Below are 57671 nucleotides of genomic sequence, written 5' to 3'. Positions count from 1 at the left end.
TGAATTCGGCATTAAAATTCTGTTTTGTAGGATCTTTTAAAGCTCTGTTTAAATCACTTAATACTTTTTTTCTGTCTTCTGGATGTATGTTACTTGACCATAAACGATTATCCGTTTTGCTTAGGTCATAGCCTAGTAAGGAGTGAAAACCATCACCCCAAAAAACAGTTTTACTGTCAATATCCCAATCAATAATGGCTTCAATGGTAGCTTTCGTCAACAATTTAAAACGTTCGTTGCTTTCCCATATTTCTTGTTCGTGTAGTTTTCTTTTGGTAATATCTACAGCAATACCTTCTAGTTTAATAGGGACATTATTATGATTCTTTATTAAATGTATTCGCTCCAATATCCATTTTATTTTGCCTGAATCGGTAATAATTCTCTGCTCACTTTCTATAATGTTTTTTTCGTCAAAATTGGAAAATGTTTGGGTGTTGAATTTCAATCGTTCATCCGGATGAAAGCGATTTACTATCGCCTCTAAAGTCAATTCAAACGTTTTGGGATCAGTTTCAAAAATCCTGTGCATTTCGTCAGACCATTGGATTTCTGACTTCACTAAATCATTTGTCCAATAACCTAAACTGGCAATTTCACTTGCAATTTGTAATCTCGAATTTGACTCTGTCAGTTTCTTTTGGGTATTCATTTCTGCTGTGATATCTACAGCAGAAGCTAGTCTTAATTTTTTTCCATTAAAAGCAACAAAACAAGTTTTTACTTTAACTTGAATAATTTCCCCATTTTTTTTTCGATGTCTTACAATGGTCGAAAGTGAACTGTTAGTTTTCAAAGAAAGAGCAAGCATTTCTTCTAATAAAAGTATATCTTCTTTAGGACGAATATCTTTTAATGTCATTGACATGTATTCCTCTTGCGAAAAACCATAATGACTGCAAGCAGCTTCATTCACAAGTATAAAATGAAGAGTTTCTGTGTCAAAAAGCCACATTGGTAAAGGGCTGTGATTAAATAAAGAAATATATTCTTCCTTCGATTGTATCGATTGTTCATCGGACAGTTGTTTTATATCGATGATTTCTTGATAATAGCTTGATATTTTATCAATATTTCTTTTGACCAATATATAAAGTAGTATTGCAGTAATGAGAATAAAAGCCAGTCCTTTTATAGTTTGAAGTTTGGAGAGTAAATTAATATTAGGAATCAGTAGTTCTAAGAAGTAATCAGAGGCGAAGATATATACAGCACTAACAATTGTATAAAAAAGGACAATTTTGAAAGAAGAGAATTTTTGTAAGATCATTATTCTTTTTTCCATACCCATGCCTAATAAATTTTATATTTTAACAATCTCAACTATCGTAAAAGTAATCTTTTTTTGATTAAAAAAAGATGATAATTATCATTTAACAACTGTTGAGGAGCATAGAAATGACAGAATGTAGGATAAAATCTAAAAAAAGAAGAAGCTGCGGACAATTTGTATTGAAATAAAAAAAGACTCAGATGCTACAAAAAAACTCCCTATCAATAGGGAGCTTATACTTTTGATATTTTCACTATTAGTGTTTCTTTTTGCGCATTTTCATATTGATGAATTCTACAGCCAATGAGAATGCAATGGCAAAATACAAATAGCCTTTTGGAACTACACCAACATGCTGTCCTACTAAAGAAGCATTAGATAAATGCATACTTTCGGTGATTAACATAAAACCAATTAAGATTAAGAAGGCTAAACCAAGAACCTGTATGGATGGATTGGCGTTCACAAAATTGCCAACCGGGACAGCGAATAAAAGCATAACGCCCACAGAAATCACAACAGCAGTAACCATAATGTATATTGCGCCTTCAACACCATTGGTCATTCCAACTGCGGTTAAAATACTGTCTACCGAAAAGATTAAATCGATTAATAGAATTTGGACAATTACACTGCTAAATGATTTCGCAGCTGAAGTTTTTAAGTCTTTTTCTTCTTCACCTTTGTGGTCAACCTTTTCGTGAATTTCTTTAGTACTTTTGTAAATTAAGAATATACCACCAAGCAAAAGAATAATGGCTTGACCGGTGAAACTAGCGCTAAACCAACCCCAATCAATACTAAACCAAGGAGCTTTCATAGCGATTAATAATGTAATTCCGAATAGCAATCCGATACGCATAAACATGGCTAAAAACAAACCAATTCTTGTGGCTCTTTTGCGTTTTTCCTGAGGAAGTTTTCCGGTTACGATTGAGATGAAGATAATGTTGTCAATTCCGAGAACAATTTCTAAAAAAGTTAAAGTCAAAAGTGCTACCCAAGCATCGGGATTTAAAAATACTTCCATGTTTGTAAATTAAGTTTGTATCGGTTAAACGCGTTTATTTCAATTTTGTTACAGTGCCGCGTTGTTTTTGCGCATCGCCTACAAAAGAATAGTCAAAGGTATAGGTATTGTCTTTAGTAAACAAAATTTTCATGCTGATTGCTTTCTTTTCATTCATGGTTTTCGGATGTAATTTTTGCAACACAAATTCACAGTCATTTACCCAACGCACAGAAGCGGTATCGGTTTTTCCGTTAAAGGTTTCTATTTGAAGTGTTTCGGTACGTGTGAAAGTTGAGGTGACCTTTTTTCCATTGATTTCTTGAGAGAATTCAAAAGTGCCGGTTTTAAAATCTTGGCAGTTACGCTCTTTTTCTGAGCAAGCAATCACGGTTAAAGCGAGTAGGAGTAGTGATGTTTTTTTCATGGGTTAAGGTGCTAAGTGTATTAGGTGCTAAGGTACTAAGTTGCTATGTTGTTAGTTTTGAGTTTAGTTTTTCTCAGAACCTCAGAGACTTAGTGCCTTATAACCTTAACGTTTTAATTTATTCAATTCATCATCCGTAAAGTTCTTTATGCTTTTGTCTTTAGAAAACTTCTCTGCATTGTAACTATTGGATTTATTTTTTGGAATGGAAAGCGAATTCCATTCTTCTTTTTTGAGCATTTTGGCATAAAAAACAATTTGACCAATGTGATAAGGATAATGCGCCAACTGACGGTTAATCGCTTCCACAACCGTATGACCTTCGTTGCGAATATAGATAATGGTTTCTAATTGTTCAGCGGTTAACGAATTTATCGCATTGAACAAACAATCCCAGCCTCTGTTCCACAATTTCATCAGTTCCGCTTTGTCATTTTCAAGAAAATAGGAATCAAATTCTGCGTCACGATTACGCCATTCTTTTTCTCCATCGGTAGTTAAAAAATCTGTCCAACGTGACAACATATTTCCGGAAAGGTGTTTTACAATTATTGCTATCGAATTGGTGTCGTCATTCACCGAAATGAATAATTGCTCAGGTTCAAGTTGTTCCATCGCTTTTTCACCTAACATTTTATAATAGAGAAATTGCTTTTGAACACTTTCTAAATAGGAGTTATTTTTCATGATCAAACAAAGCGTCAGTAAGCGTTTTTATTCCTTTAAACATAAAATAGACTGCGGTTAAGCAAAGGACAATTCCAATGGCTAAAACCAACCAATGCCAAGTGTTTTGTTTGTTGATGAAGGCATTGTAAATGACACTCGGACCAATAAACATCAAAGGTAAAGCATAAAGCATGTATTTAATTCCTTTATCGAGTAGTGTTTTGTTGACTGACATATTTTAGAATTTTAATTGTAATCCAAAACCGTTTTGATTCGAAACCGCATTGAGTTCTATGGAGTTATTGGTTGCGCCTAATTTTAATTCTTTGTGTTCCGAATTGTAAATTTCAATCGCTTCTTTATATCGTTTTTTTCTTCCTGAAAGTATCGGCACAGAAACGGCAATCGAACCCAATCCGGCATAAGTTAGTGCTGAAGGATAATCTTTATCAGAAAACAAACCAATGGCCAAATCACCAACGGTTAGCCCAATCCCTAATCCTAATAAAAATCCACCCAAAGCTTCTTTTGATTTGGCTTGTTTGTAAAGTGCTGCCGCTTTAACATTGGTAGCAAATAAATTTCGAGCTTCGCGACTGTCAATTCGGTTTCCGCCGAGATAAAATTTGCCTTTCTCTAAACTCATTTGTTGAGAATAGGAAAGTATGGAGAAGAATAATATGGCTATGGTTATGATTTTTTTCATGGTTATATATTTTTTACAATTTTGTCCAATTAGTAAGTAATTTTTTATCCGAAGATAGTTTGCCAGCCACTCGGTATTTTGATTTTATTAATAAAGTCGATTCGATGAATTTTTCTTTGACCACTTTAAACGGATGTGCGCCACTAGAATGAATAAAGTAATTCCCATCATCCGATAAATATAAAAAACCGGTGTGATTGTCTAAACCAACCACATAAATGCCATTGCCTTTTTCTTTTAAAGTTTTTTCAAATTCCTGAATGCTTTTATTCGAAAACCGATAAATATTATCTTCTGAAACCAACTTCTTAATCATTTCCTCTGAAGCGCATTGTGCCAATTTTACTCGGTTGATGGCAACTCCTAAGTCTCTCAGAGTCGTTGTCACAAAATAACCGCAAGCAATATTACCTTCATTTGGCTTTTGACTGGTACCATTAAAATCCCAATTGGTTCCGTACCAATAAGGAAATATTTTATTGGTCAGTTGGTTGGTGAATGATTTTCCAATTTCAGAAGTACTTTTTCCATTCAATTGGCTTCTGATTTGTTTGATGCTATCGAGCGTTTTGGGATAATCATCAGGATCAAGTTCCGATTTATATTCGACTACCGAAGTTCTAACCGAGTTGCGATAAGCATAAATGCCAATTGCCGAGGCAAAAATTAAAAAGAAAACTATTTTAATTGCTTTCTTCATCCTAACTTTGATAAGCTTCCACAGCTTTTCTAACGCTCCCGTGTTTTTCCAATAAAGCCGAAGCTTCTTCATAACTCACCAGAATTTCACCCATAATCATTCGAACGCCACGGTCAACGAGTTTTACGTTGCTCAATTGCATATCGACCATTTTGTTCCCTTTTACGCGGCCTAATTGAATCATCGTTGTCGTAGAAATCATATTTAAGACTAACTTCTGTGCGGTTCCGGCTTTCATGCGAGAACTTCCGGTAACGAACTCCGGACCAACAACCACAACAATAGGAAATTGCGCTGTTAACGCTAACGGACTTCCTTCGTTACAAGTAATACATCCTGTTATAATGTTATTTTCATGGCATTTTTCTAAACCACCAATTACGTATGGCGTAGTTCCCGAAGCAGCGATGCCGATTACGACGTCATTTTCGGTTATGTTTTCGGCAAGCAAATCTTTCCAAGCTTGGGATGCGTCATCTTCAGCAAATTCGACCGCTTTGCGAATGGCTTTGTCACCGCCAGCAATAATTCCGTTGACTAAATCAAAAGGAACGCCGAATGTTGGCGGACATTCCGAAGCATCAACAATGCCTAAACGTCCTGAAGTTCCGGCACCAATGTAGAACAATCTGCCGCCGAGTTTCATTTTGGCTACAATTTGAGAAACCAAAGTTTCAATTTGAGGCAAAGCTTTTTCCACAGCCAGAGGCACGGTTTTGTCTTCGTTATTGATATTGGCTAACAAGTCGCGAACCGACATTTGTTCGAGACTTTCGTATTGTGAAGATTGTTCGGTGGTTTTGGTGAAGGACATTTTTGTGTTGATAAGGTTCTGAGTCGCTAAGTTACTAAGTTTCGTTCAGATTTTTAAACAAAACATGCTAACAAAATTCCCAAAATAATCATCGAAATCTTAGCAATGTTAAACTTGTGTCCTTCGCTACTTTCAAAGATAATCGTTGACGAAATATGGAATAGAATTCCTATTACAATAGCTGTGATTTCGGTGTAATATTGTGTGATTGTTGGCGCTGAATCGGAAACAAAAGTTCCTAAAGGAGTCATTACGGCAAACGAAAGCATAAAGACAAACAACACTTTTTTGTTCAATTCGGCATTTAAGAAAAAGGTTGTCAAGATTATCGCGATAGGCAAGTGGTGAATTGCAATTCCGAAGGCTAAATCATGGTGATGTCCAACCGGAAAGCCTTCTAAAAAAGCATGAATACACAAACTGATAAACAACAACCAAGGCATTTGCTTGATTTTGTCGTGACCATGAACGTGACCGTGTTCGGCGCCTTTGGAAAAGAACTCTAAAATGATTTGGAACAAAATCCCAACCATGATAAAAATCCCAACGCTATGATTGTGACTTTCGTATACTTCCGGTAACAAATCCATTACGGTTAGCGATAGTAAAAACGAACCGCTAAACGCCAATAACAGTTTAAGATTGTTCTTCTTTTTGGGTTTAATAATCAATGCAATTGCATAGCCGAAAAGAACTGATAGTAAAGGAAGTATGTAATTCATTTTGTTGTAAGTTATAGGTTCTAAGTTCATCCTATTGCTTAAAGCTTATTGCCTATAGCGTTTACTTAAATATCATTATTAATCTTTCGCTAGTATTCTTGTGGAATTTTTTCAATTTATAATCTCCAAAAGTATCCAATAAGTAAATTCCGGCTTGGTCCATCATGCGCTGGAAATCTTCCAAAGTATAAGCTTTTACCTTTTCTTCAAAGTGAAATTGTTCACCATCGGCTTCAAAATCAATTTCCTTGATGATAAAATGGTTAACATGACTGCGTTTGATGTGAAAAGTAATGCCATCGACTTCCTTAGTTTCTTCCGGAATTAAGTTTTCTAAAACCGTGTAAACATTCATGAAATCAATTACGGCAAAACCATATTCGGACAAACTTTCTTTGATAGCCACTAAAGTTTTTAAATTGTCTTCCTCGCTTTCAAAATAACCAAAGCTGGTAAACAAGTTAAAAATAGCATCATACTTCTCTTCAAAAGGCACGCGTTTGTCATGCACGACAAAGTGCAAAGTTTCATTGGCATTTTTATTGGCTTCAGTAATGCTGTTTTCGGATAAATCGGCACCAATTACGTCGTAACCCAATTGGTTTAAATAAATGGAATGACGGCCTTTACCGCAAGCTAAATCAAGAACTTTTGCTTTTTCGGGTAAATTTAAATAATGGGTAAGATTGTCCATAAAGATTTGCGCTTCACGGTAGTTTCGATCTTTGTATAAAATGTGGTAATAAGGTGTATCAAACCAGGAAGCGTACCAATTTTCGGATTTACAATTTGTAGTATCTGACATTTATTCTTTTCAAATGAATTCTTCACCCGCAAAATTAGTGTATTTTTGCCGAACTTATGACTGTATTGAGCATTGATATTGTCATTGAAATAGATATTGACCCTTCGACTCCCGAAGCTTCGGGACAGGGTGACACAAGAATAAATTATGGAGAATTTTAAAATGGTAGCCAAAACCTTTTTTGGTTTTGAAGAAATATTGGTCAAAGAATTACAACAATTAGGCGCTCAAGAGGTTGAAATCGGGACGCGTGCTGTGAGTTTTAAAGGCGACAAAGGGTTTATGTACAAAGCCAATTTGTCGTTGCGCACTGCGTTAAAAATTCTCAAACCAATTTACTATTTCCGTGCTACGAATGATCAGAATTTGTACAAAGGCATTCAAGGGATTGATTGGAGTAAATACATGAACGCCAACCAAACTTTTGTGATTGATACTACGATTCACTCGGATAATTTTAAGCACTCTCAGTTTGTTTCGCAAAAGGCCAAAGATGCTATTGTAGATCAATTTCGGGATAAAACAGGTCAACGTCCAAGTGTGGACAAAGATTTCCCGGATTTAAGAATCAATATCCATATCGACCGTGACCAATGTTCTGTAGCGCTGGATACTTCGGGCGCTTCTTTGCATCACAGAGGTTACAGAACGGCTACGAATATCGCTCCGATAAACGAGGTTTTAGCAGCCGGAATGTTGTTATTATCAGGTTGGGACGGAAGTTCTGATTTTTTGGATCCAATGTGTGGTTCAGGAACGATTTTGGCGGAAGCCGCAATGATAGCGTGTAATATCCCGGCGAACATCAACCGAAAAGAATTTGCTTTCGAGAAATGGAACGATTGGGACAACGATTTGTTTGATCAAATTATAGATGCGTTGATGAAACGCACCAAAGAATTCCACCACAATATCATTGGTTACGACAAAGCGCCAAGTGCTGTTCAAAAGGCGAAAGACAATATTCTTAATGCCAATTTGGATGAATACATCACCATCAGTCAGGCGAATTTCTTTGATACCAAAAAAGAAACGGTCGGACCATTGCATATGGTTTTCAATCCGCCATATGGAGAACGTTTGGATATTGAATTGGAACGTTTTTACCGTGAATTAGGCGATACTTTGAAGAACAATTATCCGAATACCAATGCCTGGTTTATTACCGGTAATTTAGAAGCTTTGAAGTTTGTCGGACTACGTCCTTCACGCAAAATCAAACTTTTCAATGGAAGTTTAGAAGCGCGTTTGGTAAAATACGAAATGTACGAAGGCAGCAAGCGAACTAAATTTCAGCAGCATACTGAAGAAGAATAATTAACCGTTTCTTTTGGCAATTTCTTCTTTTATTTTTTTCAGATTGGTAAAGTTTAAAATTACCAAGGGAAGAAAAGCAATGGGAATAATAACAAAAACATTAAAACCTTGCTTGATAGTCAGATAGGCACCAGCGGCAAATTGAACTATTAAAACACCCAATAAAAAATTTGTAGCCATTTTGGTTGTTTTGGCTCTTTTTTCAAGCTCCTCGGTAGTTAAAGTGGAAAGTTCCGGTTCTTTTTTCATGCTTTCAGGTTTTTGTTTCAGTTATGCTTGGTTTGCCCTATAGTCTCGGGTCGGTTTCAATTGCTTTAATAATGGTTTTTACATTCGCGGCATCGATTCTTTTGGCTTTAATCACTTTGTTTTTATCCAAAACATAAATCACCGGAGTAGAGTAGACGTCATATTTTTCGATGGCATTGTTATAATGGGCGCCGTCGTACAAATTTATAAACGGCAGCTTGTTATCGGCTATGTATTTTAAGTATTTTTCACCTTCATGTAGCGTATAAACACTATACACTTTGACATCTTTCTTCTCTTGAAGCAATTCTTCGTAAGCTTTAACCAACACCGGAATTTCTTTTTGGCAATGTCCACAATCTACATCCCAAAAAACGAGTATCGTGTATTCGGCTTTGACCTCGCTTAGCTTGACAAACATTTTATTGACTTCGTTGACGTTTTTATAGAAGACTTTGGTCATTTCGTCACTGTTTTTGGCATCTTCAAACCCCATTGCTTTAAACTTCGGAAAATCTTCGGCTCGAATCATTGACAAATCAGGAGCTTTGGCGCCAACGAGTAATGGTTTCAGTTTATCAGCGCGTTTGATGATTCTTTGCACAACATCGGCATCATCGTAAATGCCGTTGGCATTACCTGTTTTGAAATACTTGTCTGAAATATGGACAAACACTTTGTCAAATCCCATTATTTTTGAAGTTTCATAGGTATAAGTGAAGTGCGCCAAAAGTAATTTGTACATCAAACTTTCGGGTTTTGTTTTTAAAAGCATGCGATCAATTTCAACGCTAACCGAATCCGGATGCGTTATTATTACCTTGTCAAAATAGGTTTTCAATTTGCTGAATAAAAACGGGTTGCGCATCATGGCATCGTCTTTGAAATCTACGTTTCGCCAAAAGTTCTCTTTGTAGTATTTGTAAACAGCGATGCTATCCGGTCTGCTGTTTGAGGCATTGGGTACATTTTTCAACTCTTTTTCCGTCTTCAAGTTAATTACATCGGCGATGTAACTTCCTTTGTGTTGGGCAATGAAATTTTCTTCGTAGTCAACAATACTTTGTTCCAATGCTTTTTGTTTTTTGGTTAAAGCCAAAGAATCATTTTTAGTCGCTAAAACAGTTTTTTGTTTGTACTCGAAAAAGGTTCTGTTTTGGTCGCCTAAGAATTTCAGGTATTTAAAAAAATCATTTTCTCTAGCTGAATTAACGGCTGTTAAGTCTTTATTTAAATTGGCACCCATTTCACTTTTGAGTTCCAGTTTTTGTGTCTCATCATCAATAAAGAAGTCGAAGAGTATGGTTTTTTGTTGGCTTACCAATGAATAAATTCCTTTGTCTAATTTGTCTTTGCCTTTAAAAACGATTCGTCCGTTTTTAATAGTGGTACAAGTATCTTTGATTAAAGTTTTATCGAATCTATAGAAAGTAAGATAAGCCAGCGTGTCATTACAATTTTTTAAATCGATTGTAATTTCATATCCCTTTTGGGCATTAGCATAAAAAGAAGCATAACAAAAAATAAATACAGCTAATAATTTCTTCATATACAAACTCTTTTGTTTTTTTGAATTCCAAAAATAATCTATTTTTTAAATAAAAAACATACAGATTTTTAAAGTTTCCTTAAAAAACAAAAACACCCAAAGCTTGAGTGTTTTTTATTAGTTGTATCGTTGGTTATGTAGCATTAAAATTCATCAAAAATGACGATGCCTTTTTTTTCCAAGTTGGTTTTTATCAGTAATTCCGATAAGTTATATTGCGATGATAAATCACGAATAGAAATTCCGGAGAAAAATAATTCTACTAAAGTATCTAATATGATGGGATTGATGCTTTCGTCTTCTTTGTGATATCCGTTAAGACCTACAAAAGCTTTTTTTGTTTGATGAAGCGCGTCAATGATTGCGTCAATATCATCACTAGGAAATTCTAGGGTGTTAATTTCTTTGCTGTTTTGAGAAAGTTGCTTCAGGACTACAGTTTTTTCAATCTTTTTCTCATTCTTTAGGTCGATACTGTAATTATAGACATTGTTCATGATAGGGGAAGTTTAAGTTTGTGTAAATTTGGGTACCACAAAAATAACAAATCCGTTTGAAAAGAAATGTTAATTAACAAAAACATACCGACTAATACCTGATTATTAGGTTTTTATTGTAGGAAAAGTAAAATTAAACCGACGAACGACAACGTGCTTTTATTTCAATCTTACTAAAGGATGATTTAAACCGTTGACTTCATTTTTGACTACTTGGTATTTTTCGATACTTTCAAAAAGTTTGGTGAGGTTTCTAAAACCATAAGTTCTGGAGTCAAAGCTTGGGTCAATTTTTCTTAAATTGGTTCCAACATGCGAAATGTAAGCTTCATCTTCTTCATTAGTTGAAATTTCAAATGCTTTGTCAATGATAGATAAATTGACTTTGCTTTGAGGAATTGTTTCTTTTGGAGAAGCTTCTTTGGTGTTTGTTTTGGCTTTGGCTTTCGGTTGCTTTTCAATTGGTGGTGCCAAATTCTCGCTGAACGTAAAGATTTCACAAGACTGGACGAAAGCACTTGGCGTTTTCTTTTGCCCAATACCCATGACGAAAAGGCCTTCTTCGCGAATTCTTTTGGCCAAACCGGTATAATCACTATCGCTTGAAACAATACAGAATCCATCAATATTTTTTCCGTGTAAAATATCCATCGCATCAATAATCATCGAACTGTCGGTTGAGTTTTTTCCCGTGGTGTAGGCAAATTTCTGTACCGGACTTATAGAATACTGGTTGATGATTTCTTTCCAACCATTCATTTGTGATTGTGTCCAATCGCCATAAATTCTGCGAATGGTGGCTTTACCATATTTAGAAACTTCTTCGAGTATTTCTTTGATTAATTTGGGTTGCGCGTTGTCGCCGTCAATTAATACGGCTATATTGAATTTGGTATTTTCCATTTTGATATGGTCTATTGTTGGTTTTTGTTGATTAAAAGTAGTCTTTTAAAATCAATATGGTTTTTAATGCTGTTATCTTTTAGTATTGTGCGTTTCTATATGGTGTTGTAATTGAGACTTTAAAGTTTCGAGATACTGTTCGAGTTCAGTAGTATGAACCCTTTCTGAAGTTGTTTCACACAACGACAAAGGTGTTTCGCTAAGGTATTTATACAATTCAGGATATTTGGTTTCTATTTCAGTTGTTAAGCGAATGATGTCTTGCATGAGCTGGTTTAATGTTTTCATAGTTCCCAATAATTAAGTAATAAATCCGTTTGTAAATTAAGTTTCTATAAAAATACTAATTTTAATGGATTTGGCCATTTGAATAATTCAGTATCTTTGGCACACAAAACAAACAACATGACCAGCAAAACAAAAGCACTATTGTGGAATCTTATCGGTTTCGCAGCAATTTTTATAATAGTTCGTATTTTACTCGGACTTTATTCAGGTTTAACGGGTTTTTGGCTACCAATTACTTCCTTTGTAGTAGGTACTATTTTGGCACCCAAATTCCAAGCCGTTAAGACCAGAGACGGCGAAAAGATTTTTATGAAATGGTTATTTATAAAAGGAATAAAGCAGTTCTAATTATTTCTTTTTATCAGTAGCTTTCGCTTTTTCTTCTGCTTTGGCTTTTGCCTTGACTGTTGATTTGTACAACGGTATAAAATAAGAAACCGTATAGTTAAATCCTACGCCAAAATCTCCGTTATACGTTCGGTTAAAACCCGGAATGTATAGATTTTCAAAGTTACTCGGTTGTTTTTGAGTCACCATTCGGTTCAATCTAAAACTGAAACCCACGAATATATTATTGACTACTTCAACTTTCAGTCCGGCGACAACTTCAATCCATTGTGCAGATAATCCTTTGAATTCTTCATTTGGAAAAACCGTTGGTGGTTCTCCAAAATATTGGTTATTGGGATCGTAAATTTCATAACTGTTTAAGGTTTGGCTAAAACTGCTCACGCCATAACGCAATCCAACGGAAATAATATTTTCCATATCGAGCCAATTTTGATAACTGTTGTAATCAAAACCTACTTTGATATAAGTTCCTTTGGTGGTAAAATTTACTTGGGTGTCATCAACCGTTTTGTCTTCGTTTCCAATTTCTGCAGCCAGATAATGCTTGCGCGTCAAACGATAATCACCAACGATTTCTAAACCACGATAGTCTTTTTCGTAAAACGAACGGGTAAGTTTGAATAAATCTACGCCTAGTCGCAAACCATAACGCTCCATTTTTGGTGGAATACTGTCTTTTTTGGCGGTGACCTTCTCTTGTGCATTGCTCGTCAATGAAAGCAATACCAAGGCGATACTAAAAGTAAATTTTGATATGGACGTCATTTTCGGTTTCAATGTTAGAGGTTTGTATGCTATGGTTTAGGATCCAAGGTGAATCCAGTGCTTCAGAATCTGTTGGGATAAATCCATTACTGTTGTTTAATTTAAAAATGGTTTTGTAACCACAAGCTCTGGAAACAAATACATTTTCACGGGTGTAATTAAATTCAAGATAGTCATCATTGGGTAAACCCGGAATTGTACTGGTGCTGTTTAAAACCAAACTGTATTTGGTCATGTCGGCTGTATTCTTTAAAGGCAATTCGATAACACTAACACCGCTAAAGATTTTTAAGGAATCCGTTCGACCTACTTCAGTGACTTCAAGATTCGTAACATTCTTCAAATTAGCCGGATTGGCATCATCATAGAATTCGATAATTAATCTGGGCGTGGTTTCATCCACACAAATATCATCTTTCTCACAACCCGAGAATGAAATGGCAAGTAATAAGAGGGCAAGTATTTTTTTCATAGCAGCAAATCGTAATTCGTAATTACTAATTCGTAATTCTTTTATCTTCTTTCCAAAAGTACAACATTTTCCACGTGATGTGTCTGCGGAAACATATCTACCGGACGAACACGTGTTACTTTGTATTTTTCGTCCATTAAAGCCAAGTCGCGCGCTTGTGTAGCCGAATTACAACTAACATAAACCACTTTATCCGGAGCGATTTTCAGAATTTGTTCTACGACGTCTTTGTGCATGCCGTCTCTTGGCGGATCGGTAATAATCACATCCGGTTGGCCGTGTTGGGCGATGAAGTCATCGTTGAATACGTTTTTCATGTCGCCAACATAGAACTCACAATTGTTAATGCTATTGCGCTTGGCGTTTTCTTTGGCATCAAAAATAGCTTCGGGAACGGCTTCAACGCCAATTACTTTCTTCGCTTGTTTGGAAACAAATTGCGCAATAGTTCCGGTTCCGGTGTATAAATCGTAAACCACTTCATTACCGGTTAAACCTGCAAATTCTCTGGTGATTTTATATAATTCGTAGGCTTGGTCGGAATTGGTTTGGTAAAACGATTTCGCATTGATACTAAAGTGCAAACCTTCCATTTCTTCCAAAATATAATCTCTGCCTTTAAACAGTTTAATGTCTTGGTCATACAAAGTATCGTTGGCTTTGCCGTTAATCACATATTGTAGCGACGTAATTTGTGGAAACGTGGCATGAATGTGATTCATCAACAATTCGCGCTGCGTTTTGTCTTCTTTGTAAAATTGAATCAGTACCATAATTTCTCCGGTTGAAGCAGTGCGAATCATCAACGTACGCAACAAACCTTCATGACTACGCGCGTTGAAAAACTCTAAATTATTTTCGGTAGCAAAACGCTTGATTTCATTGCGAATCGCATTCGATGGATCTTCTTGTAAATGACATTTCTCAATGTCTAAAATTTTGTCCCACATGCGTGGAATATGAAAACCTAAAGCATTTTTGTTGTCAAATTCCACTCCGGATTGAATCTCGGCATCGGTCATCCAACGCGTGTCAGAAAACCCGAATTCCATTTTGTTGCGATAGAAGAATTGCTTTTCCGAGCCTAATATCGGCTCAAAATCAGGTAATTCAATTTTACCAATGCGTTTCAGGTTATTGAAAACTTCTTGGTTTTTGTAAAACAATTGTTTGTCATAATTCATATTCTGCCATTTGCAACCGCCGCAAGAACCAAAGTGCTGGCAAACCGGTTCAACTCTGTCAGTAGAATACTCGTGAAATTTAATGGCTTTGCCTTCAAAATAGGCTTTGCGTTTTTTAAGCGTTTGCACATCTACCACATCGCCGGGAACGACATTGGGTATAAAAATGATTTGACCTTCAGGCGCTTTAGCAATGGATACGCCTTTGGCACCGGCATCTAAAACGGTTATATTTTCAAAAATGACTTTGTTTGTTTGTTTTCTTCCCATGGGGCAAAAATAAACTATTGGGGAAAACTTGGATGGGATTTAAGAAAAAATTATTTATTCGATATTTATGTGTAGAGACGCGATTAATCGCGTCTCTACAATTGCACCATATCAAAATACATATTTGTAATATTTTTATTATTTTTGATACAATGAAAAGATTCAATAATAAATATAGAATTCCATCAGCTAGGTTACCAAACTATGATTATTCAAGTAATGGTGATTATTTTATTACAATCTGTACAGCTGGTAAAATGCAATATTTTGGTAAGATAGAGGCAGAGAATGTGACATTATCTGAAATGGGATTGATTGTAGAAAGATTAATACCGAATATAGCAGTTCAATTTCAAGATATTAGGATAGTTGAGTATATTATAATGCCGGACCATATTCATTTCATTATAAAAATCCAAAAAGCAATAATTTCAGATGATGACGTAGAGACGCGATTAATTTTTACCGATTACGATGACGTAGAGACGCGATTAATTTTTACCGGTTACGATGACGTAGAGACGCGATTAATCGCGTCTCTACAACCCGAATCAATTGACAAAGGCGGAATTACCGGAAATAATAATCCAATGTTTAAAAATGGTATTCCAAAAATTATTCGTTGGTTTAAAGGCAGAGCAACATTCGAATTGCGTAAAATAAATCCTGAATTTGCATGGCAATCAAGGTATTATGACAGAATTATTAGAAATAAAAATGAATATTTTGCAGTGATACAATATATTAAATCAAATCCTGAAAAATGGAATCGTGATTTATAAATTCGTCCGTAGAGACGCGATTTATCGCGTCTCTGTCAATCGCGTCTCTGACAATCGCGTCTCTGACAATCGCGTCTCTGACAATCGCGTCTCTGACAATCGCGTCTCTGTCAATCGCATCTCTGTCAATCGCGTCAACGGCACATTCATTTGCTTTGATTGTAGATTGTTAATTGTAAACGTATTGTATTGAGACGCGGTAAATGACGTCTCTACGGAATGCCCATTTAATTTATGTAAATTATTGAGGGATTGTATTGAGACGCGATAAAACGCGTTTACGTTATAGCCATTTAATTTATGTTAATTATTGAGGGATTGTATTGAGATGGGATAAATCGCGTTTCTATAAAACGCGTTTACGTTATAGCCATTTAATTTATGCTAATTATTGACGGATTGTATTGAGACGCGATAAATCGCGTTTCTATAAAACGCGTTTACGTTATAGCCATTTAATTTATGTAAATTATTGAGGGATTGTATTGAGATGCAATAAATCGCGTTTCTATAAAACGCGTTTACGTTATAGCCATTTAATTTATGCTAATTATTGACGGATTGTATTGAGACGCGATAAATCGCGTTTCTATAAAACGCGTTTATGTTATAGCCATTTAATTTATGCTAATTATTGACGGATTGTATTGAGACGCGATAAATCGCGTTTCTATAAAACGCGTTTATGTTATAGCCATTTAATTTATGTTAATTATTGACGGATTGTATTGAGACGCGATAAATCGCGTCTCTACGAAAAAAATATTTAATTTATTAATTATCAAGCTGTTAAATTCTTGTTAAACATTCATAGTCCAAATACTACAAGTAAAATTCCTGCGTTTTACATATCAAGTGCACTCTAATTACCAATGTTTAACTCTTAAATTTATTTAAAATGGCAAGACAAAATTTAATCTCAGCCGAAGTAGCAGACAACGTAGTGAGTACTGCTATAGCCAATATTAATGACACAATAGTATCTTTACCTTTTTTAATTAACCTTTCTGCTGAAGACAGAAAGAAATTCCGAAAAATGGGTCCTAAAAGTGTTGACTATGTGAATGACAACCTCACGGGAGCCAATCAATTTTCTAACAGTTTACCCGGAGACTTTCCGATAGATGAATTTGCGAAAGATGTTACCTTAATTAATAAACTCTATCCCATTTTAGTAGCTTCACAAGCTCTGACAGAAGGGTTGAGTGATACCATTTTAGCTTTAGGTTCTGATGCTATGAAAGAAGGAGATGAAGTATATAGCTTTCTTAAAATAGCGGCTAAAACCGATGCCAATGCTAAGGAACTAGTACAGCAAATTGGTAGGCGATTCAAAGGACAAGGACGACGATCCGCTTAGTAAATGTATAATCTTAATAAACCAGCTCCATCGAGCTGGTTTTTTTTGCTCTAAATGTTATAACCGGTTTCCATCCGAAGGGAATTAATTCACTGAAAAAGAGAACAATATTCCTTCCCAAGAAAACGCATTCCCTTAAATTGGATTGTAGAGACGCGATTAATCGAGTCTTTACAGCATTCATGGAAACCAATTCCCTAAATAGGAAAACCAAATCCCTGGTGAAGACAATTAATGTCCTTATTTAGAGCAATAGTTCTGCAAAATAGGGATGTAGAGACGCGATTAATCGCGTCTCTACAAATCGTACAAATCGCGTCTCCACAGATTGTGTCTCCACAGATCATTTATTATAGATATTTAATTGGCTTTTGGTCATGCATTTGTGTGTAGAGACGCGATTAATCGCGTCTCTACGGTGAATCAACACACGATAGATATTTTAACAGTTGTTGTAGGAAATTATTATATTTGGGGAAATATGATTTTTATGAAGCCAGAAAGTGTTTTAAAGCTACAGAATAAGTTAGGCATTGAATTATTTGATATTAAACAAAGAAAATCTTTTAATGTTTGGAATAAGTATTACACTTTTGAAACTAACGCTGAAAATGAAATTACAGGTTTAGATTTAAGCGAATTAATAATTGAAGATTTTAATTTTTTAGAAGAATTTAGAAAGATTGCTTATTTAAATTTAAGCAGTTGTAAGATTCGAAATTTATCATTCCTTAAAAAAACAAAAAGTATAATTGTTTTAAATATTAGTAACAATCTCATTGAGGATTTAGCACCAATTATAGATTTAGAATATTTAATTGAATTAGACGTAACTCAAAACCATATTGCGAATTTTGATATTCTCAAAGAACTAAAACATTTAGAGATCCTAAAATTCGGCAAAAATCCTTGTCTTGATATTTCCTTTTTAAAAGATATAAAAAATTTAAAAAGTCTAGATATTAGTTATGTTAGTAGTTATAATTATAAGCCCAATTTCAATTTTTTACTTCACTTTTCACATCTTGAAGAATTAACCTTAATGTTTAATGACCTTGAAGATATTTCATTTTTAAAGAACTTAGAAAATTTAAAGAGATTGAATCTAACACATAATAAAGTTTTAGATATTTCTGTTTTAAGTGAGTTAAAATCTCTCGAGAAATTATGGCTACAGGATAATAAGATTAATGATGTTTCACCATTGAGAAGTTTGATTAAATTAAATTATTTAGATATCTCTATAAATCAGATTGTTGACATTTCACATCTAAAAGACTTGTCATTATTGACTAGATTGAAAATTAATAATAATAATGTTTCCGATATAACTGATATCTTAAAATTAGATAATTTAAAGAAAGTTGATTTACAGGGAAATAAAAAAATTGAAATTGATTTTGCTCCAACTATAGTAGAAGCTGGTTGGGAAGCCATAAAACAATATGCTGAAGACTCTAAAGAAAAAGTTCCGTTTAAGAATATTAAAGTTCTCTTATTAGGAAATTCAAACATGGGTAAAACAAGTCTTTTACGTTACTTTGCTAGAAGTGTTTTGTTAACGGATAGTCAGACTACACACGGTATCGAATATAAGCAACTAAAATTAAATAACATTGACTTTCATTTTTGGGACTTTGGTGGACAGGAATATTTTCATGCAACGCATAAACTCTTTTTTAGTCCAAATGCCTTAAATATTGTTTTATGGGGAAAAGATATAGCAAGAAATAATGATAAAGTTGAAAACCAATTTTATGATTTAAATTATTGGTTAAGAACTGTTGAACAGTTGAATCTTAAATCAGTAAAGGAAGAAGTGATAATTCTTGAAAACAAAATAGACCTTAATAATCCTCCAAATACAGTATCTAGTCTAAATCAATTTGAACTTGCGAGTAAATTTCAAACTTTGAACTTAAACTATTCGAGTATTAGCTTATTAACTTCACAAAGAATAGAAAGTTTTAAAGAACTATTTTTTGAATTAGCGGAGACAATAATTTCAAAATTTAATTATCCTTCTTTTTATGATGTATTCTGGAAGAGAATTCAAGAAATGAATAAAGATTTTGTAATTATTGATGAGATAAATAACAGACCTCACAAAGATAATGTTACTGCGGCTATGAAAGTATTTCATAATATGGGAATGTTACTTTATTTTTCTGAACTTATACCCGATAAAATCTTTTGTAAACCGCAAGTATTACTAGATTTACTATATGAGAAAGTACTAAGTAAGGAAAAAAAAGATAGATTGACAAAAGCAGAAATTGAAAAATCTATTAATGCCAATTCTTTGCAATTAAGTATAGAAGATGTTATTTTATTATTAAAAAAATTCAACTTAGTTTTTGAAATAGCTGAAGAAAAAAACACATATTTTATTCCCCAATATTTAAAAGATAAGAGTCCATACATCATTGATTTTCAAGAGCAGATATTTAATCGTTGTAATATTAAAATTATAGCTGACAATTATTTGATGAGTATTGCGATGCTAAAAATATTTTCAAAGTACGGGAATTACGTTAGTAGAGAACAAAAAGAATATAGGTTTTGGAGAAATGGCATTATTATTAAAAAAGATGATTCAATTTTAATGATACAATTTATAAGAGAGACACAAACAATAGAACTGTTTCCAGACAAAGAGAATAAAAATATTGAGTTACAAAAAGAAATAGTAGATTTTATTTTAGATTTACCAGAAGATATTTCTTCTCCTAAAAGAAATTTTGATAATCATAGAAGTAAAAGATGGATTGATGTAATGGATGAAAATGATGTCGATTATTCACCTCATTTTTCAGAACGAATTCAAGAATATGAAGGATATCTGCAAGAGTTTGAGGCTAGAAATTGGGATAATAGATATAGATGGGAGTCAAATTTCTTTAATGTTCAAGTGAGTATTGATGGGGAATTTTTTATTGAATGGAAAGAGTTAAAGAAGAATGAAGATTTATCAGAAATAAATTTTATAAATGAGAATGGGCAAAATAAAAAAAACAAAGACATAGAATATTGTCATTTAATTGATAAGAAAATACTAATGGATAAAGAGAAAAAAGCGGATAATTCAGTGATTTATAATTTTAATGCTCCAGTTAATGCTGGGATTATTGGTAGTGAAAATAAGATAGAAACTCAAAATGTTAATCCAATTAAAGAAGAAAAAGAACATTTGAAAATAGGATTGAGTGAAGTTGAAAAAAAAGCAGTAAAAAGCTGGAAAAATAGGTCAAACTTCATATTTGCAATTTCTCTGCTTTTAACAGCGTCCATTATTAGTATATATGTCAATGAAAATACCTTTATAATGAATAATGATGATTGGGATAAATTTAAAGACGGAGAATGGTTTAAATGGATAGGTTTGGTTTTAGCATTTATATGGAATGCTCTAATTGGAAAAATGTGGTATGAGAGAAATTTTGATCCTTCAAAAGAGAATTCCTTTATTGACTTACATAGAAAAAAGAAAATTAATTAATATGAAAACCCACTTAGCCCTTCTCCGCGGCATCAACGTCTCCGGTCACAAAATGATTAATATGGTCGCTTTGAAAAAAGCACTCGAAGGCATTGGGTTTACCAATGTCGTGACCTATATCCAATCGGGGAATGTGTTTGTCGATACCGAAGAAGAAAGTCCGGGGAAAGTTGGTTTCCTCATCAAGCAGGAAATTTTCAAAGAGTTCGGACACGATGTTCCGGTGATTGTCATTGGCAAAGAAGATTTACAAGCGTGTTTGGATAGAAATTTATTCCTTAATGAAGATGGAGTCGATTTAAAAAAATTGTATGTGTCGTTTATCTCTTCCGAATTGCCGGAGAATATGATTACCCAACTCAATTTAAACTTCATCAAACCCGATGAAATCCAGCTCGACGGCAAAAGAATTTACCTGAAATATGACGTTTCTCCCGCCAAAACCCGTTTGGATAACAAATGGATAGAGAAAAGCATGAATGTGGTTTCTACGACGCGAAATTGGAATACCGTTAATAAATTGTTGGAAATGTTTAATGGAGTTTAACATTGTTTAAATTTGTTGGAAGGAATAAAAACTATTGAAACCTTTAAACTAATTTTAAACCAAATAAATGAGTTCAAAACCCACTTTTAAAAGCGTAATTTCCGGTGCTGAGTTTCCCAATAGTGAAAGAGTTTGGGTAAAATCTATTCGGACTTCAATCTTCGATTTAATCAAAAATGACCATCCTGATTTTACTAGCGAAGGTTGCATTGCCAGCAGTGAACTCAATGTGTACAGAGAAAAATACATTGCTAAATTTTTGCAATCGGAAGTAGGTGAATTATCAGATTTGCAGAAAAATGTAATCAAATCATTAACAGCTGATAAGTCCTTTGTGTCTAAAGTTCAAGACGAACCTGACAATCGTACTTTTGGTCAATTGATAGCCGATAAAGTAGCCGATTTTGGCGGAAGCTGGACGTTTATCATTTCGTTCTTTATCTTTATTCTGATTTGGATTGGCTCCAATGTTTACATTTTATTGAATAAAGGTTTTGATCCTTATCCGTTTATTTTATTGAACTTGATTTTGTCATGTTTGGCGGCCTTGCAAGCACCGGTGATTATGATGAGCCAAAACCGTCAGGAAGAAAAAGACCGCGACCGCGCCAAGAAAGACTATATGATTAATCTAAAATCAGAACTCGAAATCAGAATGCTCGATGAGAAAGTAGACCATTTAATCATGCACCAACAACAAGAGTTAATCGAAATTCAGAAAGTGCAGATTGAGATGATGAATGATATCTTAGAAAAAATCAAGAAGTAGTTGAGTTGTTTGGTGAAAATCTAAGAAGTCTAACTTTCTAATAATCTAAGAAGTCTAACAATCTTTTTATACTTTTGCTTTATGGATGATTTCTCTCCAAAAGAAGGAATTGATATTACAGAATTTAAATTACAACAACAATGTCAGTTTTAGAAAAATTAACTTCAGCCGATGCCATTAGCTTAGAAAACAAGTATGGAGCCCACAATTATCATCCGTTACCGGTGGTGCTGAATAGAGGAGAAGGTGTTTATGTTTGGGATGTAGAAGGCAAAAAGTATTATGATTTTCTTTCGGCTTATTCTGCCGTTAACCAAGGTCATTGTCACCCGAAAATTGTGGGTGCCATGATGGAACAAGCACAAACTTTAACTTTGACTTCGCGTGCTTTTTACAACGACAAATTAGGCGTTTACGAAGAATTCATTACCAAGTATTTTGGTTTTGATAAAGTATTACCCATGAATACCGGTGCCGAAGCAGTGGAAACCGCTTTGAAATTGTGTAGAAAATGGGCTTACGAGAAAAAAGGAATTCCAGAAAATGAAGCGCAAATCATTGTTTGCGACGGTAACTTCCACGGAAGAACTACGACGATTATTTCATTCTCTAACGATGAAAATGCACGCAAAAACTTCGGACCATACACGGCCGGATTTATCAAAATAGCTTATGACGATATAGAGGCTTTGGAAAAAGCGATTACGTCATCTAAGAATATTGCCGGTTTTCTAGTTGAACCCATTCAAGGTGAAGCAGGCGTTTACGTACCAAGCGAAGGTTATTTGGCGAAAGCCAAATCTTTGTGCGAAGACCATAATGTTTTGTTCATTGCAGACGAAGTACAAACCGGAATTGCGCGTACCGGAAAATTATTAGCCGTTCACCACGAAAATGTACAACCGGATATTTTGGTTTTAGGCAAAGCCATTTCTGGCGGCGTTTATCCAGTGTCAGCAGTTTTGGCTAATGATGCTATTATGAATGTGATTAAACCGGGACAACACGGTTCAACCTTTGGTGGAAATCCTGTCGCCGCTGCGGTAGCGATTGCCGCTTTAGAAGTAGTGACCGATGAAAAACTGGCCGAAAATGCGGAACGTTTAGGTAAAATTTTCCGTTCGGAACTGGCAAAGTATATCAAAACTTCTTCTATTGCTACATTAGTACGTGGAAAAGGTTTGCTAAATGCTGTAGTGATTAACGACACTGAGGAAAGCGATACGGCTTGGAATATCTGTATGAAATTGGCTGAAAACGGTTTGTTAGCCAAACCAACGCATGGCAATATCATTCGTTTTGCACCACCATTGGTAATGACGGAAGAACAATTGTTAGATTGTGTTGCTATCATTATCAATACTTTAAAACAATTTGAAAAATAGTCAATTAACCAATTTATAAACCAACCAAAAAAACTTTTAATTATGGAAAACCAAAACAATTTGACATTAAATGATTTAGCTATTGATTCGTTGAGAGAAAGCGCTAAATGGACTATGTTTTTATCAATCGTAGGATTTATTTTTATTGGCCTAATGCTTTTAGGAGGTATATTCATGACCATTACTTTTGCTGCAATTCCTGATGAAGCTGCTTTCGGAGCTTACAATCCGCTTGCAGCCATAAAAAATTATATTGGCATTATGTATTTGGTGATGGCGGCTATTTATTTTTTCCCCATTCTTTATTTATACAAATATTCAAAAGGTATAAAAGAAGGTTTGTCATTTAACAATGATGAGATGATTGCTGAAGGATTAGTGAACTTAAAATCACACCATAAGTTTTTGGGAATTATGACTATTGTTGTTTTGTCATTATATGTTTTAGCGATTATTGTTGGATTTATATTTGCTGCAAGTATGGCGAGTGGATTATAATTAATTACAAAATATACTTATTTAAAACCGACTATTTCAGTCGGTTTTTTTATTTTTGGTAAATGAAAAAAATAGTACTTCCGTTAATGATAGTGGCGATAGGCATTGGTTTATACGAACAAAGCAAAGCCCAACCCAATCTCTACATCATGATTGTAGCCATTGTCATCTTTATGTATGGTATGATGCGATTAAGCGCCAAAACACCAAGTAAACACTCAGAAACAGAAGAAGAAAATGATAACTAAAGGCGATAAAGTTTCAGTATTAGATGATGCCATTGATGGCGTTGTCGTTGATGTACAAGGCAACGAAGTGACTATTGAAACTACCGATGGTTTTAATTTGACTTTTAAAAGTAACGAGCTAATCAAGATTGGGAATACCAATGACATGAATTTCAGTTTTAATAAAAGTCAGGTTATAGCGGAAAAAGAAATTCCTAAACCCAATTATACCAACACAGAGAAAAAGTCTAAAAAGGAAATTCCGGTTCCCGATTTTGATTTACACATTGAAAAGTTGGTTAAAAACCATAAATCATTAAGTAACTACGATATATTGACCATTCAAACTGAAACTGCTAAACGTCACATCGAGTTTGCTATTCGAAACAGAATACCCAAAATCGTCTTTATTCACGGCGTAGGCGAAGGCATTTTAAAATCGGAACTCGATTTTATGCTCGGCCGCTATGATAACATAAGCTTTCAGGATGCCAATTTCCAGAAGTATGGTTCCGGTGCTACAGAAGTTTACTTCAAGCAGAATGTAAAATAAAAAAAGTCCCGTGGCATCGGGACTTTTCTTTTAAAACTAACCAATTATATTTAATCCAAACTTAACTTAAAATTTAATTAGGCAACGCTGCTTTCAGAAGTACTAACTTTTTTCAAAAGCGATCTGATTAAAACGCTGTTAGTATTGATACCAGAGTTGATTAAGGCTTTTTTGCTGAAGCTAACATTTGATTTACTACCGGTAGTAGTTTTGTTAGTTCCCATAAACCATACTGCGAAATCCATTGAAGCAATTGTAGTTTCTTTAGCGATAACAATTGAATCATTTTTAGCGATTGAAACTTCAGTTGAAGTTGTGTTTGTTACGGTTGCAACTTTAACTTCTTGACCAAAAACACCATTGCTTGACAAAACCAATAAAACGAATAAAACAAATAATCTAACGTTGGTTACATTTTTTTGAGCTATTCTGTTATTTGTTGTTTTCATAAGTGTGTTTTAATTTGTTTCTGATTTCTGGGTCAAAACTACTTCAAGACTATTCGCAACCGAAATTTTTTCGATAACTAACCTCAAAAGTCGTTTAATCGACAAAATCAATGAATTCAAGGGTTTTCGGCGTTTTTATCGTGCCGTTAGTCTAGAAAATGTTAAAAAAACAGGTATTTCACCGATGAAAAGCCAAAAATTTCTATGAACTACAACATCCAAATCACAAACCTTTGCACAATAGCCAAAAAATGGTAAAAACTTCCTAAATTAGCTTCGTATTAAATTATTTACTTCACCAATGAAAGTCGAACAAAAAGGCCACACTACTATTATTAAAGATACTCTAGGGCAAACCGAAGCGTTTTTAACCAAATTCACTCATGAATACAACAGTTATAAAAACACCAATCTTATTTTAGATTTGACGCACGATAAGAATTTAAAAATGGAAGACGTAAAGTCATTCACAGAACTCATCAAAAGCCACAAAAAACAAAAGAAGTCCATAGTGCTTGTAGCTGATAATGTTAACTTCAATGCGGTGCCCAAAAATATCATCTTGGTGCCAACGCTTTTAGAAGCTCACGACATTATAGAAATGGAAGAAATTGAGCGCGATTTAGGATTTTAAACCATTATGAAATTAACCATATTGGGTTGCTACGCAGCCACACCAAGAACGATAACCAATCCAACCGCACAAATACTGGAAATTCGCAACCGAATGTTTTTGATTGATTGCGGCGAAGGAACACAAGTGCAACTGCGTAAAAACAAACTCAAGTTTTCCAAAATCAACCACATCTTTATTTCGCATTTGCATGGTGACCATTTTTATGGACTCGTCGGATTGATTTCTACCTTTATGTTATTGAATCGCAAAACTGATTTGCATGTTTACGGACCAAAAGGAATCAAAGAAATTATTTTGTTACAATTGCGTTATTCTAATTCGTATACCGGTTACAATTTGTATTTTCACGAATTAGAGTCTAAAGAAAGTGAAGTCGTTTTTGAAGATGAAAAAGTAATCGTCAAAACCATTCCGCTAAAACACCGCGTTTATACCAATGGTTATTTGTTCCAGGAAAAACCCAAAGAACGCAAACTCAATATCGAAGCGGTAGAGAATTATAACATCGATACGGTTTACTACAGAAAAATAAAATACGGCGGCGATATTACTTTAGACAACGGAACCGTAATTCCTAATACCGAATTGACATTCGACCCGGAACCAACCAAAAGCTACGCGTTTTGCAGCGATACAATCTATGATGAAAGCATTATCCCATTGATTCAAGACGTAGATGTTTTGTACCATGAAGCCACTTTTCTCGAATCCGAGGCTGACAAAGCCGAAAAAACCATGCATAGTACGGCTAAAGAAGCGGCAGCCATTGCCAAGTTGGCCAACGTCAAACAATTACTGCTCGGACATTACAGCACGCGTTACAGCAGTATAGAGTTGTTTAAAGAAGAAGCAGAGACCATTTTTCCCAATGTACTGTTAGGCGATGACGGGAAAGTATTTGACTTTGATTAAGGTTAGGAGCGAATGGTTCGGGATTTATCGGCCCCGAAACTTCGGGGGCAATTCCTGCTGTCCATTACAATTTTTTGTTTTGTCATCCTGAGCTTGTCGAAGGACAAAACAAAAAGATTTCCATTTCCATCAGGGCTAAAAAGGAATCCATTTTTAATCTGAAAACTTAGTAACTTAGCAACTTCAAACTATTGCCACTATGAAAGACTTAAGCAACTACAGAAAATCATACGAGAAGAGCGAACTACTGGAAACCAACATTCCCGAAGATCCTATCAATCTTTTCCACAAATGGTTTTACGAAATGGAAGAATTTGGAGGCGTAGAAGAAGTCAATGCCATGACAGTAGCCAGCATAGGCTTAGACGGGTTTCCAAAGAGTAGAGTAGTGCTACTGAAAAAATTCACCGAAGAAGGATTCATTTTCTATACCAATTACAATTCTGAAAAAGGCAAAGCCATCCTCAATAATCCTAATATTTGTTTGTCTTTCTTTTGGCAAAGCCTGGAACGACAAGTTATTATAAAAGGAATTGCCGAGAAAACTTCCGATATCATTTCCGACAATTATTTTGATTCAAGACCCGATGGAAGTAAGTTAGGCGCCATAGTTTCAGCACAAAGCGAAACCATACCGTCAAGAGACTATTTAGACAACAAATTAAAGGAACTCGAAAAGGAATACGAAGGAAAACCAATTCCACGACCTAATTTTTGGGGTGGATTTATGGTTCGTCCAATAGAGGTTGAGTTTTGGCAAGGCAGACCAAATAGGTTGCACGACAGAATAAGATATAAACTAAAAGAGAACTATGTTTGGGAAATCAACAGGCTTTCTCCTTAAATGATATAAATAATGTTGAAAATTATGTAAACCACTCTTCGGAGTGGTTTTTTAGTTTTGTCCACATCGATATAAATCATCGACGAAATGCATAATAGTAAGAAAATATCTTATTAAATTTATATAATAGTGTATTTCAACGATTTTATTTGTATTTTAATCGGTGTTTTTGCTAATATTGTTCAAGAAAATAAAACAATACGTTCTTAAAAAACAAAATCTATAAAGTGTTTGCCCCACATCTACTTTATTAAAACCTGTCAAAATTAATCGAATAAAGTGTTTGCCCCACATCTACTTTATTAAAACTTAACCTACTACTATGAAAGCAAAAATGTTTAGAGCATTGTTGCCGCTAGCAATCGTGTTCACTATGGTGTCTTGTTCTTCTGACTCAGAAGGAACAACAGAAGACAAACAAGTTGTAACTACCTACAATTACAACGAGAATGAGTTAAAATTAGTTACGCTAATTAACGACTACCGCGAGAGCCTTGGATTAAACACCCTTCAAGTAATCAATCACATCTCTTACAAATCAGAAGAGCACAATTATTACATGATTGAAAAAAATGTGTTTAATCACGATTATTTTCAGCAACGATCAGACAACTTAATCAGAGTATTAGGAGCAGAAAGAGTAGGCGAGAATATTGCCTATAATTATCAAACTCCGGAAAGTGCATTTGCGGCTTGGTTAAACAGTCCGGCACACAAAGCTAACATAGAAGGTGACTACACGCACTTTGGAATTTCAGTTACAACAAATCCGGATACCGGAAGAAAATATTACACTAATATGTTAATAAAAAAATAGTTTGATTATTGTTTTGTTTGATTTTGACAGATCGCTAAAGCCCGTTTCCCCAAACGGGCTTTTTAGTTATTTAAAACCTAATCTTGTTTTCAATTTTAAAAACAATAAAGCAATTGAATAAGCATCATCAGAAGCTGAATTTCGCTCATTTACAGGAAGTTTGTAGTGTTTAACTAAATCCTCTATAGAAAAGGATTTATTAGTGATATCCATTAATTTTTGATGCATGATTTCAATATCTAAGGCTTCATTTTTCAATTTGCCGCATTCCATTTTCTCGAGCGCTTCATTAATCAGTTCGATATCAAAGTGTATTCGGTGCCCCACTAAAACCGCATTTTCAATATATTCTACTAATGCTTGAATGGCGTTATATTCGGAAAGTTTAGGCAACTTACTTTCGATTAAAAATTCATTGGACAAGCCATTATCATGTAAGTATTTGTATTGTAAAATTACTACTTCAAAATTGTCTCCGATTTTAATCACATCATTTATCACAGCGATAGCGCCAAAAGACAGAATTACATCTTTCTTCGGATTTAAACCGGTGGTTTCAGTGTTTAGAATTACGTACCTATTGGTTTTGGTTTCAAACTTTGACAAGTAGGTTTTCCAAAAGTCGGGGTATTCTTTATTGATATTTTTAATCCAACCCAGCATATTAGGAGAATTGTGTTAATTGAAATTTATCCTTGATCAGTTCTTCTAATTCTCTCATTGGAGCTAAGGCATTTTTTAATTTTTCTTTATCAACTTTGGTAAGTTCTTCAATATTGATAAAATCTCCGGAATTGTCATTTTTTAAGCCTTCTAAAGTTCTAAATTTAGACAATATCAAGAAAGCATCGGCACAATTCAAATAGATTTCAGAGAATTTAGGATCAATTAAAGCCAATTGTTTGAAACGTGAATAAGTATTGTTGATTCCTCTTAAATTCATGCTGATGGCAAAAAGTCGAGCACCATCAACTAATGGCATGATAGCTCTATTTTTGATATCAAATTTACCTTTGTTTTCACCTTCTTCTTCCAAATTAAATTTTTTGAAAAAGTTAAGCGGTGGATTTTTGCGAAGTGCATCATTGCCAAGATAATCAAAGAACAGCGCATTATTTTTAGTATTGCTAAAGATCAAATCGGCAATAGTATCTTCAATTTTTCCTTCACCAAAAGCAATTTCAAAATCAAAAAAGATACTACTGATATCATTGGAAGTTTCTCCCGGTGTTTTCATCCAATTATTGTACTGTTTCATCCAGTCGCTCAATGATTTACACCAAAGCATATTGCTCGCCATATGGCCATTTGGACAAAATTGGTAACCTACTTTTTCCAAAATGGTTGTAGTTCTTTTGGACAATTTCAAGAAATAATCTTTAACATCACGGTATTTTTCCGGTGCTACATCTTCAAAAATCAGAATACTGTCTTGGTCGGTTAACAAAAGTTGTTCTTTTCGCCCTTGACTTCCAATACTCAACCAAGCAAATCGCGATGGAGGAGAACCTAAGTCAAGAATTGCCAATTCTACTGAACGTTTTATAATTGCGGTGATAATTTCGCCAGTAATATTATAAATATGAGGAAGCGGAATATTTTTAGCGATTGAGGATTGAATCAAATCGGTTAGTTTTTCACGGACCAATTTCAATTCTTTAGGCGATAGGGAACGTTTAATTTCCTTAATTAAAACGCCAGGATTATTAGCTTGCGCAACAATTAAGTCGTGTTCAGAAATAATACCTTTTACTTCAGATTTATCAGAACCATCATTAGTGACACACAAATGACTGACATTGTATTTCAATAATAACAATTGGGCTTCAGCAACAGAGACATTTTCAGGTACTGTAATTACTGGCGACGACATAATTTTGTCTACAGTAGTTGAAATAGGGAAGCGTCCATTGGCAATTTTGGTTCTGAAATCAGTATCAGTAACAATTCCAATAGGGCAATTTTGTTCAATAATGATAGCGCTGTCGATTAAATTTTCGGTCATCAATTGGGCAGCATCTTTCACAGCTGCATTTCCGGCAATTTTCAGAGGCGTTTTATTATAGGCCAATGACTGAAAATATTGTATTTCGTTGGTTTGATTTTCAGTGTAAACGTTGTCAGTGATAAGCTTTCCGCGATTTTCTTTGTCAAATGGATTACGCGTATTGGTGGCAAAACTTTCTAATAAAAAGTCCAAAACTTGAGGGTTTTGTGCCACAAAAGGTTTGAAGGCACTAATAGGAACAGCATAAACAATGCTGTCTTCACGTGATTTGGCGGTCATCATATAATTGTTTTTAGCAAAAAAAGGACGCAGACCAAAAACATCTCCGGGATAACATTTGTTTAATAAAGTTTCTTCAGAATCGGCAATCACAGAAAGATTAATTACTCCGGAAGCTACAACATAAAAACTATCATGTAATTTATCATCAATTTTGAATAAAACTTTGTGCTTGTCCAAGTTGACAACGCCAATATTGGTTACAACTTGAGTCAGTTCATCATAACTCAAATAATTAAAAGGCGGATATTCTTTTAAAAAGTTGGCAATATTTTCAGCAATTGAATTACTCATAGCATTAATTGAATTTAATCAGATTGATTTGACTGCACAAAAATAGTAAAGGTTTAGGCAAGTTAGAGAGTGATTGTTAAAAAACATTTCAAAACTAAAGAAAGCAATAGTGTTGTATGTTTTAAAAATTCTATTTTACATAATATAAATTATAGTTTCAAAAGTACGCGTTTTTGTGTTTTAATTATCATTTGTAAATATCTGTAAAATAACAATCTAATTTACCTTACTTAAACTATCGTATTATAAATTTAATTCACGAAACTTTTTTCCTATTGCTAAAGTTAATTTGGTTTTATAATCTTCAATTAACCATTCGCGGTAATTCTTACTCGTTTTTCCTAAGCAATTTACAAATCGTCTGACGCGACTTTCAATATCATCGCCTAAAATTTTAGACAACATTCGTGCCGCATTCAAATCTGAAGTATTTTCAACACACATTAAAGCATGTTGGTTAATCGATTTTTCAAGGACTTCTTTAGAACGCAAATTTAAAGCCGCATTCTTTTTAAATTCTTCTTCAATATCCATATCAATGTTAGAAGTTTTGGCAAACAATTTACGCGTTACTTCCGGCATGGTATATTTGAAACCGTATTCAATTTCGGCATCATCACGCAGACTTTCCAAGTAATATTCCGGAGATTTAAATATATGCTGCCAATCAACCGGATCATTCCACAAACCAAATCGCAAAGCATTGTTTCCTAAGTCGATAACGGTAAAATTATCTTTATGTGGCAATTTACGCGAACCACGGCCAATCATTTGAAAATATAAAGTCAATGATTTCGTAGCTCGATTTAAAATTATGCTTTCCACTGTTGGTTCATCAAATCCTGTAGTTAAAATGCCAACCGAAGTTAAAATGGCGTCCGGAGTCTTTTTGAACCATTGTAAAATATCTTTTCTATCTTCAGCTGACGTTGTATTGTCTAAGTGTTTTATTGGATAACCGGCTTCTTTAAAAGTATCGTACACATACAACGAAGTATTGATACCATTATTGAAAATCAACGTTTTTTTGCCCAATGATTTCTCTGTATAAGCATGCAATAATTTTTCTTGCATGATCATATTCATATACAAATCGTCGGAAGATTTTACGGTATAATCACCGTTGATTCCCACTTTAAGCGAAGTCAGTCCAACATCGTAACTGTAAGTCGTAGCTTTCGCCAAAAAGCCTTTGTCTATAAGCGATTGAATGGTGTCGCCTACAATCAATTCATCATAATTGTGATGCATTGGCAACTTAATATTTGAACTCAAAGGTGTTGCTGTAACCCCTAAAATGAAAGATTTTTTAAATTGGCTGAGCAGTTTCCGAAACGAATTATAATGCGCTTCGTCAATAATCACCAAACCTACATTATCAATCATCAGTTTCTCATCGTTTAAACGATTTTTCAACGTTTCCACCATCGCTACAAAACAAGAATATTCATCTTGATCGGGCAATTCTTTGATATTACTGTTGATGATTTTGTTTTTGACATCAAAGCCTTTAAGCATTTTGGAAGTTTGCTTGCAAAGCTCAATTCGGTGTGTTAAAACAACCACTTTCTTATCGTGTTGGGATAAATAACGGCGAACAATTTCGGAGAAAATTACGGTTTTTCCACCGCCGGTTGGTAATTGGTACAACAAATGATGGTTTTCCGGACCATTATCTAATCGTTCAAAAATTTTGTCAATATCGCCCTTTTGGTAACCGTAAAGTTCCTTTTTCTCTTCAATTTCGGCGTTAAAATCTTTATGAGACATGGTGATTTGTACAATTTTGCAAAAGTACACCTAAAAAGGAGTTCTCACACAATTTAATTTCCAAATAACAAAAAATTAATATTCGAGTCTTTCTACAACGGCCATAAACTCGTACTGATTGAACCAGTTTTGAGCAGCACTTTCATCTTTGACTGCCACTACTCTATTTTTAAAGTCATGCAGAATTCCCTTTTCTATCATAAAGCTAACTGCTTGCTGGTAAGAAGTCAGCATGCTTTTGAAGAATAATTCTTGTTTAACTACCTTTTCAGCAGAAAAAGTCTGTGCAATTTCAATATTGTAAAGCATGATATCGGCAATGATAAAGGAATCAACGCCCAGTGATATGAAGTGTTTGATGAATTTTTGGGCAACAGAACGACGCATTTTAGATTTCTTTCCCTTTACCGGAAAATATTCGTTAGAGATTTTAAACTTAGCTTCACGAACCAATTTGTCTTCATTGGGATTAAAGGCAAAATTGTAATAAACTTTTACATCACTGAATTTGTCGTACAGTTCTATAATTTGCTCTTCCAATTGCGCTTTGGAAAGTTCATTCAGGTATTTCTTCAAATCTCTTTTACTCATCTCATTTTTATACTAACAAAAGTAAACGCTTTTTGGTTCTTTATTGATGTTATTACTTAATTTTGCGTTTAAATAAAAAAAACATGACCAAACTTTTCAAGTTCACTGCCATTGCTGAAGGAATATCCTATTTAGTTTTATTTTTTAATATGTTAGTAATCAAACCTTCCAATTTGGATTTGTATAAAACATTATTATTCCCAATAGGAATGGCGCATGGTGTTTTGTTTATTGGTTATGTGGTATTGGCATTTGCTATTTTTAAAAGTCAAAAATGGAGTTTAAAAGAACTTGCGATAGTTCAATTGGCGTCATTATTTCCGTTTGCTACTTTTTATGTAGAAAGAAAATATGTGAAGAATGCATAAAATCGTCGATAAAATATTTGGTTGGAGTTATCCGCTGTTCAAAAAATGGGATTTTGGCGAAACACTATCTTCCTATTTGAGTTTGGCGATAAACATCGTGGTGCTAATGATAATTGTTTATGCAATCTATCGGGTATTCCGATATGTATTGGTAAGAAGTATGATTATTGTTGCCAGAAGAACCAAAACCAGATTCGATGATTTATTGGTCTCCAATAAGACTGCTAAATACATTGCCCATTTGATTCCGCTATTGTTTATCTACAAATCAGTTCCAATTATTTTAGAAAACTTTGTTTATTGGGAAGGCATTTTCGGAAAACTCGTTGGTATTTATATCGTATTGCTGACTTTGTGGATTATCAAAACCATTCTTAATGCTTTTCGTGATCATTTAAAATCAAACCCGTCTTACAGTGATAAGCCTATTGATAGTTACATTCAGGTTATCATGATAGTGTTGTGGGTTTTTGGTTTTATCATGATTATTTCCAAAATATTTGAAATCAGTACCGGTGCAATGTTGGGAACATTCGGAGCTATTTCTGCTATTATCATTTTGATATTCAGAGATACCATTTTGGGATTTGTAGCCAGTGTTCAGGTTTCCTTAAATGATATGGTTCGCATTGGTGATTGGATTACATTTGACAAATTTGGTGCCGATGGAGACGTAATCGAAATAAATTTGGCGACCGTAAAAGTTCGAAATTTTGACAATACTACCACTACTATTCCAACTTACAGCATGATTTCAGATTCCTTCAGAAACTGGCGCGGTATGCTGGATTCGAATGGTAGAAGAATCAAAAGGCACATTTTAATTAAGGCCAACAGCATTCGTTTTTTAAACGAAAAAGAATTAAGAGAGTTGAAGAAAATCCAATTGGTAACCAATTATATTGAACACCGTCAAAATGAAATTGAGAAGTTTAATCAAATGCACAATATTGATAAATCACTGCTCATTAACGGAAGGAATATGACTAATTTTGGGTTGTTCCGAAAATACATTACCCAGTATTTAAGCCAATATCCGGGTTTGAATAAAGATATGATATTGCTTTGTCGACAGTTGCAACCAACGCCGCAGGGAATTCCATTGGAAATTTATACTTTTTCGAATGATAAGCGGTTTGAGAATTACGAATACATTATGTCCGATATTTTCGATCATATTTTTGCTTCTATTCCCTATTTCGACTTAGAAATTTATGAAATGCCTTCCGGTAAAAGTGATTTTGTAGATCAATAACCGCCCAATCTGTCCTGAATATATTCAATTTGCGTTTTTCCGTGTGGTTTTGGTTTCCCATCCGAGCCAAGACTTACCATAGTAATAGAGTCAATAGTGATAATGATTTCACGTGTCATCATGTTTCTTACTTGACAAGTCAAAGTCAATGAAGAACCACCGAATTTAACAACATCAATACCTATTTCAATAATATCGCCTTGCTTAGCCGAACTTCTGAAGTTAATCTCGGACATGTGTTTGGTTACAATTTTAGGATTTTCCAATTGAATAATGGAATAGAGAGCCAATTCTTCATCTATCCAAGCCAATAGTCTTCCGCCAAACAAAGTGCTGTTAGGATTTAAATCTTCCGGTTTTACCCATTTTCTGGTATGAAATCTCATATTGATCTGTTTTTATTAGCAAAACAAAATTAACCATTTCAGTCAGAGCACTTCCAAAAATTGGCAAATCATTAACCGAAATCGATTTCAAAGACACAGCCAATATTAATTTATGATTAAATTTAGAATTAAAACCTAGTCACTTCTGCCATTAATAGGTAAAAAAGTTGATTATTAATTGTAAACATTTATATTTGTAATGATTTTAACATTTTTAATAATCGCAAATAAACATATATGAAGAATTTTCTACTACTTTTAACTGCTATTTTTTCCTTTAATTTTTCAAATGCACAAGTCGCAGTTGATACTACCGGTACTTTAGGAGATAGTTATAACAGATGGACTATAGATGTTTATGCCGGACAAGCCAAAGGTATTAAACCATATGCTGACGGTTATTACTCAAGCGATCCTTCTAGATCTTTCGGTGGATTTCAAGTAAATTCTTTCGGAGCAGCTGCTCGCTATATGTTAAGCCCAAAGTTTGGTTTAAAAATGGATTTAAATTATGATAAATTCACCAATCAAAAAGGCAGTGGAAGTTTAGACTTTGAAACTTACCAATACAGAGTAGGATTTCAAGGTGTTGTCAATGCGGTTAGATTGTTTGGATTAGAAGATTCTGTCGGACGTTTTGGTTTGTTATTGCATGGAGGTCTTCAAATATCCAGAATGCACTCAGACCTTTTAGACAAAGACGAACTTAATGGAGGATTAATCGTTGGATTTTCTCCTCAGTTCAGAATTTCAAACTCTCTCTCTGTTGTAGGCGATATCAGTCTTTTGAATAATTTCAGACAACATTTGAGTTGGGATGGATCTTATGCCGACAGCTCAGAAAACTTATCAGGACAAATGATTGTTATGACTCTTGGACTTTCTTATTCATTCGGTAATGAAAAAATCCACGGAGATTGGGCAATTATTCAGGATAAGAAAGACAAAGAAATTGAAGCTTTGAATGGCAGAATCGGTGAAATTGAAACCTTAATGAATGATTCTGATAAAGATGGTGTTCCTGATTATTTAGATGCTGAAAACAATTCTCTTGCCGGAGTTGCCGTGGATACAAAAGGAAGAATGGTTGATAAAAACACGAATGGTGTTCCTGATGAATTAGAAAAATACATTGACAATACAATTACCAACAATAATAATGTTGCTTTGTCTAAAAATATGATTGAGCAATTAATCAATGAAGGTTATATTGCTGCTTATTTTGACAAGAGTAACTCACAACCTACACCTGCTTCAGCAGACAACATCGGATTTGTGTTGAACTACTTAAGAAATAATCCAACGGCATCTGTAGAGATTTCGGGTTATGCTGACGAAGTTGGGGACAGTGCTAAAAATGAGAAACTGGCTTCTACAAGAGCTGAGAATGTCAAAGCAATCTTAATCAAAGCCGGAATCAATCCTTCAAGATTGAATGCTAAAGGAGCCGGAATTGACAGCTCAGTCGATAAGAACTCTGACTACGCCAGACGCTTAGTTCGCAAAGCGGTATTCAAGATAACTAATTAACAATTAATTATTAATAACTATAAAATGACCTCTGTTTTACGACAGAGGTTTTTTTATAACTTTAAAAAAACAATGGAAGCCAGTGATATTTGATATTAAGAGGAAAACTACCAGTGACAGTAAGGTACGCGAACTTTAGTCCGCTTTAAATAACATATAAACCCACTAATACAATCCCGATATGGAAGCCAGAGATAACAATGTTCTAGAGTTAAGAGGAGAATCTTTAGGAACGATAACCAGTCAGTCCTCGCTTGAGGAAGTTTTTCAAAACAAAACCCTTCGTCCTATTTTAAAGTTACAAAATGATTTGTTCATTCAAGTTTTTATCAATTATGCAATGAAACAAAAGAATGTTTTCTTTTCTCTTACACCCGAAAAGAAAATGGCCTACGTAGAAAATGTTATCCAAAGAGATATCAAATTCAGAAACTCTTTGAAAGGTATGGTCATTGCCTTTTTTACTTTAGACGAATATGCAGAATATATCCAAAATTCTTCCAATATCAATAAACGCATGATGAATATGTTGATTGAAAGACTTAAAAGTCAAATTCAATTAATTGAACTCGTAGCCTAATTGGTTATATTTTTATGCTACAAAAACAGTTTTAACTACTGTTTATCTATACTTACGGGATTTATATTGTTGTTATTCTTGACAATAATTAAATTCCGTATTTGTATTTAGTGCTTTTTTTGGAGAATTTTCAAAAACTAAATATCATTAAATATTTTATCGTAAAACTTAATAAGATTCAAAGTTTTACATATTTCACAACAAATTTTTCATTATAATTGTTAAAATGAATAACAATTATGAAAGAAGAATATTTTAAATGGTATTCGCCTAATTTGAGCCGTGAAATCGAAATGTTGGTTTTTGGACATTCGGGATATCCGGTAATCCTCTTCCCTACTTCTATGGGAAGTTACCACGAAAATAAAGACCAAGGTTTAATAGAAAGTGCCCGATGGTATATTGATCAAGGTTTGATACAAATCTTTTGTCCTAATAGCATAGACAAAGAAAGTTTCTACAATAAAAACATCCATCCTGTTCATCGCATCCAAAACCATGTTTGGTACGATAAAATGATTTGCCACGAAATTGTAGAAAAGATAAGAAATAACACTTACGCTGGAAAAGTAGCGGTAGCCGGCTGTAGTTTTGGTGGTTATCATGCAGCAAATTTTGCTCTCAAACATCCGGGTTATGTCAGTCATATGTTTTCGCTAAGCGGAGCCTTTTCCATTAAAAGTTTTATGGATGGTCATTGGGACGATAATGTATTCTACAATAGTCCGGAAGATTATTTACACGGATTAAACGACGCTGAATTATGGAATATGGACATCATACTCGGCACTTCCAATTGGGACATTTGTTTTGATGCCAATTTGAAGTTGAGCAAAATTCTTTCCCAAAGAGACATTCCGCATTGGTTAGACGTTCGCCAAGACCGAGAACACGATTGGCCGGTTTGGCGCGAAATGTTTCCACATTATTTATCCAGAATTAAGTTTTTTTAAAAGAATACAAAATAAGACAAAATAATAAACAACAGAGTTATGAAAAAGATTGGTATTTTATTCGGAATGGAAGACACTTTTCCTTATGCGTTTATCGAAAGAGTAAACTCAAAAAACGAAAAAGGAATTATCGCTGAAGCCGTTTCCATAGACAAAGTAGTGCAAAACAAAGGTGGTGAATATGCCGTAATTATAGACAGAATTTCACAAGACGTTCCTTTTTATCGTGCGTATTTAAAAAATGCTGCACTCACGGGAACCAACGTAATCAATAATCCATTTTGGTGGAGTGCCGATGATAAATTTTTTAATAATGCTTTAGCGGATACACTGGGCGTTCCACTACCAAACACGGTAATTTTGCCTTCTGCGGAACATCCGACCGATACAACTTCAAAATCATTCAGAAATCTTAAATATCCTATGGATTGGGAAGGTATTTTCGAATACATCGGTTTTCCGGCTTATATGAAACCCTATGCCGGTGGTGGTTGGAAAAATGTTTACCGATTAGAAAACAAGGAAGAATTTTGGCAAAAACACCAAGAAACCGGACAGTTGGTAATGCTTTTACAAGAGGAAATTGTCTTCGATGATTATTATCGTGTGTATTGTTTGGGCGGAAAGGCCGTTCGCATTATGCCATACGAACCAAGAAATCCGCACCATTTAAGATATGTAGTCGAAAATCCAAATACGGACAAAAAACTAATGGCAACGATTAAAGATTACACGCTTCGTCTTTGCAAAGGTTTAGGTTATGATTTCAATACCGTTGAATTTGCTGTTCGTGACGGAATTCCATACGCCATCGATTTTGGAAATCCTGCTCCGGATGCAGAATATACTTCAGTTGGTGCCGAAAATTTTGAATGGGTTGTAGAAGAAGCGGCTCAAATGGCGATAGCTTTCGCTAAAAAGCAAAAACCGGGCAAAATCAACTTGACTTGGGGCGATTTTATCAAAAACGCAGCCGCAGAGAAATAACACTTTCCTTTAATTTAAAAGTGAAATAATGACGAAGAAATTACCCGTATTTACCTTAGGTGTAGAAGAAGAATATCAAATTATAGATCCTGAAACCCGCGATTTGCGGTCACATTTATCCAAAATTGTAGATGGTGCTAAGATCATTTTAAACGAACAGGTAAAAGCCGAAATGCACCAATCCGTCGTTGAAGTTGGCACCAATATTTGTAAAAACGTCAAGGAAGCCAAAGCCGAAATCCGCTTTCTGAGAAGTAAAATAGTAGAATTGGCCTCCAAACAAAACCTAGTTGTCGGTGGCGCCGGAACACATCCGTTTTCTCGTTGGCAAGACCAACCTATTACTGACGATCCAAGATACCATCACATTGTCAACGAATTGCAAGATGCAGCACGTTCCAATCTGATTTTTGGGATGCATTGTCACGTCGGAATAGAAAATCGTGAAATTGGTTTACAGCTAATGAATCAGGCGACTTATTTCTTACCGCATATTTTTGCGTTGTCTACCAATTCACCTTTTTGGGAAGGAAGAAATACCGGTTATAAATCGTTTAGAACTAAAGTATTTGATAAATTTCCACGTACAGGTTTGCCGGAATATTTTGATAGCGTTCAAGCATATGACAACTATTTGGAGACTTTGGTCAAAACCAAATGCATCGACAATCCGAAGAAAATTTGGTGGGATTTGCGTTTGCATCCGTTCTATGACACGATTGAATTTCGTATCACAGACATGAGTTTGACCGTTGATGAAGCGATGTGTATTGTTGCCGTCATTCAAGCCATTGTTGCAAAATTATACAAATTGACTATGGCAAACACCAGTTTCAATATTTACAGAATTGCTTTGATTAAGGAAAATAAATTCCGTGCCGCAAGATATGGCGTTGAAGGCAATATGATTGATTTTGGTTTGCAACAAGAAGTCAATACCAAATGTCTGATCCTCGAATTACTTGAATTTATTGACGATGTGGTTGACGAATTAGGCAGTCGTGACGAAATCAACTACGTTCACACCATTCTAAATGAAGGAACCGGAGCCGATAAACAATTAGCTGTTTTCAATTACACGCAAGATTTGACAAAAGTAGTTGATATGATTACCAGCGAATTTACCAGAGGTTTATAGTTGTACGTTATAAGTTGTAGGGCAATATTTGTTGATAGCCTTTTGAAAACTTACAACCCAGAACATACAACCCACAACCATAAAAGTTATCTTTGCGTTACCAAATTGTAAAAAAATGAGTCACCCCATTCGCATAGCGATTTTAGATATGTACAACGGAGAACCGAATCAAGGAATGCGCTGTATTATTGATATTGTCAACCGATTTAACCAAATAGTTACCTTTCAAATTTTTGATGTCAGAGGAAAATCAGAGTTTCCGGACATTCAGAAATATGATATTTTTATTTCCACCGGCGGACCGGGAAATCCTTTAGAAGGCGATGGTTGGGATTTAAAATGGTATGATTTTGTGGATCAATTATGGCATTGGAACAAAGAACAAAAAGTTAAAAAACACATGTTGTTTATCTGTCATTCTTTCCAAATGGCTTGTCATCATTTCGGATTGGCAACAATCAATAAAAGAAAGGCTACTTCTTTCGGCGTAATGACCATTCACAAAACAGAAGCCGGAACTAACGACCCGGTTTTAGAAGGTTTGAATAATCCTTTTTATGCCATTGATAGTCGCGATTACCAAGTGGTTCAGCCTAAGCTGAGCATTTTCAGCAAAAAAGGCGCCATGATTATCGCTTTGGAAAAAATGAGAACGCATGTAGAATACGAACGTGCCATTATGGGTGTTCGTTTTTCGGATGAATTCGTTGGCTTACAATTTCATCCCGAAGCTGATGCGTTGAGTTTTGTTGCCAATTTAAAAAACAAAGAAAGACGCGAACACATTATCGCCATGAAAGGTAAAACCAAGTTTCGCGATATGTTAGAAGATTTATTAGACGAAGACAAAATCTATAAAACCAACGAAACCATTATTCCGAATTTCTTACGCATAGCCATTAATGACTTGATGAAACATAGAAAATCGCTTTCCAATTAGATTTATAAAATGAATCCAAAATACCGCCAACTTTTCAACGACAACTTTACCGTGGCCAAATACGACGCCATGCAAGCAGATATCACTTCTGATTTCGATTATAAAGTGACGTTCCGAATTGGTGAAACTCCTTTTTTTATTCCGAATTCGTTAAAAGAACAATTACTAGAAGGTTGTCAGGAAGTTATTAGTTTCATTCAAAAGAACGAATTCAAATCACTTACCGATAGAGCTTTAGAATTAAACAGAAAAGTGCCGAATGAAGACAATCACACTACTTTTTTAGCGATTGATTTTGGCATTTGTGAAGAAGATTGCGAAATTGTACCAAAGCTGATTGAAGTACAAGGTTTCCCTTCGTTGTTTAATTTTCAGAATCATTTGTCCCAAAAATTTGTCAACCATTACCCTTTTCTGTCTGAGTTGACGCCATTTTTTAATGGATTGAATCCGGAAAGTTATTTGAGACTAATAGAAGAAGTAATTTGCAATGACTTACCAAAAGAGAATGTAATCCTGTTAGAAATCGAACCTGAAAAGCAAAATACTAAGATTGATTTCTACTATTGTCACAGCGATTTAGGCATTCCAGTAGTTTGTGTGACCGAATTGTATGAAAAAGAGAACCAACTTTTCTATAAAAATACTCAAGGCGAAGAAACGCAAGTGAAGCGCATATACAATCGCGTGATTTTTGATGAATTAGATTTGCGCACCGATTTGCAATTGAACTTCGATTTCTCGAAAGAATACGATGTAGAATGGGCAGGTCATCCGAATTGGTTTTTCAGAATCAGTAAGTTCATCTTACCCTATTTAAAAGGAAAATATTTCATCGAAACCACTTTGCTTTCCGACTTAACAGCAATCCCAACCGATTTAGAAAATTATGTTTTGAAACCATTATTTTCTTTCTCAGGCAGCGGTGTGATTTTTCACGTAAAGCCCGGAGATATTGAAGCTGTAGAAGAAAAAGATTTATACATATTACAGAAAAAAGTCAACTATAAACCCATCATTCAATCACCAGACGGAAAAGTAAAGGCAGAAGTTCGAATACTGGCCGTTTGGAAAAAAGACGCTCCATCTCCCACTCTAGTCACCAATTTAGTTCGATTAAGTCGTGGTGAAATGATTGGTGTCAAATTCAACAAAGACAAAGATTGGGTTGGCGGAACAGTTGGCATGTTTGAACAAGACTAACCTAAATAAGTCTTCTTTACTTCCAAAAAGCTTTTAGGAGTGTGCACCAATTCGTTTACAATTTCGCTTCGCAAAGTTTCTAAATCATCATATTGTAAATACTTCGCCCAATCGTCTTGGGTCAAGACTTCTTTGATAGTTCTGATGGTTTTGGCAGTATCTTTGGCGTTTCTTAAAACCACTTTTTCATTGTCATCTGCCGAGAGTTTGTGGTAAAAATTAACTTCTTTGGTTTCCCTATTTACTTTGACATAAAACAACTTCGAAGTGTCATCATTAGAATAAAAATCAGTCCATTGTGCAAAGGCAACCGTGATGTTTTGGTTTTTAAATTCCGTTAATGGAATTAATCGCCAATGACAATTCGCTACTCGACCCCAATGATTGGAAATGCGATACAAACCTTCAGCCGTAAAAATATATTGACTACCTGATTGACTGGTATAATTGATTTTTAAATCCTTGATTTGGTTAAAAGGCACTTCTTTCCAAATACAAAAGGTATGGGAATGAAAGTTTAGTTTGGTATAGGTTTTATTGGTCATAAATTTTTACCGCAGATTATTTTATAATGTTTTAATCTGCGTATTTATTAATGTAATTTCTTAACTGCTTCCTGTTGGGCTACAGTAGCATAATCTCGAATCAATCGTTCCGCATAATCGTCTAATAATTCTCTGACACGAGCGTGATTATCGCTTTTTACAATCAACCCGGCGTGGAAATCTAAAGGTACACGGAAACAAACCTCAGTATCATTAAAACCGGATAAATCAGGATGTTCAAATTTGGACAACGTCAGTACAATCCCGGCGAATTCTTTTTTGATGGTTGGCAATTTGTATTGTTTGCCTTTGACTAACGCATCTTCTATTTTGGCCCATTCGCTCCAAAGATTTACACCTGAAGCCGCCTCAACCATTTCGGCTAAGTGCGCGCCACCAACACGCGATGCCGTTTCTAAAAAGTAGATTTTACCATCATCATTGCATTTGATAAACTCGGTATGGTTGGCACCATGTTGCATGCCAAAAGCTTTTAAAACTTGTTCGTTTTGTTTTTTGATGGCTTTGTCGTCTTTGGAATCATAAGGAATATTGGCACTTCTGAAAATACCGCCGCCTTGGGAGATTTCCATTGGCGTTGCCAAATATTGAGACGTTATGGAGAATAACGTTTTGCCGTGCCAATTCAATCCATCGCAGTGATAAACCGCACCAGGTTTGAATTGTTCCACCAAATATTTGATTCGATTATCGCCTAATCCGTGGATTTTTTCCCAAAGTTCGGCTGCAGAATGAACCTTCATAATTCCCGAAGCCGAAGCTTCCGAACGTGGTTTTAAAACCCATGGTGGCGCAACCGTATCGGCAAATTCATTAATTTCAACATCATTAAACAACGGACTAAAAGCAGGAATCGGAATACCTGCGTCTTTGGCTCGCATTCTCATCGCCAATTTGTCTCGGAAATACCTTCCGGTGGTTTGTCCCATTCCGGAGATTCTTAGATTCTCACGCAAATAAGCTGCCTTTTCCACATCAAAATCATCTAACGCCACTATGCCGTCAATCTTTCTTTCGCGCATTAAACCGGCAACACCGGCTAATAATTCCTCCAAATTCCAATCAACATCTTGTCCGGGCATAAAATATATTTCGTCTATGTAATCAAAAGCCCACGGTTTGTCGCGCAACTTTTCCGAAGTGATTAAATAGACTTTATTGCCCTGTTTCTTCAAATTAATTAAGAAATCATTCCCTTTAAAATAGTTGGAAATACAAATGAAATTTTTGATTGGATTTTCCATATGCTATAGATTTTCAATAAATTTAGTAATTAAATGTACGCCATAAGCTGTTGCATGTTTGGTCTTAGCGAATTCATCATCGCCAAAAGCCACGCCGGCTATATCCAAATGTGCCCACGATTTATGGTCTTCGGTGAAATATTCTAAAAACTTCGCTGCCGAAATCGCTCCGGCAACCGGTTTACCCGAATAGTTTTTCACATCGGCAATCTCGCTGTCGATATCCGGTTTGTATTCATCCCAAAGCGGTAATTGCCACAAACGCTCACCGATGGCGTCACCTGATTGCTGTAATCTTTTGGACAACTCTTCATTATTGGTAAACAAACCGGCGCATTCGTAGCCTAAAGTGCCAATGACACTTCCGGTTAAAGTAGCTAAATCAATCACCGTTTCCGGTTTGTAATTTTTAATCAAATACGATAATCCATCGACTAATATCAATCGGCCTTCAGCATCGGTATCAATGATTTCTATTGAATGTCCGGCATAACTTTGAATCACATCACTCGGCATAAACGAATGCGCATCCACCGAATTTTCACACGCAGGCACAATAGCAGTCACGCGATAAGGCAATTGCAAATCAGCTATCAATTGCATTGCGCCTAAAACTGCTGCGCCACCGGCCATATCACATTTCATTTGAACCATTCCGGCGGTTTTAATATTCAATCCTCCGGTGTCAAACGTAATTCCTTTCCCAACCAAACCGATATGTTTCTTCGCTTTTTCGGGTTTGTATTCCATGATGATGAATTGCGGTTCATTGGCACTGCCTTTGCCAACCGACAGAAAAGAATGCAAACCTATTTCAGTTGATTTTGCTTTCCCAAAAACGGTTACTTCAAAACCATATTTTTCACCGGCTTCGGTGGCCCAATCGGCTAAGTATTTTGGGTTGACTTTATTAGGTGGTAAATCAACCAAGTTGAAAGTTTCTAATTGCGCGTTGGCGATTTTGATTCCTTTGTTTATCGCTTCTTCTACATCGTTTTTGGCCAAATATTGCAATTCGAAATTGTCTTTTGCTAAAGGATGCGTTTCATTTTTCTTGTAATGACCTAAATCATAAGTTCCTAAAACCAATCCGGAAACAGCTGCTTCTACTTCATTCGGATTGAATTTTTCCGGAAAAGCCAAAGCTACATTTTGACCGAAAACCTCTTTTTGTTTGGAAGCAATTCGTCTGAAAATGGTTTTAATCGATTTGTAATCAATGGCTGCACCTAAACCGATAAAGACATGAGTGCAATCGTATTTTTCGACTAAATAATGCGTATCTTTTTTTCCGTAAAATACCTTGGAAGAAACTGTGGTGCCGTGGTATTCAATCGGCACTATACTTTTAGCATTGGTTTCATACACCGGAATTAAAATGGTTCCGGTAAATCCGTCAAGGGTTTTTATTTGTTTTGTTTTCATAATTCTAATTTATTCTTCTTTAGTACTAAAATAAAGCCATTCTATTGCTTTTGGGAATTCATCGCTCCAATATCTCTCGTTGTGTTTGCCTTCCATATCGAGGCTTAAACGCACTTTCATTTTATCGGCGAAACCTTCTTTTTTGAGTAATCGTTTTTTGAAATGCTGCACGTGATCAATCATGGTCGCACTTTCATCGCCACCGGCATAAAGATAAATTCGCGTTTCTTGTGGTTCGTCAATGTCCAGGAATGACAATTTGATTTTAGGAACAACCCAAAGCGATGGCGAAAATATCATCAACTTGCCAAAGATTTCCGGATACATAATCCCCGAAAAAATGCTGACCAATCCGCCCATAGAACTGCCACCAATTCCGGTGTATTCGCGTTCGGGTTTGGTTCTGAAATTGGCATCTACAAAGGGTTTCAACGTTTCGGTAACAAAACGAATGTACTTTTTGCCTTCGCCACTGCCTAAAACGGTATTGCCGACATTGTATTCTTTAATCCTTTCTTTTTCAGCATGTTCAACTGCTATAATGATGATTTTGCCAATCTTGTATTCCGCCATTACAGCGAGTTTTTTATCGATTTCCCAATTGCCGTATTTGGCTTTTTCATTGAATAAATTTTGGGCATCTTGAAGATACAACACCGGATAAGTCTCTGTTGTCTTTTCATAATCATGAGGCAACAATGCCCATACTCTGCGGGTTTTATTCAATTGCGGAATTTCGAATTCTTCAGAAATCAAATGAACTTTCGGTAAAAACTTTGATTTAAATGGTAACCAATTGTGTCGCCATTTGGCCACATGCTCTTTGCGCACGCCGTTGTGTTGTTTGCAACTTCTGTTTTCAGTACGATTCCCAAATTTATCTATTTCGACTTCGCTCCAATCGCCGCGGGTAAATTTGTATAAAAGTTCGTCGGGATAAGTAAAATCGTGGGCAAACTTGTAATGATACAAACCTTGCCCTACGCGTTCCATTTCAAAATTCTTGTCTTGAGTTACCCAATTATTGAAGTTACCGGAGATATAAACCGGTCTTTCGTCGTCTTCGTCAGTAGTTAAAATAATATTGAGTTGGGGTTCAATAATTTTCTTGAGTGCTAAATCTTCCGTTACATTGTCATCAGTGCTGCGCATGCTTAATCTTTATTTTACATAGAACGTAAATATACTTTATTGCTGCTTGCTAACAAAGCGTTTCAAAAAAATTAGCAGATAATCGATAATGCATATTTTTTATTGAAATATCTTAATTTATATCGCTTTAAAATAAAAAAACCTAACAGAAATAACTGTTAGGTTCGTTTATAGTAAGTTTAAAAAGTTTAATCTTCTTCCTGTTCGCCTCCATTTTCGGGAGCAGCAATTTCAGGACTGTTGGCATTGGCTCTAATCTCTGTATGGCGAATTTCACCACCTGAAGTACCAACATTTTTTACCAAGACTACTGTAACTATGGTTAACAGTAAAGTTATCCGCGTAAATAATTTGGCTTTAGAATGGTTTTTAGCGGTGGCAATTAAGGACAATAGCGCGAAAGCTCCCGTAACATAAAGTATCAAAACAAACTTCTCTGCTAATTCTTCGTGCTCGTGAATTATTTTTTTACCAACACTTGGCATGTCTTCTACCAATTCTTCTGCGCCTTCACCGGTTGACATTGACGCAAAGCCAAAAACAGCTGCCACAATCAGTACAACAAATGCCGTGTTCTTTACCGCCTTGTTTTTTAATACAATACCGGCAATTAAAATGCCCAATCCAATAATCGTCCCGATGATTGGAAAATGGTTAACTAATAGGTGTAAGTGAGCGTCGTTCATGGTTTTTGTTGTTTAGTTTAATTCAAAAATACTCATTATTTACTTTGCGGAACATGATAATTGTCACATTGTCAATTATTTAATAAAGCCTAAAATGACTTTGGTTCCTTTATTTTCTTCGCTTTCTATTTGCAAATCAATTTGAAGTAATAACGATAATCTTTTTACAATGGACAATCCCAAGCCTGTTCCTTTGATTTCCGGATGTTCGTTTGATTTGGAACGATAAAATTGGTCAAAAATCTTCTGCAAATCTTCTTCTGCAATACCAATTCCTTGATCAGAAACAGAACAAATCAATTTATTTTCGGTTTCAATGATGTCAAAGTTGATGGTGTCATTGGGTTTAGAATATTTCACCGCATTGGTTAAAATGTTGTTTACTATAATGCCAAGCAAATACGCATCGGTAGTAACATAAAAATCTTTCGGGAAGTTGGCCACACATTTAATTTTCTTCTCGCTTATAATGGTTGAATTTCGAGAAATAACATCGAGGAAAATGGCGTTTAATGAAACCTTTTCCAACTTTAAAGTTTGCTTTTGGTTTTCGAAACGAGCCAATAAAAGCAATTCATCTACCAAGTGATTCAAACGATTTACTTCATTAATACAAAAGTCTATTTTTTCTTTATATTCCTCAGGATTACGAGGTTTACGAACTAACACTTCTAAAGTTCCTTTAATTACTGCCAATGGTGTTCTCAGTTCATGAGACGCATCTGATGTAAACTGTTTTTCGCGTTCAATGGCATTCTCTACCCTATCCAATAAGTTATTGATAGTTTGCGATAAGATAAACAATTCATCGCGATTTTGAGGCAACGGAATTCTCGATTTCAGATTGTCTTTTGTAATATCATTAGACGTTTCAATGATAGTACTTATTGGCTTTATACTTCTACCGGCAATAAATCGAGCGATGAGAAACAGCACTAATAATATCATTGGATAAGCAATCAGCATAATGGTAAACAAATTGTTTAAAACCATTATGGAATCCTCAAGCGACATGGCTACAATCATGAAGCCAATGATTTTTGTGCCTTGATAAAGCGGTACTTGAATTTGTCTTACCGAAATGTTTTCTAACTTAGTTTCAAACAATTCATTCACAGGCGCACTGGCTTTGTAGGTCAGTTGTTTCTGTTTTAGGTTGGGTGATTTTTCCACCATAGCGCCTAATTCATCAACAAATTGAATAAAAGCCGGACTGACCTCTACTTTGTTAAACTGACTGGTCTTCCACTCTTCTTCCTCAATCAGTAAAACACAGTTTTCTATGACTTCAATCTCTTTTAAATGCTTGGTTACTTCAGTTTTAATTTCGTTATCAACTCTAACAGACACACTAAAGCGCACTATAGAATAGATAGCAAAAAAGACCACCAATATTAACAAGGCTGTTGTAATGATATAATTGGATGCGATTCTGTTTTTAAATGAAAATTGTTGCATTTACGGTCAAAATATATAATTGTGCATTTTATTTTTAGCTTCTGAAAAAAATTAGCCACAGATTACACAGATTATACTAATTCACACAGATTATTCAGTGCTATTTTTAAATCAGTGCTAATCTGTAACAGCTGTAAAATCCGTGGTCAAATAACCTTCCAAACCTTCAGACTTCAAATTCTTATTGGCTCATTCGTCATTAGCAATATACCCAACACCACGAATGGTTTTGATATAATCTTCTTCCACTTTAAGGTTTAGTTTTTTTCGTATGGCGTTCATGAATACGTCGATTACGCCGGTATCATATTCAAAATGAATGTCCCAAACGTCTTGTATGATTTGGGTTCTAGAGCAAACCGTTCCTTTGTTTTTAACCAAATAATGAAGCAAATCAAACTCCTTTTGTGTAAGCGACACTTCTTTCTTATCCACGGTAACCTGATGCTTTTGCAAATTAATTTCTACCGGACCAAGTGTTAAGAGGTCATTTTCGGGTTGGTCACGCAACTGTACTTTAATACGTTCCACCAGTTCGTCAAAACTAAAAGGCTTTTTGATATAATCATTGGCGCCACTTTTCAACCCTTCTACGGTTTCTTGCACCGTGTCTTTGGCGGTTAGAAAAATAATAGGCACTTTGGTGTTTTGCAATCGAATGGCTTTGCAGACTTCTACGCCGGTCATTTTGGGTAACATCCAATCGAGTAAGACCAAATCAAATTTTTCATTTTGAAAAAGCTCTAACCCTGATTTCCCGTTGTTGGCCGATGATATTTGATAGCCTTCCTCTTCCAAACCTTGTGTAAGGAATTGAACAATTCCTTCTTCGTCTTCTACTATTAAAATGTGCTTCATTGATCATTCGATTTGCTGTGCTAATGTAGTACATTTTATGTTTTCACGGTGCTGACCGCTTTGTTTTTAAGGGAAAATTAATTTGCAAATAGTCACTAATTCTAAATCTGCAAGTGTTGATAACTTCGCTATAATTACCTAAACTGTAGAATTGCTTTACGTATCTTAATTTGGTAAGTTTGAGGAGGATGCTAAGGAGCCAATAAACCATAAGATTTACCCATGAAACAATCAGAAATAATAGCCTTAATCGGACTGTCCTCTACCGACCCAAAACTAGTTGCATTTTTTGAAAAACAAGGACTCAAAGCACCAAAGACCGTCAACGCCAATGCTTCCGGTAAAGCGATAAGACACAAAGAGTACCAAATTGATTTCGATTTTGATTACGACATCATCCACGAATCCTATTACCCGCCGGTCAGCCCTAAAAATGACGACTATAACTTTATAGCCTATTTAAAAAACGTCTATTTCTATTTGCCCTCAAAAAGCGATACAAGACCCAACGATTTTTGGGACGTTACTCCAAATCCACTGGCGTCCTATGAAGGCTTTGAAAACTATTTCGGAAAAATCAACAAAGGTTATTTTGAGAAAACCTACAACGACTTCATAAAGACAACCGCCGAATACGACGTTAAAAAAAAGAAATGCGTCCATATAGCCGCCGGAATCAAACAAGAGCGAGAAATCATAAACAATTGCTTTTTTGACCCTACTAACGAGCATAACCTCTGGACCGAAGCCTATACTTTTTTAATCAAATGGTTGTTTGACCATCGATTTTTAAACATCGATGATCAAGTTTATAATCTTGGTTTAGCGCCTACTCATCAAGCTATCTTGGAATTTGTACAATCACAGCTAAAAAACAGATTATGGAAAAACCAATTGAAAGAAGTGCCCAATTTGTTTTTGTTCTTAAAAACCATCAGCAGCAATAACAGTGTCAAGAAAGATGAAAATAAGCAGCCGGTAATTTTTTACCAAAACCATCTTTTCTTAATGGCCACCGGCAATTATGAGCAATATAAAAAGTTGTACACCGAAGACATCTTCAAAGCCGATGACCTTTGCAAATCTATAAGCTTTACACCCGAAACCGCACAGTCTTACTTGAACTTGCTAACCGAGCGGTTCGAGATATTTCCTAAAATTAATGACTTAAAAATAAATAAGTAAGCAAACTGTGTATTAACAGAAACAAATAATTACAAAGTATTTGTTTGCAAAAATGTTCATAATCAATATGTTTCACAACCCATACTACAAACTTTTTTCCTATTTTAGCTTACAGTCAATAAGAAAATACCACCTCGTTTTATTGAAAGTCGAGTATGAATTATGCTCAATTGTTTTGGGTGTGGTTTGAAGTGGTTTTTAATACTTATTGACTAGTTGTGGGAAATATTAGAAAAAATCGTAAAAATTAGAAACTATTATGAAAAGTTTAAAAGTATTAATTTATGTTAACTTAATTTTAATTATGGGAATACTATCAAGTTTTAAAGGAATTTTTGGAGGAAATGATTTTGAGCAACATCTTGAAATTGGAAAAATTATTTATCCTAAAAATGATAATGAAATATCATCGTGCTTTAATCTATTTAAAGATAATAAGAAAAAATTCAAAAAAGATTTTAAAATGTTAATTGATGATTATGAATTTGACTCAGATAATGGTTCTTTAACAGAACTATTATTTTCATATGGCGATTGGAAAAATAAAACAATTTATATAGATTGGAGAGGTGAAGAAAATGAAGGTGAAATTGAAGAATATATTTTAGAAATTATAGAAAACAAAATAAACTTTAAAAACACAACAGAGTTAAGAAAAAAATCTGTAGACATTGAACAAAGAGATGGAAAATACATAAAACAATTGTTACTAAACATAAATAAAGACTTAAATGTCGCAGGATATGAAGTTTTATATTTTAATATTGATTGGGATGGTTATGGTTTTATCATTGCAGAAAAATCGGAGGTGCAAAAAATTCTAAAAATTAGTAACAAAATTCTAAAACCCACATTTGAATAAATACTTCCCACAACAGCGGTTTGCTTCAATGGCTTGGCTCGGGATTTTCCCGAGTTTTCTCTAAAAACTCAAAAAGGAGTTTTATATTTGTAATCATCAGTAATTAATCGTCGAAACTATCACAATCTGCGGAACGTTAGCTGCAAACGGAAAAAAAACAGGAAAATTCAATATGAGAACCATTTTAAAAACTTTATTAGTTTGCATAATTATAACCAGTTGTAATTTGGGAAAAGCTCAAATTAAGGACTTAAATTCATCACTTAAGGAAATAGAAAGTTTCCAAAGTGAAAACAATTATGAAAAAGCAAATGAAATGCTTGATTCTCTCATTACTGTATATCCAAACAATGCAGAATTATATTTTAGATTAGCTCATTCAAAAACCATTTCAAAACCTAATCTGTTTGAAATAATGAATCTTCTTGATAAATGTTTGTCTAAAGATTCATTACACTTCAAAGCTTTGTATCTAAAATCACAAGGACTAATGTTTATGGGAGATTTTCGAGGAGCTTTAAATATTCAAAATAAATTAATTGAAAATTATCCGAATTTATTTTTACTTAAACTGGATAGAATATCAACCTATTTATTTTGTGGTGATTTTAAATTGGCAAAATCAGAAGCTTTCAAATATATTCCTTTGTGCGAAGATTTAAATGAAAAAGAAAGGCTTTACAGAGTAAGTATGTACTCCAATTACTTTTTAGGAAATAAAGAAGCTATGTTGGAAAATATTAACGAAATGAATTCATTAGGTTTAAATACCGATTATTCTGCTAAACTTATTAATAAAGAATTAATATTTGAGGAATTTGCTAAAGGAAAAAATGTTGGAAATATACCGTGTTCTTTATCTCAACTTGAATATATGTTTCCAATAAAAAAATAACGCCTATCGCTAACCGCAGTTTACAACAATTGCCTTACGTTCCTGCACGACACAAACAATGAAAAAATCAACAAAAACCTTTCTAATAATTCTTCTACTCCTAATTCTCGGAATTTTTATACATCCCAAAAAGGTAGTCTATGTTCCAAAAATAACCGGAAAAGTAATTGACGAAAAGGGAAATTCAATAAAAGATGCCGTTGTCTCTCGAATAGAAGAGTTGAGTTCGAAAAATGAGAAACAGGGTTATTATGATTATACAAAATATAAATCCCAGACCACAAAAACTGATGAAAATGGAAATTTTGAACTTCTGGAAAAATCAAGAATTGAATGGATACACACTCCGTTAGATTTACCTTTTGCTTGGTGCTTTGGGAATTTTGAAATTGAAAAAGAAGGTTTTAAAACATACAGAACAGAGTTTGACGAATTTCGTCAATTGCACAAAGACAATTGTTATGCTTGTGAAGAAATAGGATTTAAACCAATAATAACTCTGAAAAAAAAGGAATAAAAAATGTTACAGAAAGAAAAAAGCAACGGTTAACAGCATTTTCCTCTAATTCCCTCAAGTAACAAAACCCAAAAAGTACTGAACGAAACCCGAAAAGTACTTAACAAACATCAAAAAGTGCTGAACGAAACCCGAAAAGTGCCTAACAAACATCAAAAAGTACTTAACAAAACCCGAAAAGTGCTTAACAAACAACGATATTGACCTAACAAAACCCGAAAAGTGCCTAACAAACATCGAAAAGTGCTGAACGAAACCCTAAAAGTGCCTGACAAAAGTCGAAAAGTGCTGAACGAAACCCGAAAAGTGCTTAACAAAACCCGAAAAGTGCCTGAGTAACATCGAAAAGTAACAAAGTCACCTCAAAATATGCTGTACAAATTGGGAAAAGTACCAAACCAAAACAGCTTATTCCATTTTCACCATCAAATACCACCAACAAAAAAGCATCCAAAGAATGGATGCTTTTTTTTATCTTTAGTGAATCTTTGAGCTACTTCGCGACCCTTTCTGAAATCACTTTCATAATTCGCAATTAACAATTCGTAATTCTTAATTAACTCCTATTTATCCATCACAAACTTAAACGCCATACTAACAATATCCGCGCTCAAAGTATCACTGCGTTGGTAATGATTGTATCGGAAATCAACATTTTTAAGTCCAAACTTCCAAATATGAGCTTTGGTAAAAATGTCCAAGTACGTTGCTCCTACGCCATACTGACTTGCATTAAAAGTTGACAAATCATAATCAGACGTATAATATTTCTCTGTAGACAAATGCGTTTCAAACGGCGCAAAATACTTCGACTCTGTTTGCGTATAATAACGATACATCGGATAAACCGTGAAATGGTCATTCAACTTTATCGGCACTTCTATATTAGCCGTATGCGCCTGCACACCCCAATCATCGGTATAGAAACGATAGTAAGTTCTCAGTTTAAAATGTTCATTGATGTAGTAATTAAAACGCGCACCAATCGGCAATTTAAAACGAGTATTCGGCAAACGCTCAATATCATCCGCTAAGCGATACACACCTACATTCTCCGGGCTTTCATACACCGGAATGTATTGGCTTTGCCCAACATAGTAATTTGATTTATCCGCAAAATAAATACGGTGATAAGGAGTTGACAACAAACCCTGTTGTTTTAAAACATCAAAGAACACAGAAGCTTGCAGTTTTTTAGTCAATACTTGTGAATACCCAAACGATAACGAATATGAGTTTCTATTCACCGATTGAATGTTTTCAAATTGCGAAGGCAAATAACCGTTAGAAGCCACGCCGTTCTGATCATAAATGGTAATACCACTGAAATACCCATTGTTCAAAAATGAATTTCCATACTGGTCATACTCATGCAGTTCCGTTGGCAATATCGGTCGCCATTGGTCAAGATACACATTGGCTTTCAAACTCAATTCGGTGTTTTTCTCATTAAAAAGTTTGGCAACGCCACCACCAAAACCGATAGACGTATAATCAAATTCATTAGAAAAAGACACATCCGCATTCCATATAAAGTTTCTATCGTCAGAACTATGACTGTAGTTCACATTCACACTCGTCAAAGCATCCTGTGCCGATGCACCCGAAGAAGCCAACCAAGGCGTTCCATAAGGAGAACCGGCTTTGTCATCATCATCGTCATCACCACCACCAGAAGCTCCGGTATCATTAAACGGATTAATATTACTCGAAGAAGCCGATGTATAAGCCGACAAACCCGCATCAATAGTCAATACATCATCGGCATTCATAGGCATGGTGACTATAATATTCGAAGCCAAATCGGTCAACTTCTCAGAACCCATTCCACCCGAAACGGAAGAATGCACACCGTCTTGTTTGTAATAACTCAATAAGAAGTCAACTTCCGTTGCCTCTAAAACTCTCTTTTTAAAAACAACAGTACTGTCTTTTTCTTGTGAAAAAGAACAGTAACTGCTCAATAAGGCTAATAGAAATAGGTGCTTTTTCATTTTATTTATTAATTACAACCACAACCACCACCGGTTTTTCCTCCATTGGCTCCAGCTGCAGCCTCTCGATAAACTTGGAAAGTCACTTCATAGCGTTCCGCGGTTTTGGCCGATAATTTCATTTCAGTGTCGTTTATGTATTCCTTTTCATATTCTTTCACCGGCGAGCAGGAAGTCATGAAAACAAACAAAGCGAGTATTCCAAATACTTTAGTCATGTTGGTACTTTTTTAAATCTATATTATTTGAGGTCGATATCTTACCGTCTTCGTCAACCATAATGCAGCCTATGCCCGGCAATTGGTTAATCAAGTTCATTCCGGCGTCTTTGCCCATCACAAATACACCGGTTGCCAAGGCATCAGCCAACTCAGTGGTATTGGCAAAAACACTAATACTAATCAAACCCGTCGCAGGATAACCTGTTCGAGTGTCTATAATATGCGAATAGCGTTTTCCGTTAAACGTGACATATTTTTCATAACTGCCCGAAGTTTCAACCGCCTTATCTTCAAGCGGGAACGTAGCAAATATTTTGTTTTTATTCATCGGATTCTTAATCCCTACTTTCCATTGTTCACCATTAGGTTGTTTGCCCCAAGTGCTAATGTCACCTGAGATATTCACCAATCCGGCAGTACAACCTTTAGCAATCAAATGGGCTTTGACTTTATCGGCAATATAACCTTGACCAATGCCGCCCATGCCGAGTTTCATCCCTTCGAGTTTTAAGAAAACGGTTTGCTTTTCTTTATCAATGATGATATTTTCATAGCCAACCTTCTCTACCGATTTTTTGATGGCTTCCGGTGTTGGCATTTCCTTCATGCTGCCGTCAAACTTCCATATTCTGTCCATTGACGCATAACTAATGTCAAAAGCACCATCTGTAAGCTTCGATATTTTGATAGAACGTTCAATTAGTTCTATCAGTTCTAAAGGCACTTTAACCGCTTGCTTTCCGGCATTCTGATTAATTTGGGATAATGGTGTAGTCGGAATCCAATCAGAGATAATATTTTCTATCCGTTTGACTTCAGCGATAGCCATATCTTCATATTGATGGGCTTGTATGGTATCATTAGCCACTACGGTAATCTCAAACGGACTGCCAAGCAAACTCACTTTTCGTTTGTGAATCAGTTGGGCATTGGCACTGAAACCAATAGTTAGCAACAATATAAATAGTAATCTGTTCATGTTTATTTAATAATGGCTTTTAATTCGGTTACAAATTGGTCTGCGCTTTGGCTTTCATAACCTTTCTTAGCCATAACTTTTCCGGTTTTATCTAAAACAGCTACTAAGGGGAAAAACCCTTCTTTATTGTATTTTTCGGCTAAAGCCAAATTGGCGGTTCTCAAATCTTCCGGTAAAGCGTTGTTCTTTTTCTTCGGAAAATCGGCACGAAGAAGTACAAGATGATCATTGGCATAAGCTTTAAACACTTCAGATTGCCAAACGTTTTTATCTAATTTAATACAAGGCGCACACCAATCAGAGCCGGAGAACACCAATAAGATTTTTTTGTTTTCCTTTTCTGCAGTGGCTTTAGCTTCTTCAAAATTAGTCGTCCAGTTTTGAGCAAAACCAGCCATTGATAGGAATAAAAACGAGGCTATAAATATTTTTTTCATGTTGACTTTTTATGTAAAGCAAGTTCAAATTCATTTACCCTACTTTCTTTTTAAAGTATTTTTTTTATCACAACGGTATTGCCTTAATATCAAAAATAGCATAGGGTATTTAAACACTAATCGGTTATAGTTGTATCAGTCAATTTATAATTCGTTATATGAACTATTTTAAAAAGTACTCACCTTTCATCAATTTACTTTTCTTATTTATCATTGTCAATGTTATCCTAAGAATCATATTGCTTTTCCATCCCATTACACAATCTTCATTTGGACCTCTAGAAATCACTAAAATCTTTGTTCTAGGATTCATTTCCGATGTGTTTCTATTTATAATCGTCAGTGCTTTTCTATGGCTTTACTTATTGTTTTTATCCAATGTAAAGTATGAGAAATATGGATACCTTATTTTTGGCGCTTTGGTTTTACTGTTGTTGTATGTTTCGTTTTTCAATACCATTCTCAATGAATATGGCGGTTCGTTACCGGAAATAGGAATAAGTTTTATTGCCTTGAAAACTATCTTTTTTGGGTTGTTGTTATTCCTCCCAAAACACAGAAAAGCCATTCGATTGGTGTTGTTTTTTATCACGATGTTCATTTTTACGTTGGTGATAATTCAAAACGCCATCAGTGAGTTTTTCTTTTGGAATGAATTTGG

Annotated in this window: 65 protein-coding genes (2 of these 65 cut by a window edge); 29 read left to right on the top strand and 36 right to left on the bottom strand. The window is 34.9% G+C overall.

Translation table 11 applies throughout. The features are described 5' to 3' along the window. The 10 genes from C8C84_RS11515 to C8C84_RS11470 form a co-directional block, all read right to left on the bottom strand. Positions 1-1285, bottom strand: partial view of a PAS domain-containing protein gene (locus C8C84_RS11515; RefSeq protein WP_158592568.1) — the 5' portion only. The gene continues 362 nt to the left of window position 1, outside the view; 1285 of the gene's 1647 nt are visible here — the first part of the coding sequence; the start codon lies at positions 1283-1285; its stop codon lies beyond the left edge, outside the window. Between the two features lie 244 nt (positions 1286-1529). Further along, complete coding sequence (locus tag C8C84_RS11510) at positions 1530-2303, bottom strand: TerC family protein (RefSeq protein WP_121313785.1); 774 nt, start codon at positions 2301-2303, stop codon at positions 1530-1532. Between the two features lie 34 nt (positions 2304-2337). Next, on the bottom strand, positions 2338-2709 hold the full coding sequence (locus C8C84_RS11505; protein ID WP_121313784.1) for a DNA topoisomerase IV: 372 nt from the start codon (positions 2707-2709) through the stop codon (positions 2338-2340). Positions 2710-2814: 105 nt separating this feature from the next. Next, positions 2815-3396 (bottom strand): DUF1572 family protein, encoded by a 582-nt coding sequence (locus tag C8C84_RS11500; RefSeq protein WP_370453644.1) that lies wholly within the window; start codon positions 3394-3396, stop codon positions 2815-2817. After that, positions 3386-3613, bottom strand: a complete 228-nt coding sequence (locus C8C84_RS11495; RefSeq protein WP_121313783.1) for a DUF6095 family protein — start codon at positions 3611-3613, stop codon at positions 3386-3388. The genes C8C84_RS11500 and C8C84_RS11495 overlap by 11 nt, the downstream gene beginning before the upstream one ends. Before the next feature lie 3 nt (positions 3614-3616). Further along, positions 3617-4084 (bottom strand): hypothetical protein, encoded by a 468-nt coding sequence (locus C8C84_RS11490; RefSeq protein WP_121313782.1) that lies wholly within the window; start codon positions 4082-4084, stop codon positions 3617-3619. 13 nt (positions 4085-4097) lie between these two features. Then, on the bottom strand, positions 4098-4784 hold the full coding sequence (locus C8C84_RS11485; protein ID WP_121313781.1) for a hypothetical protein: 687 nt from the start codon (positions 4782-4784) through the stop codon (positions 4098-4100). Between the two features lies 1 nt (position 4785). Continuing rightward, complete coding sequence (gene murQ / locus C8C84_RS11480) at positions 4786-5598, bottom strand: N-acetylmuramic acid 6-phosphate etherase (protein ID WP_121313780.1); 813 nt, start codon at positions 5596-5598, stop codon at positions 4786-4788. A gap of 53 nt (positions 5599-5651) precedes the next feature. Beyond that, positions 5652-6320, bottom strand: coding sequence for a ZIP family metal transporter (locus C8C84_RS11475; protein WP_121315050.1), 669 nt, complete (start codon positions 6318-6320; stop codon positions 5652-5654). 61 nt (positions 6321-6381) lie between these two features. Then, entirely contained in the window at positions 6382-7125 is a 744-nt protein-coding gene (locus tag C8C84_RS11470) for a bifunctional 2-polyprenyl-6-hydroxyphenol methylase/3-demethylubiquinol 3-O-methyltransferase UbiG (protein ID WP_121313779.1), read from the bottom strand. 147 nt (positions 7126-7272) lie between these two features. Between C8C84_RS11470 and C8C84_RS11465 the strand changes: the two genes are divergently transcribed. Continuing rightward, complete coding sequence (locus C8C84_RS11465; protein WP_121313778.1) at positions 7273-8442, top strand: class I SAM-dependent RNA methyltransferase; 1170 nt, start codon at positions 7273-7275, stop codon at positions 8440-8442. Here the strand turns inward: C8C84_RS11465 and C8C84_RS11460 are convergent, their stop codons facing one another. From C8C84_RS11460 to C8C84_RS11440, 5 genes are all read right to left on the bottom strand, one after another. Next, a complete protein-coding gene (locus C8C84_RS11460; protein WP_121313777.1) occupies positions 8443-8691 on the bottom strand; it encodes a redox-active disulfide protein 2 in 249 nt (82 codons plus the stop codon). Positions 8692-8728: 37 nt separating this feature from the next. Then, positions 8729-10240 (bottom strand): TlpA family protein disulfide reductase, encoded by a 1512-nt coding sequence (locus tag C8C84_RS11455; RefSeq protein WP_121313776.1) that lies wholly within the window; start codon positions 10238-10240, stop codon positions 8729-8731. Positions 10241-10383: 143 nt separating this feature from the next. After that, a complete protein-coding gene (locus tag C8C84_RS11450) occupies positions 10384-10737 on the bottom strand; it encodes a hypothetical protein (RefSeq protein ID WP_121313775.1) in 354 nt (117 codons plus the stop codon). Between the two features lie 159 nt (positions 10738-10896). Beyond that, complete coding sequence (locus tag C8C84_RS11445) at positions 10897-11640, bottom strand: NYN domain-containing protein (protein WP_121313774.1); 744 nt, start codon at positions 11638-11640, stop codon at positions 10897-10899. 72 nt (positions 11641-11712) lie between these two features. Then, complete coding sequence (locus tag C8C84_RS11440; RefSeq protein WP_121313773.1) at positions 11713-11928, bottom strand: hypothetical protein; 216 nt, start codon at positions 11926-11928, stop codon at positions 11713-11715. A gap of 117 nt (positions 11929-12045) precedes the next feature. Between C8C84_RS11440 and C8C84_RS11435 the strand changes: the two genes are divergently transcribed. Continuing rightward, on the top strand, positions 12046-12276 hold the full coding sequence (locus C8C84_RS11435; protein ID WP_121313772.1) for a hypothetical protein: 231 nt from the start codon (positions 12046-12048) through the stop codon (positions 12274-12276). Here the strand turns inward: C8C84_RS11435 and C8C84_RS11430 are convergent, their stop codons facing one another. The 3 genes from C8C84_RS11430 to rlmD are packed head-to-tail and all read right to left on the bottom strand — an operon-like array spanning position 12277 to position 14970. After that, a complete protein-coding gene (locus tag C8C84_RS11430; protein ID WP_121313771.1) occupies positions 12277-13044 on the bottom strand; it encodes a DUF6048 family protein in 768 nt (255 codons plus the stop codon). Beyond that, a complete protein-coding gene (locus C8C84_RS11425; RefSeq protein WP_121313770.1) occupies positions 13016-13516 on the bottom strand; it encodes a DUF6452 family protein in 501 nt (166 codons plus the stop codon). The genes C8C84_RS11430 and C8C84_RS11425 overlap by 29 nt, the downstream gene beginning before the upstream one ends. A 41-nt stretch (positions 13517-13557) precedes the next feature. Further along, positions 13558-14970, bottom strand: coding sequence for a 23S rRNA (uracil(1939)-C(5))-methyltransferase RlmD (gene rlmD / locus C8C84_RS11420; RefSeq protein ID WP_121313769.1), 1413 nt, complete (start codon positions 14968-14970; stop codon positions 13558-13560). A gap of 152 nt (positions 14971-15122) precedes the next feature. Between rlmD and C8C84_RS11415 the strand changes: the two genes are divergently transcribed. Further along, entirely contained in the window at positions 15123-15752 is a 630-nt protein-coding gene (locus C8C84_RS11415) for a transposase (RefSeq protein ID WP_121313768.1), read from the top strand. A 21-nt stretch (positions 15753-15773) separates the two neighbouring features. On the opposite strand, the gene C8C84_RS17290 is transcribed toward C8C84_RS11415, so the two are convergent. Next, positions 15774-15872, bottom strand: a complete 99-nt coding sequence (locus C8C84_RS17290) for a pentapeptide repeat-containing protein (protein ID WP_370453655.1) — start codon at positions 15870-15872, stop codon at positions 15774-15776. A 778-nt stretch (positions 15873-16650) separates the two neighbouring features. Here C8C84_RS17290 and C8C84_RS11405 point away from each other — a divergent pair. The 8 genes from C8C84_RS11405 (at position 16651) to C8C84_RS11370 (ending at position 24590) form a co-directional block, all read left to right on the top strand. Continuing rightward, positions 16651-17112, top strand: coding sequence for a hypothetical protein (locus tag C8C84_RS11405; RefSeq protein ID WP_121313766.1), 462 nt, complete (start codon positions 16651-16653; stop codon positions 17110-17112). 490 nt (positions 17113-17602) lie between these two features. Next, the gene (locus C8C84_RS11400) at positions 17603-20611 is read left to right on the top strand and encodes a leucine-rich repeat domain-containing protein (RefSeq protein ID WP_158592567.1); all 3009 of its coding nucleotides are present in this window, start codon (positions 17603-17605) and stop codon (positions 20609-20611) included. A gap of 1 nt (position 20612) precedes the next feature. Next, on the top strand, positions 20613-21158 hold the full coding sequence (locus tag C8C84_RS11395; protein WP_121315049.1) for a DUF1697 domain-containing protein: 546 nt from the start codon (positions 20613-20615) through the stop codon (positions 21156-21158). A gap of 67 nt (positions 21159-21225) precedes the next feature. Further along, positions 21226-21927 (top strand): DUF1003 domain-containing protein, encoded by a 702-nt coding sequence (locus tag C8C84_RS11390; protein ID WP_121313764.1) that lies wholly within the window; start codon positions 21226-21228, stop codon positions 21925-21927. Positions 21928-22067: 140 nt separating this feature from the next. Next, on the top strand, positions 22068-23312 hold the full coding sequence (rocD, locus tag C8C84_RS11385) for an ornithine--oxo-acid transaminase (RefSeq protein WP_121313763.1): 1245 nt from the start codon (positions 22068-22070) through the stop codon (positions 23310-23312). Between the two features lie 42 nt (positions 23313-23354). Continuing rightward, entirely contained in the window at positions 23355-23810 is a 456-nt protein-coding gene (locus C8C84_RS11380) for a DUF5362 family protein (protein ID WP_233549783.1), read from the top strand. Between the two features lie 62 nt (positions 23811-23872). After that, positions 23873-24058: a hypothetical protein gene (locus C8C84_RS11375; protein WP_121313761.1), complete on the top strand. Its 186-nt coding sequence runs from the start codon at positions 23873-23875 to the stop codon at positions 24056-24058. Beyond that, positions 24048-24590 (top strand): Smr/MutS family protein, encoded by a 543-nt coding sequence (locus tag C8C84_RS11370; protein WP_121313760.1) that lies wholly within the window; start codon positions 24048-24050, stop codon positions 24588-24590. Before C8C84_RS11375 ends, C8C84_RS11370 begins: the two co-directional genes overlap by 11 nt. A 77-nt stretch (positions 24591-24667) precedes the next feature. Here C8C84_RS11370 and C8C84_RS11365 read toward each other — a convergent pair whose 3' ends face one another. Continuing rightward, positions 24668-25039: a hypothetical protein gene (locus C8C84_RS11365; protein WP_121313759.1), complete on the bottom strand. Its 372-nt coding sequence runs from the start codon at positions 25037-25039 to the stop codon at positions 24668-24670. A gap of 301 nt (positions 25040-25340) precedes the next feature. Here C8C84_RS11365 and C8C84_RS11360 point away from each other — a divergent pair, with 301 nt between their 5' ends. The 4 genes from C8C84_RS11360 (at position 25341) to C8C84_RS11345 (ending at position 28249) form a co-directional block, all read left to right on the top strand. Continuing rightward, positions 25341-25673 (top strand): ribonuclease Z, encoded by a 333-nt coding sequence (locus tag C8C84_RS11360; protein WP_121313758.1) that lies wholly within the window; start codon positions 25341-25343, stop codon positions 25671-25673. Positions 25674-25679: 6 nt separating this feature from the next. After that, a complete protein-coding gene (locus C8C84_RS11355) occupies positions 25680-26588 on the top strand; it encodes a ribonuclease Z (RefSeq protein ID WP_121313757.1) in 909 nt (302 codons plus the stop codon). Between the two features lie 199 nt (positions 26589-26787). Beyond that, positions 26788-27432, top strand: coding sequence for a pyridoxamine 5'-phosphate oxidase (gene pdxH, locus C8C84_RS11350; RefSeq protein WP_121313756.1), 645 nt, complete (start codon positions 26788-26790; stop codon positions 27430-27432). Between the two features lie 322 nt (positions 27433-27754). Further along, on the top strand, positions 27755-28249 hold the full coding sequence (locus C8C84_RS11345) for a CAP domain-containing protein (protein ID WP_121313639.1): 495 nt from the start codon (positions 27755-27757) through the stop codon (positions 28247-28249). A gap of 66 nt (positions 28250-28315) precedes the next feature. On the opposite strand, the gene C8C84_RS11340 is transcribed toward C8C84_RS11345, so the two are convergent. The 4 genes from C8C84_RS11340 to C8C84_RS11325 all read right to left on the bottom strand — a co-directional run bounded on the left by C8C84_RS11340 (position 28316) and on the right by C8C84_RS11325 (position 33191). Next, complete coding sequence (locus tag C8C84_RS11340; RefSeq protein WP_121313755.1) at positions 28316-28912, bottom strand: PolC-type DNA polymerase III; 597 nt, start codon at positions 28910-28912, stop codon at positions 28316-28318. Position 28913: 1 nt separating this feature from the next. Next, a complete protein-coding gene (locus C8C84_RS11335; RefSeq protein WP_121313754.1) occupies positions 28914-30830 on the bottom strand; it encodes a DUF294 nucleotidyltransferase-like domain-containing protein in 1917 nt (638 codons plus the stop codon). Positions 30831-31073: 243 nt separating this feature from the next. Then, positions 31074-32600: a DEAD/DEAH box helicase gene (locus C8C84_RS11330; protein ID WP_121313753.1), complete on the bottom strand. Its 1527-nt coding sequence runs from the start codon at positions 32598-32600 to the stop codon at positions 31074-31076. 75 nt (positions 32601-32675) lie between these two features. Next, a complete protein-coding gene (locus C8C84_RS11325; protein WP_121313752.1) occupies positions 32676-33191 on the bottom strand; it encodes a DUF6155 family protein in 516 nt (171 codons plus the stop codon). Between the two features lie 83 nt (positions 33192-33274). On the opposite strand from C8C84_RS11325, the gene C8C84_RS11320 reads away from it, so the two are divergent. Further along, positions 33275-33559 (top strand): DUF3817 domain-containing protein, encoded by a 285-nt coding sequence (locus tag C8C84_RS11320; protein WP_121313751.1) that lies wholly within the window; start codon positions 33275-33277, stop codon positions 33557-33559. Further along, on the top strand, positions 33552-34814 hold the full coding sequence (locus tag C8C84_RS11315; protein ID WP_121313750.1) for a mechanosensitive ion channel family protein: 1263 nt from the start codon (positions 33552-33554) through the stop codon (positions 34812-34814). Before C8C84_RS11320 ends, C8C84_RS11315 begins: the two co-directional genes overlap by 8 nt. On the opposite strand, the gene C8C84_RS11310 is transcribed toward C8C84_RS11315, so the two are convergent. Next, complete coding sequence (locus tag C8C84_RS11310) at positions 34808-35200, bottom strand: acyl-CoA thioesterase (RefSeq protein WP_121313749.1); 393 nt, start codon at positions 35198-35200, stop codon at positions 34808-34810. The two genes, C8C84_RS11315 and C8C84_RS11310, sit on opposite strands and share 7 nt — an antisense overlap. Before the next feature lie 237 nt (positions 35201-35437). Here C8C84_RS11310 and C8C84_RS11305 point away from each other — a divergent pair, with 237 nt between their 5' ends. The 7 genes from C8C84_RS11305 to C8C84_RS11275 all read left to right on the top strand — a co-directional run bounded on the left by C8C84_RS11305 (position 35438) and on the right by C8C84_RS11275 (position 42531). Continuing rightward, positions 35438-36730 (top strand): OmpA family protein, encoded by a 1293-nt coding sequence (locus C8C84_RS11305; protein WP_121313748.1) that lies wholly within the window; start codon positions 35438-35440, stop codon positions 36728-36730. A 181-nt stretch (positions 36731-36911) separates the two neighbouring features. Then, a complete protein-coding gene (locus C8C84_RS11300; RefSeq protein ID WP_121313747.1) occupies positions 36912-37310 on the top strand; it encodes a glyoxalase in 399 nt (132 codons plus the stop codon). 239 nt (positions 37311-37549) lie between these two features. Next, positions 37550-38263 carry an esterase family protein gene (locus C8C84_RS11295; RefSeq protein ID WP_121313746.1) on the top strand — a complete coding sequence of 238 codons (714 nt, stop codon included), beginning with the start codon at positions 37550-37552 and terminating at the stop codon, positions 38261-38263. Between the two features lie 39 nt (positions 38264-38302). Next, positions 38303-39250 carry a RimK family alpha-L-glutamate ligase gene (locus tag C8C84_RS11290; RefSeq protein WP_121313745.1) on the top strand — a complete coding sequence of 316 codons (948 nt, stop codon included), beginning with the start codon at positions 38303-38305 and terminating at the stop codon, positions 39248-39250. Between the two features lie 28 nt (positions 39251-39278). Beyond that, on the top strand, positions 39279-40388 hold the full coding sequence (locus tag C8C84_RS11285) for a carboxylate-amine ligase (RefSeq protein WP_121313744.1): 1110 nt from the start codon (positions 39279-39281) through the stop codon (positions 40386-40388). Positions 40389-40503: 115 nt separating this feature from the next. Further along, a complete protein-coding gene (locus tag C8C84_RS11280) occupies positions 40504-41328 on the top strand; it encodes a type 1 glutamine amidotransferase (RefSeq protein WP_121313743.1) in 825 nt (274 codons plus the stop codon). A gap of 9 nt (positions 41329-41337) precedes the next feature. Continuing rightward, the gene (locus C8C84_RS11275) at positions 41338-42531 is read left to right on the top strand and encodes a hypothetical protein (protein ID WP_121313742.1); all 1194 of its coding nucleotides are present in this window, start codon (positions 41338-41340) and stop codon (positions 42529-42531) included. Here C8C84_RS11275 and C8C84_RS11270 read toward each other — a convergent pair. The 7 genes from C8C84_RS11270 to C8C84_RS11240 form a co-directional block, all read right to left on the bottom strand. Beyond that, positions 42528-43076, bottom strand: coding sequence for a hypothetical protein (locus C8C84_RS11270; RefSeq protein WP_121313741.1), 549 nt, complete (start codon positions 43074-43076; stop codon positions 42528-42530). The genes C8C84_RS11275 and C8C84_RS11270 overlap by 4 nt on opposite strands. Before the next feature lie 47 nt (positions 43077-43123). Beyond that, a complete protein-coding gene (locus C8C84_RS11265) occupies positions 43124-44341 on the bottom strand; it encodes an acetyl-CoA carboxylase biotin carboxylase subunit family protein (RefSeq protein ID WP_121313740.1) in 1218 nt (405 codons plus the stop codon). Between the two features lie 3 nt (positions 44342-44344). Beyond that, a complete protein-coding gene (locus C8C84_RS11260) occupies positions 44345-45766 on the bottom strand; it encodes a M17 family metallopeptidase (RefSeq protein WP_121313739.1) in 1422 nt (473 codons plus the stop codon). Between the two features lie 9 nt (positions 45767-45775). Continuing rightward, positions 45776-46918: an alpha/beta hydrolase gene (locus C8C84_RS11255; protein WP_121313738.1), complete on the bottom strand. Its 1143-nt coding sequence runs from the start codon at positions 46916-46918 to the stop codon at positions 45776-45778. Between the two features lie 188 nt (positions 46919-47106). Beyond that, positions 47107-47604, bottom strand: coding sequence for a DUF2231 domain-containing protein (locus C8C84_RS11250; RefSeq protein WP_121313737.1), 498 nt, complete (start codon positions 47602-47604; stop codon positions 47107-47109). A 75-nt stretch (positions 47605-47679) separates the two neighbouring features. Beyond that, positions 47680-49062: a cell wall metabolism sensor histidine kinase WalK gene (locus C8C84_RS11245; RefSeq protein WP_121313736.1), complete on the bottom strand. Its 1383-nt coding sequence runs from the start codon at positions 49060-49062 to the stop codon at positions 47680-47682. A gap of 189 nt (positions 49063-49251) precedes the next feature. Beyond that, on the bottom strand, positions 49252-49920 hold the full coding sequence (locus C8C84_RS11240; protein ID WP_121313735.1) for a response regulator transcription factor: 669 nt from the start codon (positions 49918-49920) through the stop codon (positions 49252-49254). A gap of 222 nt (positions 49921-50142) precedes the next feature. Here C8C84_RS11240 and C8C84_RS11235 point away from each other — a divergent pair, with 222 nt between their 5' ends. The 4 genes from C8C84_RS11235 (at position 50143) to C8C84_RS11220 (ending at position 53379) form a co-directional block, all read left to right on the top strand. Continuing rightward, positions 50143-51105: a hypothetical protein gene (locus C8C84_RS11235; RefSeq protein WP_121313734.1), complete on the top strand. Its 963-nt coding sequence runs from the start codon at positions 50143-50145 to the stop codon at positions 51103-51105. A 259-nt stretch (positions 51106-51364) separates the two neighbouring features. Next, on the top strand, positions 51365-51967 hold the full coding sequence (locus tag C8C84_RS11230) for a hypothetical protein (RefSeq protein ID WP_121313733.1): 603 nt from the start codon (positions 51365-51367) through the stop codon (positions 51965-51967). Between the two features lie 172 nt (positions 51968-52139). Further along, positions 52140-52862 (top strand): hypothetical protein, encoded by a 723-nt coding sequence (locus C8C84_RS11225; protein ID WP_121313732.1) that lies wholly within the window; start codon positions 52140-52142, stop codon positions 52860-52862. A 58-nt stretch (positions 52863-52920) separates the two neighbouring features. Then, positions 52921-53379, top strand: a complete 459-nt coding sequence (locus C8C84_RS11220; protein ID WP_121313731.1) for a hypothetical protein — start codon at positions 52921-52923, stop codon at positions 53377-53379. A 563-nt stretch (positions 53380-53942) separates the two neighbouring features. Here C8C84_RS11220 and C8C84_RS11215 read toward each other — a convergent pair. Genes C8C84_RS11215 through C8C84_RS11200 form a run of 4 tightly spaced genes read right to left on the bottom strand, consistent with a single transcriptional unit; the run spans position 53943 to position 57010 of the window. Further along, positions 53943-55373, bottom strand: a complete 1431-nt coding sequence (locus C8C84_RS11215) for a DUF3570 domain-containing protein (protein WP_121313730.1) — start codon at positions 55371-55373, stop codon at positions 53943-53945. A gap of 8 nt (positions 55374-55381) precedes the next feature. Further along, positions 55382-55591 carry a DUF4266 domain-containing protein gene (locus C8C84_RS11210; RefSeq protein ID WP_199717152.1) on the bottom strand — a complete coding sequence of 70 codons (210 nt, stop codon included), beginning with the start codon at positions 55589-55591 and terminating at the stop codon, positions 55382-55384. Beyond that, a complete protein-coding gene (locus tag C8C84_RS11205) occupies positions 55584-56573 on the bottom strand; it encodes an FAD:protein FMN transferase (RefSeq protein ID WP_121313729.1) in 990 nt (329 codons plus the stop codon). The genes C8C84_RS11210 and C8C84_RS11205 overlap by 8 nt, the downstream gene beginning before the upstream one ends. Before the next feature lie 2 nt (positions 56574-56575). Beyond that, complete coding sequence (locus C8C84_RS11200) at positions 56576-57010, bottom strand: thioredoxin family protein (protein ID WP_121313728.1); 435 nt, start codon at positions 57008-57010, stop codon at positions 56576-56578. Positions 57011-57168: 158 nt separating this feature from the next. Here C8C84_RS11200 and C8C84_RS11195 point away from each other — a divergent pair, with 158 nt between their 5' ends. Beyond that, positions 57169-57671: the start of an LTA synthase family protein gene (locus C8C84_RS11195; protein WP_121313727.1), read on the top strand. It continues 1588 nt past the right edge of the window; the window shows 503 of its 2091 coding nt (coding positions 1-503); it begins with the start codon at positions 57169-57171; the stop codon falls past the right edge of the window.

Source organism: Flavobacterium sp. 102 (assembly GCF_003634615.1).
Lineage (GTDB): Bacteria > Bacteroidota > Bacteroidia > Flavobacteriales > Flavobacteriaceae > Flavobacterium.
The sequence above is the reverse complement of the archived record's forward strand: the minus strand, read 5'-3'. Positions and strand labels throughout refer to the sequence as shown.

Bases quoted from the DNA above. Each gene is read 5' to 3' on its own strand.
- C8C84_RS11510 (WP_121313785.1), bottom strand. From the start codon at position 2,303: ATGGAAGTATTTTTAAATCCCGATGCTTGGGTAGCACTTTTGACTTTA.
- C8C84_RS11505 (WP_121313784.1), bottom strand. From the start codon at position 2,709: ATGAAAAAAACATCACTACTCCTACTCGCTTTAACCGTGATTGCTTGC.
- C8C84_RS11500 (WP_370453644.1), bottom strand. From the start codon at position 3,396: ATGAAAAATAACTCCTATTTAGAAAGTGTTCAAAAGCAATTTCTCTAT.
- C8C84_RS11495 (WP_121313783.1), bottom strand. From the start codon at position 3,613: ATGTCAGTCAACAAAACACTACTCGATAAAGGAATTAAATACATGCTT.
- C8C84_RS11490 (WP_121313782.1), bottom strand. From the start codon at position 4,084: ATGAAAAAAATCATAACCATAGCCATATTATTCTTCTCCATACTTTCC.
- C8C84_RS11485 (WP_121313781.1), bottom strand. From the start codon at position 4,784: ATGAAGAAAGCAATTAAAATAGTTTTCTTTTTAATTTTTGCCTCGGCA.
- murQ (WP_121313780.1), bottom strand. From the start codon at position 5,598: ATGTCCTTCACCAAAACCACCGAACAATCTTCACAATACGAAAGTCTC.
- C8C84_RS11475 (WP_121315050.1), bottom strand. From the start codon at position 6,320: ATGAATTACATACTTCCTTTACTATCAGTTCTTTTCGGCTATGCAATT.
- C8C84_RS11470 (WP_121313779.1), bottom strand. From the start codon at position 7,125: ATGTCAGATACTACAAATTGTAAATCCGAAAATTGGTACGCTTCCTGG.
- C8C84_RS11465 (WP_121313778.1), top strand. From the start codon at position 7,273: ATGGAGAATTTTAAAATGGTAGCCAAAACCTTTTTTGGTTTTGAAGAA.
- C8C84_RS11460 (WP_121313777.1), bottom strand. From the start codon at position 8,691: ATGAAAAAAGAACCGGAACTTTCCACTTTAACTACCGAGGAGCTTGAA.
- C8C84_RS11455 (WP_121313776.1), bottom strand. From the start codon at position 10,240: ATGAAGAAATTATTAGCTGTATTTATTTTTTGTTATGCTTCTTTTTAT.
- C8C84_RS11450 (WP_121313775.1), bottom strand. From the start codon at position 10,737: ATGAACAATGTCTATAATTACAGTATCGACCTAAAGAATGAGAAAAAG.
- C8C84_RS11445 (WP_121313774.1), bottom strand. From the start codon at position 11,640: ATGGAAAATACCAAATTCAATATAGCCGTATTAATTGACGGCGACAAC.
- C8C84_RS11440 (WP_121313773.1), bottom strand. From the start codon at position 11,928: ATGAAAACATTAAACCAGCTCATGCAAGACATCATTCGCTTAACAACT.
- C8C84_RS11435 (WP_121313772.1), top strand. From the start codon at position 12,046: ATGACCAGCAAAACAAAAGCACTATTGTGGAATCTTATCGGTTTCGCA.
- C8C84_RS11430 (WP_121313771.1), bottom strand. From the start codon at position 13,044: ATGACGTCCATATCAAAATTTACTTTTAGTATCGCCTTGGTATTGCTT.
- C8C84_RS11425 (WP_121313770.1), bottom strand. From the start codon at position 13,516: ATGAAAAAAATACTTGCCCTCTTATTACTTGCCATTTCATTCTCGGGT.
- rlmD (WP_121313769.1), bottom strand. From the start codon at position 14,970: ATGGGAAGAAAACAAACAAACAAAGTCATTTTTGAAAATATAACCGTT.
- C8C84_RS11415 (WP_121313768.1), top strand. From the start codon at position 15,123: ATGAAAAGATTCAATAATAAATATAGAATTCCATCAGCTAGGTTACCA.
- C8C84_RS17290 (WP_370453655.1), bottom strand. From the start codon at position 15,872: ATGCGATTGACAGAGACGCGATTGTCAGAGACGCGATTGTCAGAGACG.
- C8C84_RS11405 (WP_121313766.1), top strand. From the start codon at position 16,651: ATGGCAAGACAAAATTTAATCTCAGCCGAAGTAGCAGACAACGTAGTG.
- C8C84_RS11400 (WP_158592567.1), top strand. From the start codon at position 17,603: ATGAAGCCAGAAAGTGTTTTAAAGCTACAGAATAAGTTAGGCATTGAA.
- C8C84_RS11395 (WP_121315049.1), top strand. From the start codon at position 20,613: ATGAAAACCCACTTAGCCCTTCTCCGCGGCATCAACGTCTCCGGTCAC.
- C8C84_RS11390 (WP_121313764.1), top strand. From the start codon at position 21,226: ATGAGTTCAAAACCCACTTTTAAAAGCGTAATTTCCGGTGCTGAGTTT.
- rocD (WP_121313763.1), top strand. From the start codon at position 22,068: ATGTCAGTTTTAGAAAAATTAACTTCAGCCGATGCCATTAGCTTAGAA.
- C8C84_RS11380 (WP_233549783.1), top strand. From the start codon at position 23,355: ATGGAAAACCAAAACAATTTGACATTAAATGATTTAGCTATTGATTCG.
- C8C84_RS11375 (WP_121313761.1), top strand. From the start codon at position 23,873: ATGAAAAAAATAGTACTTCCGTTAATGATAGTGGCGATAGGCATTGGT.
- C8C84_RS11370 (WP_121313760.1), top strand. From the start codon at position 24,048: ATGATAACTAAAGGCGATAAAGTTTCAGTATTAGATGATGCCATTGAT.
- C8C84_RS11365 (WP_121313759.1), bottom strand. From the start codon at position 25,039: ATGAAAACAACAAATAACAGAATAGCTCAAAAAAATGTAACCAACGTT.
- C8C84_RS11360 (WP_121313758.1), top strand. From the start codon at position 25,341: ATGAAAGTCGAACAAAAAGGCCACACTACTATTATTAAAGATACTCTA.
- C8C84_RS11355 (WP_121313757.1), top strand. From the start codon at position 25,680: ATGAAATTAACCATATTGGGTTGCTACGCAGCCACACCAAGAACGATA.
- pdxH (WP_121313756.1), top strand. From the start codon at position 26,788: ATGAAAGACTTAAGCAACTACAGAAAATCATACGAGAAGAGCGAACTA.
- C8C84_RS11345 (WP_121313639.1), top strand. From the start codon at position 27,755: ATGAAAGCAAAAATGTTTAGAGCATTGTTGCCGCTAGCAATCGTGTTC.
- C8C84_RS11340 (WP_121313755.1), bottom strand. From the start codon at position 28,912: ATGCTGGGTTGGATTAAAAATATCAATAAAGAATACCCCGACTTTTGG.
- C8C84_RS11335 (WP_121313754.1), bottom strand. From the start codon at position 30,830: ATGAGTAATTCAATTGCTGAAAATATTGCCAACTTTTTAAAAGAATAT.
- C8C84_RS11330 (WP_121313753.1), bottom strand. From the start codon at position 32,600: ATGTCTCATAAAGATTTTAACGCCGAAATTGAAGAGAAAAAGGAACTT.
- C8C84_RS11325 (WP_121313752.1), bottom strand. From the start codon at position 33,191: ATGAGTAAAAGAGATTTGAAGAAATACCTGAATGAACTTTCCAAAGCG.
- C8C84_RS11320 (WP_121313751.1), top strand. From the start codon at position 33,275: ATGACCAAACTTTTCAAGTTCACTGCCATTGCTGAAGGAATATCCTAT.
- C8C84_RS11315 (WP_121313750.1), top strand. From the start codon at position 33,552: ATGCATAAAATCGTCGATAAAATATTTGGTTGGAGTTATCCGCTGTTC.
- C8C84_RS11310 (WP_121313749.1), bottom strand. From the start codon at position 35,200: ATGAGATTTCATACCAGAAAATGGGTAAAACCGGAAGATTTAAATCCT.
- C8C84_RS11305 (WP_121313748.1), top strand. From the start codon at position 35,438: ATGAAGAATTTTCTACTACTTTTAACTGCTATTTTTTCCTTTAATTTT.
- C8C84_RS11300 (WP_121313747.1), top strand. From the start codon at position 36,912: ATGGAAGCCAGAGATAACAATGTTCTAGAGTTAAGAGGAGAATCTTTA.
- C8C84_RS11295 (WP_121313746.1), top strand. From the start codon at position 37,550: ATGAAAGAAGAATATTTTAAATGGTATTCGCCTAATTTGAGCCGTGAA.
- C8C84_RS11290 (WP_121313745.1), top strand. From the start codon at position 38,303: ATGAAAAAGATTGGTATTTTATTCGGAATGGAAGACACTTTTCCTTAT.
- C8C84_RS11285 (WP_121313744.1), top strand. From the start codon at position 39,279: ATGACGAAGAAATTACCCGTATTTACCTTAGGTGTAGAAGAAGAATAT.
- C8C84_RS11280 (WP_121313743.1), top strand. From the start codon at position 40,504: ATGAGTCACCCCATTCGCATAGCGATTTTAGATATGTACAACGGAGAA.
- C8C84_RS11275 (WP_121313742.1), top strand. From the start codon at position 41,338: ATGAATCCAAAATACCGCCAACTTTTCAACGACAACTTTACCGTGGCC.
- C8C84_RS11270 (WP_121313741.1), bottom strand. From the start codon at position 43,076: ATGACCAATAAAACCTATACCAAACTAAACTTTCATTCCCATACCTTT.
- C8C84_RS11265 (WP_121313740.1), bottom strand. From the start codon at position 44,341: ATGGAAAATCCAATCAAAAATTTCATTTGTATTTCCAACTATTTTAAA.
- C8C84_RS11260 (WP_121313739.1), bottom strand. From the start codon at position 45,766: ATGAAAACAAAACAAATAAAAACCCTTGACGGATTTACCGGAACCATT.
- C8C84_RS11255 (WP_121313738.1), bottom strand. From the start codon at position 46,918: ATGCGCAGCACTGATGACAATGTAACGGAAGATTTAGCACTCAAGAAA.
- C8C84_RS11250 (WP_121313737.1), bottom strand. From the start codon at position 47,604: ATGAACGACGCTCACTTACACCTATTAGTTAACCATTTTCCAATCATC.
- C8C84_RS11245 (WP_121313736.1), bottom strand. From the start codon at position 49,062: ATGCAACAATTTTCATTTAAAAACAGAATCGCATCCAATTATATCATT.
- C8C84_RS11240 (WP_121313735.1), bottom strand. From the start codon at position 49,920: ATGAAGCACATTTTAATAGTAGAAGACGAAGAAGGAATTGTTCAATTC.
- C8C84_RS11235 (WP_121313734.1), top strand. From the start codon at position 50,143: ATGAAACAATCAGAAATAATAGCCTTAATCGGACTGTCCTCTACCGAC.
- C8C84_RS11230 (WP_121313733.1), top strand. From the start codon at position 51,365: ATGAAAAGTTTAAAAGTATTAATTTATGTTAACTTAATTTTAATTATG.
- C8C84_RS11225 (WP_121313732.1), top strand. From the start codon at position 52,140: ATGAGAACCATTTTAAAAACTTTATTAGTTTGCATAATTATAACCAGT.
- C8C84_RS11220 (WP_121313731.1), top strand. From the start codon at position 52,921: ATGAAAAAATCAACAAAAACCTTTCTAATAATTCTTCTACTCCTAATT.
- C8C84_RS11215 (WP_121313730.1), bottom strand. From the start codon at position 55,373: ATGAAAAAGCACCTATTTCTATTAGCCTTATTGAGCAGTTACTGTTCT.
- C8C84_RS11210 (WP_199717152.1), bottom strand. From the start codon at position 55,591: ATGACTAAAGTATTTGGAATACTCGCTTTGTTTGTTTTCATGACTTCC.
- C8C84_RS11205 (WP_121313729.1), bottom strand. From the start codon at position 56,573: ATGAACAGATTACTATTTATATTGTTGCTAACTATTGGTTTCAGTGCC.
- C8C84_RS11200 (WP_121313728.1), bottom strand. From the start codon at position 57,010: ATGAAAAAAATATTTATAGCCTCGTTTTTATTCCTATCAATGGCTGGT.